The 57,671-nt window shown below is 37.4% G+C and carries 52 protein-coding genes and 1 riboswitch (1 of these 53 running past the window's edge); of the genes, 42 read left to right on the top strand and 10 right to left on the bottom strand.

Annotated elements, in window-relative coordinates:
• From ABH968_RS19070 to ABH968_RS18970, 22 genes are all read left to right on the top strand, one after another.
• Nucleotides 1–919, top strand: partial view of a DUF3048 domain-containing protein gene (locus tag ABH968_RS19070; RefSeq protein WP_370046486.1) — the 3' portion only. It extends 137 nt beyond the left edge of the window; the window shows 919 of its 1,056 coding nt (coding positions 138–1,056); its start codon lies off the left edge, out of view; it ends in the stop codon at nucleotides 917–919.
• Between the two features lie 15 nt (nucleotides 920–934).
• On the top strand, nucleotides 935–1,255 hold the full coding sequence (locus tag ABH968_RS19065; RefSeq protein WP_004225717.1) for a YerC/YecD family TrpR-related protein: 321 nt from the start codon (nucleotides 935–937) through the stop codon (nucleotides 1,253–1,255).
• Between the two features lie 110 nt (nucleotides 1,256–1,365).
• Complete coding sequence (pcrB, locus tag ABH968_RS19060) at nucleotides 1,366–2,055, top strand: heptaprenylglyceryl phosphate synthase (RefSeq protein ID WP_370046484.1); 690 nt, start codon at nucleotides 1,366–1,368, stop codon at nucleotides 2,053–2,055.
• 32 nt (nucleotides 2,056–2,087) lie between these two features.
• Complete coding sequence (pcrA, locus tag ABH968_RS19055) at nucleotides 2,088–4,340, top strand: DNA helicase PcrA (protein WP_370046483.1); 2,253 nt, start codon at nucleotides 2,088–2,090, stop codon at nucleotides 4,338–4,340.
• Nucleotides 4,341–4,354: 14 nt separating this feature from the next.
• A complete protein-coding gene (ligA, locus tag ABH968_RS19050) occupies nucleotides 4,355–6,361 on the top strand; it encodes an NAD-dependent DNA ligase LigA (protein WP_370046481.1) in 2,007 nt (668 codons plus the stop codon).
• A gap of 311 nt (nucleotides 6,362–6,672) precedes the next feature.
• Complete coding sequence (locus ABH968_RS19045) at nucleotides 6,673–7,806, top strand: CamS family sex pheromone protein (protein ID WP_370046479.1); 1,134 nt, start codon at nucleotides 6,673–6,675, stop codon at nucleotides 7,804–7,806.
• 515 nt (nucleotides 7,807–8,321) lie between these two features.
• Nucleotides 8,322–8,609, top strand: a complete 288-nt coding sequence (gene gatC, locus ABH968_RS19040; protein WP_010857153.1) for an Asp-tRNA(Asn)/Glu-tRNA(Gln) amidotransferase subunit GatC — start codon at nucleotides 8,322–8,324, stop codon at nucleotides 8,607–8,609.
• Between the two features lie 24 nt (nucleotides 8,610–8,633).
• Complete coding sequence (gene gatA / locus ABH968_RS19035; RefSeq protein ID WP_370046477.1) at nucleotides 8,634–10,097, top strand: Asp-tRNA(Asn)/Glu-tRNA(Gln) amidotransferase subunit GatA; 1,464 nt, start codon at nucleotides 8,634–8,636, stop codon at nucleotides 10,095–10,097.
• A 1-nt stretch (nucleotide 10,098) separates the two neighbouring features.
• The gene (gene gatB, locus ABH968_RS19030; RefSeq protein ID WP_370046476.1) at nucleotides 10,099–11,526 is read left to right on the top strand and encodes an Asp-tRNA(Asn)/Glu-tRNA(Gln) amidotransferase subunit GatB; all 1,428 of its coding nucleotides are present in this window, start codon (nucleotides 10,099–10,101) and stop codon (nucleotides 11,524–11,526) included.
• A 535-nt stretch (nucleotides 11,527–12,061) separates the two neighbouring features.
• Nucleotides 12,062–12,622 carry a thioredoxin family protein gene (locus ABH968_RS19025; protein ID WP_370046475.1) on the top strand — a complete coding sequence of 187 codons (561 nt, stop codon included), beginning with the start codon at nucleotides 12,062–12,064 and terminating at the stop codon, nucleotides 12,620–12,622.
• 133 nt (nucleotides 12,623–12,755) lie between these two features.
• A complete protein-coding gene (locus tag ABH968_RS19020; protein WP_370046473.1) occupies nucleotides 12,756–13,670 on the top strand; it encodes a diacylglycerol kinase in 915 nt (304 codons plus the stop codon).
• 377 nt (nucleotides 13,671–14,047) lie between these two features.
• Nucleotides 14,048–15,394, top strand: a complete 1,347-nt coding sequence (locus ABH968_RS19015) for a cytochrome ubiquinol oxidase subunit I (protein ID WP_370046471.1) — start codon at nucleotides 14,048–14,050, stop codon at nucleotides 15,392–15,394.
• The gene (locus tag ABH968_RS19010) at nucleotides 15,391–16,416 is read left to right on the top strand and encodes a cytochrome d ubiquinol oxidase subunit II (RefSeq protein WP_370046469.1); all 1,026 of its coding nucleotides are present in this window, start codon (nucleotides 15,391–15,393) and stop codon (nucleotides 16,414–16,416) included. Before ABH968_RS19015 ends, ABH968_RS19010 begins: the two co-directional genes overlap by 4 nt.
• Before the next feature lie 13 nt (nucleotides 16,417–16,429).
• The gene (gene cydS, locus ABH968_RS27865) at nucleotides 16,430–16,552 is read left to right on the top strand and encodes a cytochrome bd oxidase small subunit CydS family protein (protein WP_255350000.1); all 123 of its coding nucleotides are present in this window, start codon (nucleotides 16,430–16,432) and stop codon (nucleotides 16,550–16,552) included.
• A gap of 409 nt (nucleotides 16,553–16,961) precedes the next feature.
• On the top strand, nucleotides 16,962–18,335 hold the full coding sequence (gene rlmD, locus ABH968_RS19005) for a 23S rRNA (uracil(1939)-C(5))-methyltransferase RlmD (RefSeq protein WP_370046467.1): 1,374 nt from the start codon (nucleotides 16,962–16,964) through the stop codon (nucleotides 18,333–18,335).
• Entirely contained in the window at nucleotides 18,335–18,523 is a 189-nt protein-coding gene (locus ABH968_RS19000; RefSeq protein WP_370046465.1) for a hypothetical protein, read from the top strand. The genes rlmD and ABH968_RS19000 overlap by 1 nt, the downstream gene beginning before the upstream one ends.
• Nucleotides 18,524–19,027: 504 nt before the next feature.
• Entirely contained in the window at nucleotides 19,028–20,002 is a 975-nt protein-coding gene (locus ABH968_RS18995) for a tRNA dihydrouridine synthase (RefSeq protein ID WP_370046527.1), read from the top strand.
• Nucleotides 20,003–20,501: 499 nt separating this feature from the next.
• Nucleotides 20,502–21,209: a response regulator transcription factor gene (locus tag ABH968_RS18990; RefSeq protein ID WP_370046463.1), complete on the top strand. Its 708-nt coding sequence runs from the start codon at nucleotides 20,502–20,504 to the stop codon at nucleotides 21,207–21,209.
• Nucleotides 21,203–22,231 carry a sensor histidine kinase gene (locus ABH968_RS18985; RefSeq protein ID WP_370046461.1) on the top strand — a complete coding sequence of 343 codons (1,029 nt, stop codon included), beginning with the start codon at nucleotides 21,203–21,205 and terminating at the stop codon, nucleotides 22,229–22,231. Before ABH968_RS18990 ends, ABH968_RS18985 begins: the two co-directional genes overlap by 7 nt.
• Nucleotides 22,232–22,346: 115 nt before the next feature.
• Nucleotides 22,347–23,111 (top strand): ABC transporter ATP-binding protein, encoded by a 765-nt coding sequence (locus tag ABH968_RS18980; RefSeq protein WP_370046459.1) that lies wholly within the window; start codon nucleotides 22,347–22,349, stop codon nucleotides 23,109–23,111.
• Nucleotides 23,101–25,056, top strand: a complete 1,956-nt coding sequence (locus ABH968_RS18975; RefSeq protein WP_370046457.1) for an ABC transporter permease — start codon at nucleotides 23,101–23,103, stop codon at nucleotides 25,054–25,056. The genes ABH968_RS18980 and ABH968_RS18975 overlap by 11 nt, the downstream gene beginning before the upstream one ends.
• A gap of 364 nt (nucleotides 25,057–25,420) precedes the next feature.
• Nucleotides 25,421–26,635, top strand: coding sequence for an MFS transporter (locus ABH968_RS18970; RefSeq protein ID WP_370046455.1), 1,215 nt, complete (start codon nucleotides 25,421–25,423; stop codon nucleotides 26,633–26,635).
• Here ABH968_RS18970 and ABH968_RS18965 read toward each other — a convergent pair.
• Complete coding sequence (locus ABH968_RS18965; RefSeq protein ID WP_370046453.1) at nucleotides 26,612–26,872, bottom strand: hypothetical protein; 261 nt, start codon at nucleotides 26,870–26,872, stop codon at nucleotides 26,612–26,614. The two genes, ABH968_RS18970 and ABH968_RS18965, sit on opposite strands and share 24 nt — an antisense overlap.
• Before the next feature lie 331 nt (nucleotides 26,873–27,203).
• Entirely contained in the window at nucleotides 27,204–27,401 is a 198-nt protein-coding gene (locus tag ABH968_RS18960) for an alpha/beta-type small acid-soluble spore protein (protein ID WP_370046452.1), read from the bottom strand.
• Nucleotides 27,402–27,609: 208 nt separating this feature from the next.
• Here ABH968_RS18960 and ABH968_RS18955 point away from each other — a divergent pair, with 208 nt between their 5' ends.
• The 7 genes from ABH968_RS18955 to ABH968_RS18925 all read left to right on the top strand — a co-directional run bounded on the left by ABH968_RS18955 (nucleotide 27,610) and on the right by ABH968_RS18925 (nucleotide 35,915).
• A complete protein-coding gene (locus tag ABH968_RS18955; RefSeq protein ID WP_370046450.1) occupies nucleotides 27,610–28,104 on the top strand; it encodes a YehS family protein in 495 nt (164 codons plus the stop codon).
• 266 nt (nucleotides 28,105–28,370) lie between these two features.
• A complete protein-coding gene (locus ABH968_RS18950) occupies nucleotides 28,371–28,568 on the top strand; it encodes a hypothetical protein (RefSeq protein ID WP_370046449.1) in 198 nt (65 codons plus the stop codon).
• Between the two features lie 379 nt (nucleotides 28,569–28,947).
• Nucleotides 28,948–29,033: riboswitch (cyclic di-GMP riboswitch) on the top strand.
• A 108-nt stretch (nucleotides 29,034–29,141) separates the two neighbouring features.
• A complete protein-coding gene (locus ABH968_RS18945) occupies nucleotides 29,142–30,884 on the top strand; it encodes a methyl-accepting chemotaxis protein (RefSeq protein WP_370046447.1) in 1,743 nt (580 codons plus the stop codon).
• Nucleotides 30,881–31,636, top strand: coding sequence for an SDR family NAD(P)-dependent oxidoreductase (locus ABH968_RS18940; RefSeq protein WP_370046445.1), 756 nt, complete (start codon nucleotides 30,881–30,883; stop codon nucleotides 31,634–31,636). Before ABH968_RS18945 ends, ABH968_RS18940 begins: the two co-directional genes overlap by 4 nt.
• Nucleotides 31,637–31,660: 24 nt before the next feature.
• Complete coding sequence (locus ABH968_RS18935; RefSeq protein WP_370046444.1) at nucleotides 31,661–33,157, top strand: sodium:solute symporter family protein; 1,497 nt, start codon at nucleotides 31,661–31,663, stop codon at nucleotides 33,155–33,157.
• A gap of 239 nt (nucleotides 33,158–33,396) precedes the next feature.
• Entirely contained in the window at nucleotides 33,397–35,142 is a 1,746-nt protein-coding gene (locus ABH968_RS18930) for a methyl-accepting chemotaxis protein (protein WP_370046442.1), read from the top strand.
• An 86-nt stretch (nucleotides 35,143–35,228) separates the two neighbouring features.
• Complete coding sequence (locus ABH968_RS18925) at nucleotides 35,229–35,915, top strand: hypothetical protein (protein WP_370046440.1); 687 nt, start codon at nucleotides 35,229–35,231, stop codon at nucleotides 35,913–35,915.
• A 420-nt stretch (nucleotides 35,916–36,335) separates the two neighbouring features.
• Here the strand turns inward: ABH968_RS18925 and ABH968_RS18920 are convergent, their stop codons facing one another.
• Both ABH968_RS18920 and ABH968_RS18915 read right to left on the bottom strand, forming a co-directional pair.
• The gene (locus tag ABH968_RS18920; RefSeq protein ID WP_370046438.1) at nucleotides 36,336–38,030 is read right to left on the bottom strand and encodes a methyl-accepting chemotaxis protein; all 1,695 of its coding nucleotides are present in this window, start codon (nucleotides 38,028–38,030) and stop codon (nucleotides 36,336–36,338) included.
• A gap of 450 nt (nucleotides 38,031–38,480) precedes the next feature.
• On the bottom strand, nucleotides 38,481–39,476 hold the full coding sequence (locus ABH968_RS18915) for a M23 family metallopeptidase (RefSeq protein WP_370046436.1): 996 nt from the start codon (nucleotides 39,474–39,476) through the stop codon (nucleotides 38,481–38,483).
• 494 nt (nucleotides 39,477–39,970) lie between these two features.
• On the opposite strand from ABH968_RS18915, the gene ABH968_RS18910 reads away from it, so the two are divergent.
• From ABH968_RS18910 to ABH968_RS18900, 3 genes are all read left to right on the top strand, one after another.
• Nucleotides 39,971–41,866, top strand: coding sequence for a PrkA family serine protein kinase (locus ABH968_RS18910; RefSeq protein ID WP_370046525.1), 1,896 nt, complete (start codon nucleotides 39,971–39,973; stop codon nucleotides 41,864–41,866).
• Between the two features lie 213 nt (nucleotides 41,867–42,079).
• Nucleotides 42,080–43,237: a sporulation protein YhbH gene (yhbH, locus tag ABH968_RS18905; RefSeq protein WP_370046434.1), complete on the top strand. Its 1,158-nt coding sequence runs from the start codon at nucleotides 42,080–42,082 to the stop codon at nucleotides 43,235–43,237.
• A 27-nt stretch (nucleotides 43,238–43,264) separates the two neighbouring features.
• A complete protein-coding gene (locus ABH968_RS18900; protein ID WP_370046432.1) occupies nucleotides 43,265–44,668 on the top strand; it encodes a SpoVR family protein in 1,404 nt (467 codons plus the stop codon).
• Between the two features lie 383 nt (nucleotides 44,669–45,051).
• On the opposite strand, the gene ABH968_RS18895 is transcribed toward ABH968_RS18900, so the two are convergent.
• Nucleotides 45,052–45,327, bottom strand: coding sequence for a hypothetical protein (locus tag ABH968_RS18895; RefSeq protein ID WP_370046431.1), 276 nt, complete (start codon nucleotides 45,325–45,327; stop codon nucleotides 45,052–45,054).
• A 163-nt stretch (nucleotides 45,328–45,490) separates the two neighbouring features.
• Nucleotides 45,491–45,628 (bottom strand): hypothetical protein, encoded by a 138-nt coding sequence (locus ABH968_RS18890; RefSeq protein ID WP_370046430.1) that lies wholly within the window; start codon nucleotides 45,626–45,628, stop codon nucleotides 45,491–45,493.
• Nucleotides 45,629–45,815: 187 nt separating this feature from the next.
• Between ABH968_RS18890 and ABH968_RS18885 the strand changes: the two genes are divergently transcribed.
• Nucleotides 45,816–46,691 (top strand): radical SAM/SPASM domain-containing protein, encoded by an 876-nt coding sequence (locus ABH968_RS18885; protein WP_370046428.1) that lies wholly within the window; start codon nucleotides 45,816–45,818, stop codon nucleotides 46,689–46,691.
• Nucleotides 46,692–46,794: 103 nt separating this feature from the next.
• Entirely contained in the window at nucleotides 46,795–47,586 is a 792-nt protein-coding gene (locus ABH968_RS18880) for a DUF7225 domain-containing protein (RefSeq protein WP_370046524.1), read from the top strand.
• A 20-nt stretch (nucleotides 47,587–47,606) separates the two neighbouring features.
• On the opposite strand, the gene ABH968_RS18875 is transcribed toward ABH968_RS18880, so the two are convergent.
• Nucleotides 47,607–47,996, bottom strand: a complete 390-nt coding sequence (locus ABH968_RS18875) for a helix-turn-helix domain-containing protein (RefSeq protein WP_142510121.1) — start codon at nucleotides 47,994–47,996, stop codon at nucleotides 47,607–47,609.
• 211 nt (nucleotides 47,997–48,207) lie between these two features.
• On the opposite strand from ABH968_RS18875, the gene ABH968_RS18870 reads away from it, so the two are divergent.
• On the top strand, nucleotides 48,208–48,843 hold the full coding sequence (locus ABH968_RS18870; RefSeq protein WP_370046426.1) for a restriction endonuclease subunit S: 636 nt from the start codon (nucleotides 48,208–48,210) through the stop codon (nucleotides 48,841–48,843).
• A 94-nt stretch (nucleotides 48,844–48,937) separates the two neighbouring features.
• Here ABH968_RS18870 and ABH968_RS18865 read toward each other — a convergent pair whose 3' ends face one another.
• Nucleotides 48,938–50,611, bottom strand: coding sequence for a ribonuclease J (locus ABH968_RS18865; RefSeq protein WP_370046424.1), 1,674 nt, complete (start codon nucleotides 50,609–50,611; stop codon nucleotides 48,938–48,940).
• A gap of 195 nt (nucleotides 50,612–50,806) precedes the next feature.
• Between ABH968_RS18865 and ABH968_RS18860 the strand changes: the two genes are divergently transcribed.
• Nucleotides 50,807–51,571, top strand: a complete 765-nt coding sequence (locus ABH968_RS18860) for a DUF2935 domain-containing protein (RefSeq protein WP_370046423.1) — start codon at nucleotides 50,807–50,809, stop codon at nucleotides 51,569–51,571.
• A 527-nt stretch (nucleotides 51,572–52,098) separates the two neighbouring features.
• Here ABH968_RS18860 and ABH968_RS18855 read toward each other — a convergent pair.
• Nucleotides 52,099–52,593: a L,D-transpeptidase family protein gene (locus ABH968_RS18855; RefSeq protein WP_370046421.1), complete on the bottom strand. Its 495-nt coding sequence runs from the start codon at nucleotides 52,591–52,593 to the stop codon at nucleotides 52,099–52,101.
• A 276-nt stretch (nucleotides 52,594–52,869) separates the two neighbouring features.
• On the opposite strand from ABH968_RS18855, the gene ABH968_RS18850 reads away from it, so the two are divergent.
• The 5 genes from ABH968_RS18850 to ABH968_RS18830 all read left to right on the top strand — a co-directional run bounded on the left by ABH968_RS18850 (nucleotide 52,870) and on the right by ABH968_RS18830 (nucleotide 54,576).
• Entirely contained in the window at nucleotides 52,870–53,103 is a 234-nt protein-coding gene (locus ABH968_RS18850; RefSeq protein WP_370046419.1) for a hypothetical protein, read from the top strand.
• Nucleotides 53,104–53,144: 41 nt separating this feature from the next.
• Nucleotides 53,145–53,357, top strand: coding sequence for a hypothetical protein (locus tag ABH968_RS18845; protein WP_370046417.1), 213 nt, complete (start codon nucleotides 53,145–53,147; stop codon nucleotides 53,355–53,357).
• Nucleotides 53,358–53,372: 15 nt separating this feature from the next.
• A complete protein-coding gene (locus ABH968_RS18840; protein ID WP_370046415.1) occupies nucleotides 53,373–53,570 on the top strand; it encodes a gamma-type small acid-soluble spore protein in 198 nt (65 codons plus the stop codon).
• Nucleotides 53,571–53,699: 129 nt separating this feature from the next.
• On the top strand, nucleotides 53,700–53,876 hold the full coding sequence (locus ABH968_RS18835; protein ID WP_370046413.1) for a cysteine-rich CWC family protein: 177 nt from the start codon (nucleotides 53,700–53,702) through the stop codon (nucleotides 53,874–53,876).
• Between the two features lie 118 nt (nucleotides 53,877–53,994).
• Nucleotides 53,995–54,576, top strand: coding sequence for a DUF305 domain-containing protein (locus tag ABH968_RS18830; RefSeq protein ID WP_370046411.1), 582 nt, complete (start codon nucleotides 53,995–53,997; stop codon nucleotides 54,574–54,576).
• Between the two features lie 100 nt (nucleotides 54,577–54,676).
• Here ABH968_RS18830 and ABH968_RS18825 read toward each other — a convergent pair whose 3' ends face one another.
• Nucleotides 54,677–55,273 carry a metallophosphoesterase family protein gene (locus ABH968_RS18825; protein WP_370046522.1) on the bottom strand — a complete coding sequence of 199 codons (597 nt, stop codon included), beginning with the start codon at nucleotides 55,271–55,273 and terminating at the stop codon, nucleotides 54,677–54,679.
• 574 nt (nucleotides 55,274–55,847) lie between these two features.
• Between ABH968_RS18825 and ABH968_RS18820 the strand changes: the two genes are divergently transcribed.
• Entirely contained in the window at nucleotides 55,848–57,344 is a 1,497-nt protein-coding gene (locus tag ABH968_RS18820; RefSeq protein WP_370046409.1) for a class I adenylate-forming enzyme family protein, read from the top strand.
• Nucleotides 57,345–57,671 lie beyond the last annotated feature (327 nt).

Here is a 57,671-nt window from a genome sequence, read left to right as displayed (position 1 = left end):
TAAAGAAGGAGCGTTTGTTGCTCCGTTAACAGGTGAAGCTGTGAAGGAAGAAATTACGCAACGTCCAATTATTGTTACTGTTAATAATCACCCGAAAGCACGTCCACAATCAGGAATAGAAGCGGCAGATATCATTTATGAAATGCTGGCAGAAGGCAATGTTACGCGTTTATTAGCAGTTTATCAAAGTGAACTGCCAGAAAATGTAGGGCCTGTTCGTAGTGCTCGATCTTATTTTGTTGATCTTGCGAAAGGCTATGATGCATTTTACGTAGCACATGGCTATAGCCCAGAGGCAAAATCGATGCTTACTAATAATGTAGTCGACAATATAAATGGTATGGATTATGATGGCACACTTTTTAAACGTTCAAAAGACCGTGTTGCTCCACACAACTCGTATATTACGTCTGAAAATATATTAAATGGAGCGAAAAAAGTGGGCGCTTCAATGAGTTACCATGAAAAAGTACAAGAGGCTTTTTATGAACCCGACGAACGTGGTAAAATAGGCAATGAAACAAGTCGAGTGGACATTTACTACGGAAATAGTGAGTATTTCCATAATTCGTATTTGTATGATAAGCAAAGTAATCGTTATGGACGACAATCGGCTGGCGTTGACACAAAGGATATGTTAACAGGCGACACATTATCATTTTCAAATGTTCTATTTTTTGAAATGAATCATCGAACGATTGATAATGAGGGGCGCCAAGAAATTGATTTAACTTCTGGTGGAAAAGCGTATGTATGTCAAAATGGCTATATGAGAGAAGTCAAATGGGCTAATATTGATGGAATACCAATGGCTGTTGAAGAGTCTGGTGAGCTTGTAAAGCTAGTACCAGGGAAGTCTTGGGTAAATTTCGTACCAACTTCACCAGGGTTACAAGCAATGGTGAAAACACAGCCTTAAAGGGAGGAAGATTGCATGCAAATCGAAAAAATTCGAGGGCATCAAACAGATCAATTATTTAAAGCAGTGTTAGAGCTGAAAGACATCGAAGAATGTTATAAATTTTTTGATGATTTATGTACGATTAGTGAAATTCAATCGCTGGCACAACGCTTTGAGGTTGCGCATTTACTACGTTTAAAGAAAACCTACGAATCCATTAAAAAGGAAACAGGTGCAAGTACAGCAACTATTTCGCGTGTACGTCGTTGCTTTGATTATGGGAATGATACATATGATGAAATGTTAGGTCGTTTGTATCCAGATGAAAAGCCGTTTCAAGCACCAAAAGAATAGTAGGTAATGAGGCTGGGTAGAGTTTTTACCCAGTCTTTTTCATTTTTTTGTAGACAGTCATAAGCTATACTTGTAAACGAATAGATAGAAAATGATAGGTGGTAAAATAGATGGATTATTTAGAATGGAGACATGTGTTCAAGCTAGACCCAGCTAAAGATATTTCAGATGAGGCGTTAGAAAGAATTTGTGAATCAGGTACAGATGTTATTATAGTTGGCGGAACAGACGGTGTAACTTTAGATGGTGTATTAGATTTACTTGTTCGTGTAAGACGCTTTGAAGTACCAATAGCGCTTGAAATTTCTGCGATTGATTCAGTAACACCAGGTTATGACTATTATTTCATTCCAACCGTGTTGAATAGTGATGATCCAAAATGGATTAAAAATCTACACCATGAAGCAATTAAAGAATATGGAGATATTATGGTATGGGATGAATTAGTCGCTGAAGGTTATTGTATTTTAAACCCGAATTGTAAAGTAGCGGAAGTGACGAATGCGAAAACTGATTTATCCATTGATGATGTTGTTGCCTACGCCCGTATGGCTGAAAATTTCTTTAGTCTACCTGTATTTTATGTAGAGTATAGCGGTACTTATGGCGATATTGAGGTTGTAAGAGCTGTGAAAAATGAACTGAAAAATACGCGGCTGTTTTACGGTGGAGGCATTACATCTGCTAAGCAAGCAGCGGAAATGGCAAAATATGCAGATACAGTAGTAGTTGGTAATATTATTTATGAAGATTTAAAAGCCGCACTTGCGACTGTTAAGGCTGTAAAAAATAATATATAATCTAAGAACAAACGTTTGTAAGGCGGTGCGAAATGGAACAGTTAACGAAAAACTTATTAGCAGGTATGAACCCTGAGCAGGAAAATGCGGTCAAAACAACTGAAGGACCGCTTCTAATTATGGCGGGTGCTGGATCAGGGAAGACACGAGTATTAACACATCGTATTGCATACTTAGTAATTGAAAAAGAAGTATACCCATCAAAGATTTTAGCAATCACATTTACAAATAAAGCTGCACGTGAAATGCGAGAGCGTATAGATGGCATTCTCGGTAACGGAACTGGCGATAGTATGTGGGTATCGACATTCCACTCGATGTGTGTGCGTATTTTACGACGCAATATTGAGCAACTTGGGATATCACGTAACTTTTCAATTTTAGATTCTACTGATCAGCTATCAGTTATTAAAAATGTTATGAAGGATGAAAATATTGACACGAAGCGTTTTGAACCTCGTGCGATTTTAAATGCGATTAGTTCAGCAAAAAACGAATGTATAGCTGCGGACGATTATGCAGGTCAAATCAATGAAAATAATCCTTACGAAAAAACGATTGCCCGTGTTTATAAAGGTTATGAAAAAAGACTACGTCGCAATCAGTCACTCGATTTTGATGATTTAATTATGACAACTATTACATTATTTAAGCGTGTACCAGAAGTGCTTGAATACTACCAAAATAAATTCCAATATATTCATGTAGATGAGTATCAAGATACGAATAAATCTCAATATTTACTCGTTCAGCTGCTTGCTAAGAAATTCAAAAATATTTGTGTTGTAGGTGATTCAGACCAATCGATTTATCGTTGGCGTGGTGCGGACATTGGCAATATTCTTTCATTCGAAAAGGATTATCCAAATGCTAAGGCCATTATGCTTGAGCAAAATTATCGTTCAACAAGACGCATCCTACAAGCGGCAAATGACGTCATTCAAAATAATACAACACGTTATCCAAAAGAACTGCGTACAGAAAATGCAGAAGGTGAAAAAATCGTATTGTACAAAGCGTATAACGAGCAAGAGGAAGCGCAATTCGTTGTACAAACAATCCAACAGCTTATACAAAAAGAAAATCGTTCGTTTGATGACTTTGCGATACTATATCGTACAAATGCTCAGTCCCGTGTGATGGAGGAAGTGCTTGTTAAGTCCAATATGGCTTATCAAATAGTTGGTGGTACTAAGTTCTATGATCGTAAAGAGATTAAGGATTTACTCGCCTACTTGCGCCTTATTGCCAATAATGATGATGATTTATCACTCGCACGTATTATTAATGAGCCGAAGCGTAGTATAGGTGCAACTTCCTTTGAAAAAATGGCGCGCTATGCGATTGAACAAGAGCGCTCTATTTTTGATGCAATGAATGATCTTGTGTTCATGGGTCTTTCAGGGAAGGCTGCTAATTCAGCTGAGCAATTTTATGCAATGATTAAAGGCTTTACAGAGATGCAAGATTATTTATCGGTGACAGAAATTGTAGAGCAGGTCATTGACAAATCTGGTTATCGTGCAATGCTCCAAAACGAAAAGACGATTGAAGCGGAAAGCCGATTAGAAAATATCGAAGAGTTTTTATCAGTAACAAAGGCTTTTGAAGAGCGCAGTGATGATACGAGCTTAATTGCCTTTTTAACAGATTTAGCTCTAATTGCAGATATTGATGCACTTGATAAAGATGATACATCGAAGGGCAACATTATTTTAATGACGATGCATGCCGCAAAAGGCTTAGAATTTCCTGTCGTCTTTATCATTGGGATGGAGGAAAATATCTTCCCGCATTCTCGTTCACTTGATGATATGGATGAAATGGAAGAAGAAAGACGATTGATGTATGTCGGCGTGACGCGTGCAGAGGAACGTTTATATTTAACTAGTGCACAAAGTCGTACGATTTTTGGTCGTTTTAGTTATAACAATGTCTCACGTTTCTTAGGTGAAATTTCGGAGGATATTACAGAATCGATATCCAAAGGTGGTACGAAGCCTGAGGTTCCGTTTGCCTCTAATAATCTGTCAGCAGGCGGCTATCAAAAACGTACACTTGGCGCAACTCAGAAAACAAAGCCTGCAACAGCTCGTTTACAAACAACTGGTGGAGACCAATTTGGCTGGAAGGCTGGAGACAAAGCGATCCATAAAAAATGGGGAACAGGTATGGTTGTTAGTGTAAAAGGTGAGGGTGATAGTACAGAGCTAGATATTGCCTTTCCACAGCCTATAGGTATAAAGCGATTACTAGCACAATTTGCACCTATTGAAAAAGGGTAAGCGGGGGAACTTAAATGAACGAAATTGAACAGCGCATTGTGGAGTTAAATAAATTATTGCATGAATACGGTCATGCCTATTACGTGTTGGATAAACCTGTCGTAGCAGATAGTGTTTATGACCAATTATTACATGAACTTATCGCATTAGAGGAAGCGAATCCGTCACTCATTTACCCAGATTCACCGACACAGCGTGTTGGCGGAGCAGTGGTAGAAGGCTTTAAAAAGGTGACTCACGATTACCCGATGCTAAGTCTGTCAAACGCTTTTAATGAAGAAGACTTACGTGAATTTGACCGTAAAGTGCGCCAAGCAATCGGTGATAAGTTTTCCTATGTTTGTGAGTTGAAAATTGATGGTCTTGCCATTTCTTTAAAATACGAAAATGGCGTTTTTGTACAAGGTGCAACGCGAGGAGACGGTGTTGTAGGGGAAGATATTACAGCGAATTTAAAAACGATTCGAGCAATTCCTCTTCGATTGAAGGAACCACTTACAATTGAAGCACGTGGCGAGGCGTATATGCCTAAAAAATCATTTGAAAAATTAAATACTCTACGTGCTGAAAATGGAGAGGAATTATTCGCTAATCCACGAAATGCGGCTGCCGGCTCTTTACGCCAGTTAGATCCTAAAATAGCAGCGAGTCGTCAACTATCAACCTTTATTTATGCAATAGGGGGAGATGGTGAGGCATATGGTATTGACGGCCACGCAGAGATGCTCGATTATTTAGAAGGACTAGGCTTCCCATCAAATAAAGAGCGTCAACGCTGCTCAACGATTGAAGATGTACTAGCCTTTATCGAAAAATGGACTGAAAATCGTCCGAATTTAGCCTATGAAATTGATGGCATTGTTATTAAGGTGGATCGCTATGCACAGCAGGATGAACTTGGTTATACGGCAAAGAGTCCACGTTGGGCTATTGCTTATAAATTCCCTGCTGAGGAAGTAGTGACAACATTACTTGATATTGATTTAACGGTTGGGCGTACAGGTGTTGTTACACCAACTGCTATTTTATCGCCTGTTCAAGTGGCAGGTACGACAGTACAACGTGCATCATTACACAATGAGGATTTAATTCGAGATAAAGATATCCGACTAGGAGATACAGTCATTATCCGAAAAGCCGGAGACATTATTCCTCAAGTTGTAGGTGTAATACTGGAGCAGCGCCCTGAGGACTCAGTGCCATATGTAATGCCTGAAAATTGTCCTGTTTGTGATAGCGAACTTATTCGTATTGAAGGAGAAGTGGCATTACGTTGTGTAAATCCAGCATGCTTTGCACAAATTGCTGAGAGCATTAAATATTTCGTATCGCGTAATGCTATGAATATTGACGGTCTTGGTGATAAAGTCGTTGAGCAATTATTACGTGCAGATTTAATCCATGATATCTCTGATTTGTATCACTTAACTGTAGAACAGCTTGTCGAGCTTGAGCGTATGGGCGAAAAATCAGCGACAAATTTAGTCAATGCTATTCAGGCTTCCAAGGAAAATTCGATGGAGCGTCTACTAATTGGATTAGGTATACGACATGTTGGTGAAAAGGCAGCAAAAATCGTTTCAGAGGAGTTTGGAACGATAGAAGCGGTAATGGCAGCAACAGAGGAGCAACTAGTGGCGATTCATGAAATCGGCGATAAAATGGCTTCATCGCTTGTCGAGTATTTTTTAAATGAGGATGCACGTGCAGTCATTGGGCGCCTTGCTGAAGTAGGTGTCAATATGACGTATAAAGGTAAAAAAAATGAGGTAGCTGTTGGGGATAATCCTTTTGCAGGTAAAACAATCGTATTAACTGGTAAACTTGAGCAATTGACACGTAACGAAGCAAAGGCGAAAATAGAAGAGTTAGGTGGTATTGTTACAGGCAGTGTCAGCAAAAAAACTGACCTTGTCATTGCGGGAGCAGATGCTGGTTCTAAACTAACAAAAGCCGAGCAGTTAGGTATTGAAGTTTGGAATGAAGACGGCCTGATCGAACAACTTAATCTTGTGAAATAATGGAAAATATCAGGCTCGTCACCAAAAGTTGTAGATGACATTTGTTAAAATGCATACCTTATATAATTTGATTGGAGTGGAGGCTGGGCGACTCCTTGGGGATTAGCGTCACAGATGAGACCCTGCAGCGCAGCGAAGCAGCTCATCGGACGCCCCCAGGAAAGCGCCCAGCCGGAACGGAAATCAACCCCACGTTATGGTGATGATCTAAATATTATAGTAAAGTAAGATGAATTGTCCGTCCTTTCCACAGGCAGGTATGAACAATTCGTCGAGCAGAATTTGATTTTCAGTAAAGGAGTACAAAAATAATGAAGTCATTTCGACTCATTCCAGCAATTGTCGCTGCTGCAATGCTAGTCGGCTGTGTGCCTTCTGATAAGAAGGAAACAGAGCTTACACAGGATACGCAACAGGAAAAAGCGGAAACAACGATTATTCCAAGTATACAGATTGATGAATCATACTATAGAACGCTAACACCTTATAAACAAAGTGCCAGCAGAGGATTAGTAGTTTCAAATATCTTTACGAAATATGATATGAAGGAAGTAGAAACAGGTTTAATGCGTCTTTCTCAAAATGAGTTTGACACAGAAAACTACTTCTTCCAAGAGGGGCAATATTTAGCGGAAAGCACAGTGACAGATTGGCTTGCACGTAGTTCACAAACGAAGGAGGGTTTAAATCCTCCAACGACGGACTCAATGTCGGCAGAAGAACGTGCAACAAAGGCTCCAATCTATTTATCACATATTGTTGAGCAAAATTATTTAACAAAAACTAGTGATAACAAAGTAAAATTAGGTGGTATTTCGATAGGACTTTCCTTAAACTCTATTTATTACTATCAAAAAGAAAAGTATGGGGATTACTATGAGCAACCAATTCCGGAGGCAAAACTTGTTGAGCAAGGAAAGAAGATGGCCGCTGAAATTGTGTCTCGCCTAAGAACTCGTGATGAATTGAAAGATATACCGATTGTAGTAGGCTTATTTAAACAAAAAGCTCGCAATGACATTATTCCAGGAACGTATTTTAGCTATGGCGTAGCAAAAGCAGGACAAAACGACGTAGCTGATTGGAAAACTAATGATGAAGAATATGTACTGTTCCCAACGAGTGAAACACAGGATGTATACCGAGATGTTAGTAATAACTTTAAGAATTTTAAACAAGATGTAGATAAATACTTTTCTAACTATACTAGTGTAATAGGAACAGGCTTCTATCAAAATAAAAAAATTCAAAAGCTAACGATTGAAGTGCCAATCCAATTCTTCGGCAAGCTTGAAATTATAGGCTTTACTCAATATTTAACAGGTGTTCTTATCAATCAATTTGATAACATCAATGTTGAAGTAAATATTACCTCAATTAACGGTCCGGAGGCATTAATCGTAAAGAATGCCAACGAAAAAGAACCATACGTCCATATCTATTAATTTATAGTCAGCCTCGTGCTGACTATATTTTTTGTGGAAGAAAAATAGATTCAATAATAGGTGGATAGACTACTTGGAGTGACGGATAGACTACTTGGAGCGACGGAAAGAGTCCCCTGAGCGACGGAAAGAGCAATCGAAACGACGGATAGAAAAAAGAGCGACGGAAAGCCTCGGCGAAGTGACGGATAGAAGAGCCAAAGCGACGGAAAGATTCCCCAGAGCGACGGAAAGAGCGATCGAAACGACGGATAGAGCCAACGAAACACCGGATAAAAGAAAGCACAGCGACACAATCCACGCCCTACTCCCGAAAAGCGAAGTCTATAAGAAGGACTCCTAAGACAGTCCCTAAAGACGACACTTCGTTATAGTAGTGAAAGTTTCTTTATTTTTGGTGAAAGTTGTGATTTTTAATATGAAAAATGTTATGATTATTTGCATGGTTAACTTTATTCAACCCTATTGTTATCGACAAAAACAATGAATGGAATGAGTATTCGGAGGTGTGAAAAATGGCAAAATTAACAAAAGAAGAAGTTAAGCACGTTGCAAATTTAGCACGTCTTGCAATTACGGAAGAGGAAGCAGAGAAATTTGCTGAACAGCTTGGTAAAATTACGGACTTCGCAGAGCAATTAAACGAGTTAGATACAACGAATGTTGAACCAACAACTCATGTTTTACCACTAGTAAACGTAATGCGTGAAGATGTGGCAACAAAAGGCTTAGACCGTGAAGTAATGATGTTAAATGTAAAAGAACAAGAAGATGGTCAAGTAAAAGTACCAGCTATCATGTAATACTAAAACATAGGAGGATTCCTCATGACGTTATTTGAACGTTCAGCAAAGGAGCTACAAGCTGACATTAAAGCGGGTAACCTAACAATCGCTGATTTAACAAAAGAAGCATACGAACGTGTGGCGAAGCTTGACGGCGATGTACAAGCTTTCCTTGCTTCAAACGAAGAAAAAGCAACTGCACAAGCAGCAGAAATGGACAAAGTGCCATTTGAAGAGCGTGGACCACTTTTCGGTCTTCCTATCGGTGTTAAAGACAACATCGTTACAGAAGGTTTAGAAACAACTTGTGCTTCTAAAATTCTAGAAGGCTTTATGCCAATTTACGATGCAACAGTAGTTAAAAAGCTACGTGAAGCTGGTATGGTCACTATCGGAAAATTAAACATGGACGAGTTTGCAATGGGTTCTTCAAATGAAAACTCATACTATAAAACAACAAAAAATCCATGGAACTTAAACCACGTACCGGGTGGATCTTCAGGTGCGTCTGCAGCAGCTGTTGCAGCAGGTGAAGTTCCATTTTCACTTGGTTCTGATACAGGTGGTTCAATCCGTCAACCAGCTGCTTATTGCGGTGTTGTAGGAATGAAGCCTACATATGGTCGTGTATCTCGCTTTGGTCTAGTTGCTTTTGCATCTTCTTTAGATCAAATCGGGCCAATTACTCGTAATGTAGAAGACAACGCTCTTTTACTTGAAGCAATTGCAGGATTAGATTCAAACGATTCAACTTCTGCAGACGTAGAAGTACCAAACTACGCAGCAGCCCTTACAGGTGACGTAAAAGGCTTACGTATCGCTGTACCAAAAGAATTCCTTGGTGAAGGTGTTGGCGAAGCGGCACGTCAATCAGTGCTTGATGCATTAGAAGTATTAAAAGGCTTAGGTGCTACAGTAGAAGAAGTATCGCTTCCTCATTCGAAATATGCACTTGCAGCATACTATATTCTTTCTTCTTCAGAAGCGTCTTCTAACCTTTCTCGTTTTGACGGTATCCGTTATGGTTTCCGTGCAGAAAATGTTAATAATTTGATGGACCTTTATAAAGAAACACGTGCACAAGGCTTTGGTGATGAAGTAAAACGTCGTATCATGCTGGGTACTTATTCACTAAGTGCAGGTACGTATGATGCTTACTACAAAAAAGCTCAACAAGCACGTACACTTATCAAAGCAGACTACGACAAAGTATTTGAAGACTTTGACGTAATCATTGGACCAACTGCTCCAACACCAGCATTTAAAATTGGTGAAAACGTCGATGATCCAATGACGATGTATGCAAATGATATTTTAACGATTCCTATGAACTTAGCTGGTGTGCCAGCCATCTCAATCCCATGTGGTAATGAAAATGGTCTACCACTAGGCTTACAAATTATCGGTAAATACTTCGATGAAGCAACAATTTACCGTGTAGCTCATGCTTTCGAACAAGCAACGGAGTTCCATAAACAAGTTCCTCAAATTTGGGAGGGAAAATAACATGAACTTTGAAACAGTCATTGGTTTAGAAGTACACGTTGAGTTAAAAACAAACTCAAAAATCTTCTCACCAGCACCAGCTCACTTCGGTGCTGAACCAAATACAAATACTACAGTTATCGACCTAGGCTATCCTGGTGTCCTACCTGTACTTAATAAAAATGTTGTAGATTTCGCAATGCGTGCAGCACTTGCACTAAACATGGAAATCGAACAAGAAACAAAATTTGACCGTAAAAACTACTTCTATCCAGATAATCCGAAAGCATATCAAATTTCTCAATTTGATAAGCCGATCGGTAAAAACGGCTGGGTTGATATCGAAGTAGATGGTTACACAAAACGTATCGGTATTACACGTCTTCATATGGAAGAAGATGCTGGTAAACTGTCTCACAGTGGCGACCACTCTTTAGTTGACTTTAACCGTCAAGGTACACCACTTGTAGAAATCGTTTCTGAGCCGGATATTCGCACACCAAACGAAGCGTATGCGTATCTTGAAAAAGTAAAATCAATCATCCAATATGCAGATGTTTCAGACTGTAAAATGGAAGAGGGATCTTTACGTTGTGATGCCAACATCTCAATCCGCCCATACGGTCAAGAAGAATTCGGTACGAAAACAGAGCTTAAAAACCTGAACTCTTTCAACTATGTTCGCCGTGGTTTAGAGCACGAGGAATTACGCCAAGCTGATGTCCTTCTTTCAGGTGGGGTAATTGATCAAGAAACTCGTCGTTTCGATGAAAAAACAGGTAAAACAATTCTTATGCGTGTGAAAGAAGGAACAGATGATTATCGCTACTTCCCAGAGCCAGACTTAGTTCGTCTATCAATCGATGATGAATGGTTAGAGCGAGTAAAATCAGAAATTCCAGAGCTTCCAGATGCTCGTAAAAAACGCTATGTTGAGGAATTAGGCTTAACGCCATATGATGCAGGAGTTCTTGTTATTTCAAAAGAAATCTCAGACTTCTTCGAGGCTATGGTAGTTAAAGGTGCGGATGCAAAGCTTTCAGCAAACTGGCTTATGGGTGATGTTTCTGCATACCTTAATGCAGAACAAAAAGACCTTAAAGATACTGCATTAACGCCAGAAAACCTTGCAGAAATGGTGAAATTAATCACTGACGGTACAATTTCTTCTAAAATCGGTAAAAAAGTATTTGCTGAATTAGTAGAAAAAGGCGGTTCTGCAGCAGAAATCGTTAAAGCAAAAGGTTTAGTTCAAATTTCTGATGAAAGTGCATTACTTGCTATCGTTACAGAAGTTCTAGACAACAATGCACAATCAATCGAAGACTTCAAAAACGGTAAGGATCGCGCTATCGGCTTCTTAGTTGGCCAAATTATGAAAGCCACTAAAGGTCAAGCAAACCCACCAATGGTCAATAAATTATTACAACAAGAAATTGCAAAACGTTAATTGCAATTGCAATAGAAGGCCAAGAGAGCAAATTCGTTTTCTTGGCTTTTTATTTTAAAAATGAATACATACAAAAGACTCTTTGGGGTATCTATACAAGATAAAATGCCCCCATTACCATAAAGTATCAACAGGTAGTAGTTTAGAAAGGTTACATATTGACCTTTCCGAAGTGGAGTTATATTAAAAAACGGCTCATTGAACTTAATTTTATGGTTCATCACCAAAAGTTGTGGATGACTTTTGTTAAAACTTCTACTATGTAAATAAGTTGATTGGAGTGGAGGCTGGGCGACTCCTTGGGGATTAGCGTCACAGGTGAGACCCTGGAGCGAGCATAGCGAGTGAAGCGGCTCATCGGACGCCCCCAGGAAAGCGCCCAGCTGGAACGGAAATCAACCGCACGTTATGGTGATGATCTAATTTTATCGTAATATGACTAAAAAATACCAAATTAGAACTTAATAGTTGTCTTCAAAGAGTATTCATAGCAAAATATAGTATAGAACATGATATAACTTTAGGAGGTCAATCAATGAAAACTGAACAACAATATTTCGATGATGCGATTTCGATTCAACAATATATGGATAATATGACGACGTTAAAAGAGGAGAGCTTCCGTATTTATGATGGCTTCGAAGTGCCGCTAAACGATGGTTTTATCGAACTGCTGAAGGACAAGCATCTAAAAATTTTAACAATTACTGAGGACTGGTGCGGGGACGCAATGTTAAACAATCCAGTTATTCGCCGAGTTGCAGAGGCAGCAGGTATAGAAATGCGCGCAGTACTTCGTGATGCTGATACAGATTTAATTGATCGCTATTTAACAAATGGTGGCCGTGCAATTCCGGTTTATATTTTATTAGATGATGCTGGTCAGGTTGTTGGAAAATGGGGTCCACGTGCACCAGAATTACAGGAACTAGTAGTGAGTAAACGAGCTACTTTACCTGATAAAGAAGATCCTACATTTGAAGATGCACAAAAAGCGCTATATGCTGAAATTCGTGAAGAGAATATTACGAATAAATCATATTGGACATTTGTTTATGAGGATTTTAAAAAGCAAGTAACAGCTGCATTACAATAATTTAAAATTATAAGGCTGCATGTCAGAGAATGAGGACGAGCCTTTCTTTTGTTAATTATTGGAAGCTTGATGCAACATTTAAACGAATAATTCGTTGAAAGAAATAGAATCTTATGAAGCAGGAAGGTATGTTATGAAACGAGCAAGAATCATTTATAATCCTACATCTGGGCGTGAAGTGTTTAAAAAGCATCTACCAGAAGTACTGGCAAAATTAGAGGTAGCAGGCTATGAGACATCTTGTCACGCAACAACCTGTGAAGGCGATGCAACCATTGCAGCAAAGGATGCAGTAGAACGTGGCTTTGATATAATCATTGCAGTTGGTGGAGATGGCACATTAAATGAAGTTGTTTCAGGTGTTAGTCCATTTGAGAACCGCCCGAAAGTAGGGTTAATTCCGATGGGCACAACGAATGACTTTGCCCGTGCCGTGCATATTCCCCGAAATATTGAAGCTGCCGTTGATATCATTATTAAAGGTGAAACGTTGCCGGTAGATGTTGGTTTATTAAATGGGGAACGCTATTTCATCAATATTGCCGCTGGCGGACGTATTACAGAGTTAACTTATGAAGTGCCAAGTAAAATGAAAACAATGCTAGGACAGCTAGCTTATTACGTAAAAGCAGTCGAAATGATCCCATCGATCAAAGCTTCCCATATGCGTATCGAATATGATGGCGAAGTGTTTGATGGGGATGCCATGATGTTTTTATGTGGCTTAACAAATTCAGTAGGTGGTTTTGAAAAGCTTGCACCTGACGCAAGTATTAATGATGGCTACTTTACTTTATTAGTATTGAAAAAAGTAAGCCTGCCTGAATTTATTCAGCTTGCCGCAATGGCATTAAGAGGCGAGCATTTGAATGATGATCGTGTGATTTATAAAAAGGCAAGTGTCGTAAAAGTATCTACTGAAGATGAAATACATTTAAACTTAGATGGTGAGTATGGTGGAGATGCACCTGCTACATTTGAAAACTTAAAGCGCCATATTGAAATTTTTGTTCCACTAGCAGATATTCGTGAGGAAGACCGTATGTAATGAACATTAAAACAGGGCTCTACTCAATTTAGGAGGGAGCCCTGTTCATTAGTGGTTGAAATTGGCAAAAAAACCTATATATAGATATAAAAAATTCTAATAATTGGTATTGTGAATGAATTAAGAAAAATGTTTGGCAAATGTGCGTATATTACTTGAACAAAATTTGAAACCTTTATAATAGGCCGAAATTCCGGTCCATTATAAAGGTTTTTTTCGTTGCAATAGTGGAAAATGGGGGTAGAGATAAGGGAAAGGAAGTGTTGCCTTTGTATAAGTCACAGGAAAGAAAGCTCATTTGGCTAAGCTTTGGTGTTGGAATTATCATGCTACTTTCCATACTTGGAAGAATATTTGGAGGTTAGGGGGGCAATGAAATGGTGAATGAATCAGCAGTCTTTTGGAGTAGAGCATTAACGGAGCTAACCTTATCGTTCCATATTATTTATGCAACGATTGGTGTGGGTGTCCCATTAATGATTATGATTGCGCAATGGACTGGGTATAAAAAGAACGATGAGCACTATATTTTAATGGCAAGACGTTGGGCACGAGGTTTTGTCATTACAGTTGCAGTCGGAGTTGTAACAGGGACAGCAATTGGCTTACAGTTGTCTTTACTATGGCCGAATTTTATGCAGCTTGCCGGCCAAACAATTGCATTACCACTTTTTATGGAAACGTTTGCATTTTTCTTTGAAGCCATCTTCCTAGGCATCTACTTATATACTTGGGATCGCTTCGATAGTCAGAAAAAGCATATGCTACTATTAATTCCGGTTGCTGTCGGTGCATCGATGTCAGCTGTGTTTATAACAATTGTCAATGCGTTTATGAATGCGCCACAAGGATTTGACATTGTGGACGGCCAGCTTGTGAATATTCAACCTTTTTTAGCCATGTTTAATCCAGCGATGCCGACAAAGGTAGCGCATGTTCTCGTTACAGCCTACATGACGTCCGCATTTGTGTTAGCATCTATTGCAGGATACCGTCTACTTAGAGGTTCTAAGCATGTATACCATAAAAAATCCTTATACCTACTTATGAAGATTGGTCTGATTTTCTCCATTGCATCAGCGATTATTGGAGACTTTTCAGGTAAATATTTAGCAGAATATCAGCCAGAAAAACTAGCTGCAGCTGAGTGGCATTTTGAAACGGGGGATAAAGCTTCCCTTATACTATTCGGTGTATTAAATGGTGAAGAAGTAAAATATGCTATTAAAGTACCTTATGCTTTGAGCGTTTTAGCACATAATAATCCAAATGCAGAGGTAATTGGCTTAGATCAATTTGCTAAAGAAGATCGACCACCGCTGTATATTCATTACCTCTTTGATCTCATGGTGATGATTGGCATGTTCATGGCATTCGTTTCACTGCTTTACGTAACCGGGAAAGCACGTGATTGGCAGTTTATTCATAGACGTTGGTTTAGATGGATTGTTGTTGCAGGTGGACCACTTTCCATTATTGCAATTGAAGCAGGATGGTGGCTAGCTGAAGTTGGACGACAGCCTTGGATCTTATATGGATTAATGCGAACACCAGAAGGGGCCACAACGAGTGACCATGTGGATTTAATGATGCTATTGTTTACCGGCGTATATGCCGTATTAGCAGTAGGCAGTATGGTGGTTTTAATTCGTATGTTCAAAAAGAATCCAATTGAGCGAGAAATAGAAGATCGCCATGCTGAAAAAGGCGGTGACATCTTATGACATTAGAGATTTTAGGTATTTCAGTTTTATGGATTTTCCTATTTGGCTATGTCATAGTAGCTTCAATCGATTTTGGTGCAGGCTTTTTTAATGCCTACAGCCTGCTTATCGGAAAAAATCATATTTTAACGAATATTATTAAGCGTTATTTATCACCTGTTTGGGAAGTAACCAATGTCTTTTTAGTATTCTTCTTTGTTGGGATTGTTGGATTTTTCCCACAAACAGCGTTCTATTATGGAACGATTTTACTTGTTCCAGTTAGTATTTCGCTAGTGCTCCTAGCAATACGAGGCTCTTACTATGCGTTTGAATCCTATGGCGCACGTGGACATATCGGTTACACGCTGACGTATGGTGTAGCAGGCTTACTCATTCCAGCCTCACTCTCTGTTGTATTCGCGATTGCTGCTGGTGGCTATGTGGATATTGTTGACGGGCAACCTGTCCTAAACTATTGGACATTGTATACGAGCCCATTTGCTTGGAGTATTGTCGTGTTGAGCATTGCAGCTGTACTTTATATTTCAGCCGTGTTTTTAACTTGGTATGCTCATAAAGCAAAGGATAGAGAAGCCACAAATTTAATGAGAAGATACGCACTTGCTTGGGCGATACCATTAATGGTGAGTGCGCTCGGCATTATGTACGAAATGAAATTTATCAACCCTGAAAGTTACAATCATATGATTAATTTATGGTGGATGTTTGCCATTTCAGCCGTATTATTTATTATTACTGTAGTGTTAATATGGATGCGAAAAAATTACGGTCTTGCGGTAGGATTATTGATTGCCCAATTTGCAGTGGCATTCTTCGCATATGGGATCGCACAATATCCATATTTACTATATCCGTATTTAACAATTTACGATAGCTTTACAAGTACACAGATGGCGATTGCACTCGTCATTGCGTTTATTTTAGGACTGTGTCTACTGATTCCATCACTGTTCTTGTTGTTGAAATTATTCCTCTTCAACAAAAAATATGTGACAGGAAAAGAAGACAATCACGCATAGGAGGGATACAACTATGGCAAGTTTTTTGATTTTTTATGCACCCTTTATAGTCGTCATCCTAGGTGTAGTTGCTGCTTTCTGGTGGGCACCTAGAGATTACCACACAGTGAGGAAAGAGGGAAAGAGTCGCGAATAGCGGCTCTTTTTTCTACTCGTGGGGATGTATTTGTTCGGGTGCTCAGGTAGGCAGGGCAGATCACTTTTTTTGTTTACCTGAGCAGTGTGAGAGCGGATCATATTCTTGGGATACCCAAGCAGTTTGGAGTGAGAGCGGATCACATTCTTGTCTTACCCGAGCAGTTTGAGAGGAGAGCGGATCACATTCTTGTCTTACCCGAGCAGTTTGGGGAGAGAGCGGATCACATTGTCAGCATACCCGAGCAGTTTGGGGAGAGAGCGGATTACATTATCGGCATACCCAATCAGTTGGTGGCCAGAGCTGATCTCACTTTCTCAATACATCCGAGCCGTTAATATGAAGCCTTGTTCTTTTTTCATCCGCCACAACATGCTACAATAAAGAGATTGAAATGGAGGATGTACGAATGTCAGCACCCGTGAAAAAAAATGACCGACTACCAGTTTATATAGAAGATTTAACACATGATGGCAATGGCGTCGCAAAGGTCGATGGCTATCCATTATTTATCCAAGGTGCACTTCCTAATGAAACGGCGGAAGTACATGTTTTAAAAACGTTAAAAAATTACGGCTTTGCGAAGGTTGCAGAAATTCTCAAGCCATCACCAGATCGTGTAGATGCGCCTTGTGAATATTTCAAGCAATGTGGCGGCTGCCAATTACAGCACCTATCTTATGAAGGTCAGTTAAAATGGAAAGAAAACATGGTGCGTAATGTCATGCAGCGCATTGGTAAAATTGATGCGCCTGTCCTACCTGTGAAAGGCATGAAAGAGCCTTGGCATTACCGTAATAAAGCACAAATTCCTTTCTCCTCAAATGAAGCAGGACAAGCAATTGCTGGCTTCTACAAAACGAAGTCTCATAGCATTGTGGATATGGAGCGTTGCTTAATTCAGACAGGAGAAGCGGATGCTATTCTTGCAGGCTTGAAAAAGGAATTAGCGGCAATCGGTATTCGACCATATAACGAGCAAACACATGAGGGAATGCTGCGCCACGTAGTTATTCGTAAAGCACGAGCAACTGGTGAAGTTATGGTTGTTGTCGTAACTAAAAAGAAAAAATTCCCGCAAAAAGAAGCGGCTGTTGCGACAATCCAGAAGCTTGTCCCGAATGTAACATCAATTATGCAAAATGTTAACAGCGACAAAACGAACGTTATTTTCGGTGATGAAACCGTAAACCTATGGGGCAAGGACGTTATTATTGATACAATTGGCGATGTTCGCTTTGAAATTTCAGCCCGTTCATTTTATCAAGTAAACCCTGAGCAAACGGAAGTTCTATACAAGCAAGCATTAGACTACGCTGACCTGCAGGGTGATGAACGAGTAATTGATGCTTACTGTGGTATAGGCACCATTTCATTATTCCTTGCACAAAAAGCAAAGGCTGTTATGGGTGTTGAAATTGTCCCGCAAGCGATTGAAGATGCAAAACGCAATGCAGAATTAAATGGTTTAACGAATACGTATTTTGAGGCAGGGCCAGCAGAGGAAGTTATTCCACGTTGGTATAAGGAAGGCAACGAAGCGGATGTTTTAGTAGTCGACCCACCACGCAAAGGCTGCGATGAGGCGCTTCTAAAGACGATTTTAGAGCAACGTCCAAAGCGTGTTGTTTATGTGTCTTGTAATCCAGCTACACTAGCACGTGACCTTCGAATTTTGGAGGATGGGGGCTATCAAACACAGGAGATTCAACCTGTGGATATGTTCCCTCATTCGACGCATGTGGAGGTTGTTACGGAACTAACTCTAAAGGAGCGATCATAATGGACGCAGCAAAAAAATGGCTCTCTATCCCGAAAGATATCAGAGAAATGCTCGTGAAAAACGTATTTTGTGGCAATTGTGGTGTAACAGAAATTGTGAAGTACACGATACAAGAGGGAGAATATGCCCCTGTATTGAAGGGGAAATGCAAGACTTGTGGTAGGGATGTTGCTCGGGTGATTGATTAGTAAATGATAGAACTCTGAAAGGATGGAGTGAATATTCCATCCTTTTTGTGTAAGCATGGAAGGGTTTTGGTTGAATCTTATGCTTGAATAGAAGAGGTTACTTTTGATATATGTGACGAAAATTATACACCTCATAATTGGTATCAGAACATTATAATAGGCAGTTCAAGAACGTGGGTTTGATATCAAAGGGTTTATAATTCGATTGCTTTATGATAAATTAGCCGTTATCTTGAATTGCTTTTTTATGTTTTTGGAATAAAGTGTCCACTATTCGGGGTTCAGTTCAAAAATCTATGCCATCTGCTTTTTGTTTATAAACATACCATTCAGGACCGATTTTCGTTAAAATAAACATTGCTGATTTTTACAGATTATAAATGTCAAATTTATTTGTGTTTTATTAAGCATGATATAAGTGTAAAAGAAGTGGAACATTCGACGTTATATTGTTTGACCGAGAGTTTGAAGTTGTATCCATATTGAGAGGAATTGAGTTTGAAAATGATAGATAATTTTTGGCGTGATTTACCACGACCATTTTTTGTACTTGCACCAATGGAAGATGTGACGGATGTTGTTTTTCGTCACGTAGTAAGTGAAGCCGGTCGACCGGACGTATTTTTCACAGAGTTTACAAACTCGGATAGCTATTGTCATCCAGAGGGCATGAAAAGTGTGCGTGGCCGTTTGATTTTTACAGAAGATGAACAGCCGATGGTGGCACATATTTGGGGGGATAATCCCGAATATTTTCGTCAAATGAGTATTGGTATGGCGGAGCTAGGTTTTAAAGGCATCGATATTAATATGGGTTGTCCTGTACCGAATGTGGCATCGAGAGGGAAAGGTAGTGGCCTTATTCTGCGTCCAGACGTTGCAGCAGAGCTTATTCAAGCCGCAAAAGCGGGCGGACTGCCTGTCAGCGTGAAAACACGACTTGGCTTTAAAGAGGTAAATGAGTGGGAGGATTGGCTAACGCATATTTTAAAACAGGATATTGCGAACCTTTCTATTCATTTACGTACAAGAAAGGAAATGAGCCAAGTAGATGCGCATTGGGAGCTAATTCCGGAAATCAAAAAATTACGTGACCGTATCGCACCAAATACGCTAATAACGATTAATGGAGACATTCCTGACCGTCAAACGGGGCTGCAGCTTGCTGAGCAATATGGTATTGATGGCGTTATGATCGGGCGAGGTATTTTTAAAAATCCTTTTGCTTTTGAAAAAGAGCCAAAAGAGCATAGCAGTAAAGAGTACCTTGATCTTTTAAGATTGCAGCTTGATCTTCAAGATCAATATGCGGAAGCACTACCACGTTCAATCACAGGGCTTCATCGCTTTTTCAAAATTTATGTCAAAGGCTTCCGTGGAGCTGGTGAATTAAGAAATCAATTGATGAACACGAAATCAACAGATGAAGTGCGTGCATTACTTGATTACTTTGGAAAAGAATGGGACGGGGACAATTAGATCAGAATGTATTGGCGGAAATAGCAAAGAGGGGCAAAGAACCCCTCTTTTTTGTTGCCTAATTCAGTTGTGTATAGTATCTTATCTCTTCTTTATCCGTATAAAAGCCAACAGATTCGTATAGAGATAAGGCTGATTTATTTGTAGTAAAGGCCAGCTATGCGAGTTCCCCTTAATAAATTTGCCTTTTGATTTCATGTGTTAATTCGTAAAAAAAAACTGTGCACGTTATCCATATTATTGTGGACCACCCAATTGCAATATTTTTTTCCTCTAAACCAGCTTCAGAAAGTGATTTACTACTGTAGCTTTCTCCAATTACATAATGATCACTATTTTTATCTATTTCTCAATCGCCTTCTTTATTGATACTATTAATACATTAAATATTATAAAATGGTATTATATGTAACACATTGTTTATTGTTCCTAAGTATGATTCTTTAAAAAACTCTTACTCAAGATAGCTGTTATCTATTGCCTAAAAGGAGAGTCAACTATGTACAAACTTATGCTTATTGAAGACGATACTGAATTAAGTGCGCTTATTCAAGAGAACTTGGAGCGCTATAGGTATACTGTTGTACAGCCTGAAGACTTTTTGAATATAGAGGATGAGTTTACAAGAATTAAACCTGATTTAGTTTTATTGGATATTAATTTACCTTATTATGATGGCTATTATTTATGTAGGGCTTTTCGTAAGCAGTCGAATGTGCCAATTTTAATTATTTCTGCTCGTAATCAAGAGCTAGATCAGATTATGGCAATTGAACTTGGGGCTGATGACTATATTACGAAACCATTTACGTTTGACATGCTGCAATCGAAGGTGAAAGCGACGATTAGAAGAGTTTATGGAGAATATGCAGCAAATGGACAAAATCTTACGTGTGCTGGTCAGCTATGTATTGATGCCGATACACTTGTTTTAACTTTCCATGAGAAAAAGATTAACCTTAGCAAAAATGAATTTAAATTAATGAAAAAATTAATAGATAATAAAAATTCATTTGTTTCGAGAGAAGAGCTAATCGAGGAAGTGTGGGACTCGATTACATTCGTAGAGGATAATACATTAACGGTTAATATAACGAGAATAAAGCATATACTATCTGAATTAGGATTTGATGATGTGATTAAGAGCAAAAGAGGAGTAGGGTATATGTTTTACTATTCTAATTCTACGAGGGGTTCGCAATGTTAAAGCATATTTTAATAAAATTCTTAAAAGATAGGTTCCTACTAATCATGTTTTATTTAATAAATATGATTGGCGTTATGACCTTTTTTCATCTAAATGAACCGGCAAATGATGAAATTTTTTATCCATTATCGATAGGATTATTTTTATTGTCTGTGTATTTAGTAATTGATTGGCTTAACTACTATCAAACGAATAAAGCAATTGAGCTTATGTTAAGAGGGCAATTTGTCGAAATACAACCACATACAGAGGAACAAAAGGCTTTTTATCAATTGCTACAGAAAAATATAAGTGAACACACTCGAAAATACAATACAATGAAGGATCAGAAAAATGAAAGTCTATATTTTTTATCCCATTGGATGCACTTTTTAAAAACGCCTGTTTCTGTAATAGAACTGATCATTAGTAAAGAAAAAACAGAGGATGCTACTGTCCTTTTTGAAAAAATTCAGCGAGAAAACAAACGAATACATACTTCAATAGAGCAAGCGTTAACGATGGTGAGAATGGAAAGCTTTGAAACTGATTTGGACATAAATGCCGTTGATTTACTTACTACATTGAGAAAAGTCATTAATGAGCGAAAAAGGGAATGTATTTACCATTCTATATTTCCGGTCATTGAATTTGATGATGAAGAAGCCTGTGTAGTTACTGATGTAAAATGGAACGAAATTTTATTGGACCAGATTGTTTCCAATGCTATTAAATATTCTAGCTTAAAAAGCGGGAAGAAACAGCTTATTTTCAAAATTGAAAGTCTCGGGGAATACATCACATTATCTATTATTGATGAAGGGATAGGTATGCCTTCTTATGATGTCGATAGAGTATTTCAACCATTTTTTACAGGAGAAAACGGAAGAAAAATGCCCAATTCCACAGGTATCGGACTTTATATTAGTAAGAAAATAGCTGACAAGCTTGGGCAAACGATTACTATCCAATCTGAAATGTCGAGAGGTACAACTGTAACGATTCGATGGCAAGCGGCAGAAAATCATTTGTCTCAAGTATAGAGCGTAGAACCGAACCTTACAGAGTTGTAAGGTTTTTTTAGTGAATCAAATTTTTGTATATCCACTTGTGATTTAGAATGATATTTAATACCGATTTCCGTGGGAGGGAAGAACAATGGTTATTTTAGATGCGAGAAATATAGTTAAAATATACGGAGAATCACTAGAAGAAGGTTCCACTACAGCACTGGGAGGAATAAGCTTATCAATGAAGAAAGGTGAGTTTGTTGCCATTATGGGACCTTCCGGAAGTGGAAAAACAACATTACTTAACATATTAAGTGGGATTGATAAGCCAACCTCTGGTGAAGTTACAATCGAAGGCAAAGCTATAAGTGAAATGAGCGCTGATGAATTAGCTTTATTTCGCCGACAACAATTAGGATTCATCTTCCAAGAGTTTAACCTTTTAGATAGCTTAACGGTAAAAGAAAACATTATGTTGCCAATGATTCTGGAAAAGAAAGGCGCAGCTGAAATGGAGGAGAAGGTACAAAGCCTATCTAAGCTTTTTGGTATTGAGACGATCTTGAATAAATATCCCTATAACGTATCGGGTGGACAGGGGCAGCGTACGGCTGTTAGTAGAGCACTAGTTAACGAGCCTAGTATTATATTTGCCGATGAGCCAACAGGAAATTTGGATTCGAAAACATCAGAAGTAATTATGGAATGCTTTGAAAAGATCGTTCAAGAGCTTGAGGCAACCATTCTTCTTGTGACCCATGATGTCTTTGCAGCTAGCTATTGTCAAAAAGTAGTCTTTATAAAAGATGGTGTTATTCATTCTTACATTGTGAAAAAGGGCAATAAGAAAGAATTTCTCAATCAAATCATTGATAATCTAGCTGTCTTAGGGGGAAGAGCCCATGACATTTAAGCAAGTTGTATGGAAAATGGCAAAGGTGCATTATAAAAAATATCTTTTATACTTGGTCTGTAATAGTTTTGTCGTTATGTTTTTCTTTATGTTTTCTACCCTCTATTTCAATGAGCAAATCGAACAATTTAAAAAGTTGGAATCTCTGGATTATATGTTGAATGTACCAGGAATTGCCCTGATTGTCTTTACGATATTTTTCATTACATATGCACATGGTACTTTTATCAAAAGAAGAAAAAGCGAGTTTGGGCTATTCATAACGTTAGGGATGACCAATCGCGATATTAGCAAACTATTACTGTTAGAGAATGCCATTATTGCTTTACTTTCTATAGTTATCGGGCTTCTGTCAGGGGGCGTATTTTCGCGACTATTCTTTTTACTTCTCATGAATAGTGTAGGCTTAGAGGAAATTTCTTTTCAGTTAAATAGCAAGATGTTTTACTTTCCCATTATCACTTTCATCATCATCTACTTTTTTGCTATTGGTAAATCACTTTATCTTATTTTAAATCGAAATCTTATACAAAGCTTAAAAAGCAATAAGGTTACAGAATCAATTAAATTAAAAAGCCCTAAGTTTGGAGTGTTTGGACTTGTATTGATTATTGGATCAGTTCTGGGGCTTTTTATTACGTATGTTAGTCCACATGCGGGTGAATTTCTATATATTTGGTTTACCATAACGACTGTAGGATTATATCTTTGTCTTTCTCAGTTCATGAGTTTTTTTATAGAGCTAGCGAAACAAAATAATAAATTTTATTATCAACGATTATTGTTATTGACGAGTATAGACTATAAATTTAAGCAGCTTACCTCTATATTAATGCTGGTGACAATGATGATTATGATAACCATTTTGTACAGTACTATCATATTATCCACCTATATGTTAAATGAAAAGGAAGTGTTGAATCAAAATCCTTTTGATATAGCGTTTATCCAACCAGAAATGAAAGATAATTTGTCTATGAAAGAACTAGATTCAATCCTAGATGATAAAGATAATCCGGTTCAACAGCATATAGTGATTCCATTATATTCTTACTATGAGAAAACGTACGATGGTTGGTATAACCTTTATAACATAATGACAGTGGATCATTTTAATGCTTTAACTTCAAGAGAGGTAAAATTACAAGGGCGAGAATATCTTCACTATTTGAATGTAGAACCAGAGTATGCAGGGGATGAGAAGGAAGACATCAAAGAGTGGACAATCCCAAGTAGAGAAGGCAATATCACTTATTCACTAAAAAAATCTATTATTGAAAGTAATATTAATTCTTTTTTAGGTGTTTCCGATTTTATCATTGTCAGTAATTCCGAATTCGAGTTTCTTAAAGCGCATGTAAATGGTTTTGCAACGAATCTCCATTTAATTAATGTTGTCAACTGGAAAGAGACAACAAATGCTGTTAAGAGCTTAGAGGAAAGATATAATAATGAAAAGATCTCACCAATTGTAGATGTTAGAGGAGAAAATGTATCACAAGAGAACTCATTCAAAATTGTCTCTAAAATAGGGGGCCATTATCGTAATATCCATTCTAATGGTATGTTATTCTTTGTCATGACTTTTTTGAGTATTATCTTCTTTTTTGGTTCCTTTATTTTATTATATTTAAATCTTTTTTCAGAGATCGATAAAGAACAAGCGAAGTATCAAAAACTTTATAGTATAGGGATTACTGCGACAGAAGTAAAGCGAATGATATCAAGGGAGATAACAATCATATTCTTTATCCCAACACTAGCAGGCATGGGCTTAGCCTTTCTATATGTTATTGCTATGGCAAATGATGTTGGCGGTGTCATAAGGAATCCAGAAATACTATGGCAGTTCTTTGGCGTTTCAGGAATTTATCTTATCATTCAAATAGGATTTTATCTATATGCAAGGAGGAAGATGTTTTCCCATTTAACACAGGGAAAATGAAGTATAAATCATTTTATCGCTACTTTCTAAGTGCTAAGGTAATTTTTTCTACTATAAAACATTGCTTTTTCAATCATAATCTTATAGAATGTAGAACGATATAAATGAACGAAATAAATTTCCTTTAATACGGTCCAGAGAGGCTGAAAAGGGCTACGTGATATTTTTTAAGCTAACAATATCTTTGTTTTCTCATGCCCTTTTTGTCCCCTGTGACAGAAGGGCTTTTTATTTTGCGAATTAATACCCTCTTTTAAAGGGAGTCCCGTGAGGCTTCAAAAGAGAATGGAAAAGAATTGTGTAATCCATTCCCTCAAATAGGCTAAAAGAGATTTTTAACAATGAAAACTGGAGGAACGTAAGAATGGATTATCGTAAGAAAACAGTGGTAGCGTCAGTAGCTGGTTTAACATTGGAAGGAATGGACATTATGTTTATTTCCTTTGCGATGACAATGATTATTTCGGAATTTAACATTGATTTTGCAACGGGTGGACTGATTTCTTCCGTAACGAATATTGGTATGCTGTTGGGCGGCATAATTTTCGGGGTTTTAGCTGATAAGTATGGGCGGGTAAAAGTATTTACTTACACCATCTTGTTGTTTGCGCTTGGTACAGCTTTAACTGGATTAGCAACAAATATTGAACAAATTTATATTTATAGATTTATTGCAGGTCTTGGTGCAGGGGGCGAATACGGCATTGGTATGGCTCTTGTTGCTGAGGCTTGGCCGAAGAATAAGCAAGGAAGAGCCTCTTCATATGTTAGTGTAGGTGCTCAATACGGAGTTATTTTAGCAGCGTTACTAAGTGCCGTTATGCTTCCGACTTTAGGATGGAGGGCTTTATTCTTTGTTGGTGTGTTACCTGTCATTTTCGCATTTATTGTGCGAAAAAATCTTGAGGAATCACCTGAGTGGCTGGCTGCTCAGAAAAATAAAAGAATCGATAAGCAGCATGAAAAAGGTAAGCTGGCACAACTATTTGAAACGCCTCGAACATCAATGACGACAATATCACTAATCGTTATGGCAACTGTTCAAATTGCTGGTTACAATGGCTTAATGATTTGGTTGCCATCTATGCTGCAGCAATCTCAAGGTCTATCCGTTTCAAGCTCGGCACTTTGGACAATTAGTACAGCAGTTGGCATGATTATTGGGATGCTAACGTTTGGACGATTTATGGATCGATATGGCGCAAAGCGTGCATTCGGAATCTTTTTACTAGCCTCTGCATGTGCAGTGTTTCTATACTCCTATGCCACAGGAAGTGTTGCAATTTTATTAGGTGGTGCGATTGTCGGCTTCTTCTCAAACGGCATGTTCGCAGGGTATGGAGCTTTAATTAGTAGCTTCTATCCGGTGCAAATTCGAAGTACAGCTACAAATACGATTTTTAACTTCGGTAGAGCAATTGGAGGATTTTCACCGATCTTTGTCGGTTATATTCTTCAAAGTTATGATATGACAGTAGTTATGATCTACTTAGCTGCCTTATATTGCATTTCCTTTATCGTGATGCTAACTCTTAAAAAAGGGACCAGCGAGGCTTTACAACCGGTTGAAATTAAATAAATCAATTATGCCTCGGCATAATTGTAGCTGTCGCTTTGCTTTCGCTACAGAAAACATTTGTAGCTGTCGCTTTGCTTTCGCTACAGAAAACATTTGTAGCTGTCGCTTTGCTTTCGCTACAGAAAACATTTGTTGCTGTTTCTTTGCTTTCGCTACAGAAAACATTTGTAGCTGTCGCTTTGCTTTCGCTACAGAAAACATTTGTAGCTGTCGCTTTGCTTTTGCTACAGAAAACATTTGTAGCTGTCGCTTCGCTTTCGCACAGATAACAATGTGTTCGGAATCGATTTTGTGCTTAGGCCTGCATGACGCAGGTCAGTTAGCCGTTATCGCATGGATGCGATGATTTTAGGCTAACATCCTATGTGAACTCCTTTCCGATTCCGTGACATCCGCCGGAGGCTTTAGGCCAACATGATGTTGGTCACTCAGTCGTTGCCACAGAACGTGGCGTTCTTAGACTGAGTTCCTCTATTTCAGCGGATGTTTGGACACCCGCTGAAAGAAGTTAAAACATGAAAGAACGAATTCCAATTAAAAAAGGGATTCGTTCTTTTTAAATTTATTATTATAATAAACCTTTTGAACGTTTTTCAGCCATTTCTACGAGGCGTTTTGTTATTTCTCCTCCGACTGAACCGTTTGCACGAGAAGAGGCTTCTGGCCCTAATTGTACATTAAATTCTTGTGCGATTTCATATTTCAATTGATTAACAGCTTCATTTACACCAGGAACTAGAAGCTTATTTGAACTACGATTAGCCATTTATCTCACCTCCTTGTGATTAGAATGGTCGAGAGTTAGCTAATCATACATGTTAAAAAATAAAATGCACATTCTAAATACTATAGTAAAGTAACTTTTGGAAAGCTAACTAAAATTGTGAATGTCTCTGCTATAATAGAGTAATGCTTCAATTTCGAGGATATGATTGTTAGAAGCGCTTTTACAGTTAAAATGGAGGTTTTTTAAAATGACGAACAATGATATTTTAATTCGTTTAAGATATGCATTAGATATCAAAAATACAGATATGGTTAAAATATTTCAGCTAGGAGGCATGGATTTTACGAAGGAAGAAGTATTGAACATGCTTATAAAAGTTTATGATGAGGAAGAAGCACCAGAAGAATACATCAAATGTAATAATAAAATGGTAGAGGCATTTTTAAATGGATTTATTACATTTAAACGAGGTCCTCAAAAGCCTAAGCCTGGTGAGCCGGAAGGACCACTACCTGTTTCAGGAAAAGAGAGTCCTAATAATATGCTATTAAAGAAAGTGAAGATAGCGTTAGCCTTAACGAGTGACGAGATGCTCGATATTTTATATGATGGAGGCGTTAGCGTTTCGAAAGGCGAATTAGGTGCCATTTTAAGAAATCCAAGTCATCGTAACTATAAAGAATGTGGCGATCGCTTTGTGAGAAATTTTTTAAGAGGGCTGACAGATAAATATAGAGATTAAAAAACGTTCTCTCTAAATTGTCAAGAGTAAATCTTGATGAAGAGCTAATGGATTAATGATTAAAAAAGCACCTACAATTTTGTAGGTGCTTTTTTGATGAAGGGATTTGCACAAAAATCTATGTTTAGATAAAAATATTCTACAAAAAGCACTTTTTTCTTAGTTGAATGTTGTTGACAATTTGTGACCAAAATGTGTACAATGAAATTGACATAAAGTTGTCACAAAGAGGATAAATAAATGTTCACGAACAGAGGGGTGCTTTTATGTTTAGTTTAAACATTTTATTAGTTGCTATCGCATGTGTTACGATCCCACTTGTTGTTGCTTCAGTGATGTTAGATATTTTTTATGCAGAAAAGAAACAAGTTCGTTTTTCATTACGCCGTACATCTATGTGGTATTCCTGTATGTTTGCTTTATCATTCATACCGTCAGTCTTATTCATGACACTAACTAAATAACTATCTTTAATATGAATAATCATTTAGGGGTAATTGATTATTTAAAATTATAGTAACAGCTACAATATTGCGTTGTAGCTGTTTTTAAATTATTTCAGCGGGTGTCCAAACACCCGCTGGAATAGAGGAACTCAGTCTAAGAACGCCACGTCCTGTGGCAATTTATCTGTGCGAAAGCAACAAATGTTTTCTGTAGCGAAAGCAAAGCGACAGCTACAATTATGCCGAGGCATAATTGATATGCTTTGAAGAGAATTGTGGATAGGCCGAGAAAATTACGTAATAGTCTTCATTTCATACTAATAGTAAATAGTAAAAATTATGTGTATTTTAATCTGGTAACATTGACTACTTTTACCCAGTGTGTTAATTTGAGGAGGAAAAAGATGGGCAAATCTACTGAAAGGTAGAGACGCAAAGCTACAGGTCTAAGGTAATAAAAACTATGATGGCTGAGCTGCAAAGGAGTACTAGTTAAGTACATATATTGCTAGTTATATTCTTTGATGCCTATTTCTTTTGAAATAGGTTATTTTTTTTGCCAAAAATACGATAAAGGAGGAAGTAATAATCATGAAGTTGTTGAAAAATGTTTCATTAAAAAACAAACTTTTACTAACGGTTTCTATTATTGTTTTACTTCTAATTGCTATTATTACTACGCAAAGTATTAGAGAATTAAACAATCGAATGTCTGTTGATTTAGAGCAAGAGTTGAAAAGTGTTGGTGTATTGACAGCTATGAATCTTGATAGTGAGGTCATTAAAGATTTATTGACTGAAAAGGGAGAAACTAATGCTGAATTTAAGAACATTCAAAAGCAACTCGATAAGATTCAAGAAGAACAAGGAATTATGAGTTGGAGCTATATTTGGGATGTGAAGGATGCAGGTGGCGTTAACCCTATAGGCTATACTTCTAATTTGAACGACGTATATGAAGCGGGTGAAATCTTTACTGATTTAGCAGATGAACATGTAAAAACAGCTAAATTGGCAATTAAAAATAATAGCACTGAGGTAACTGATATTTTCGAAGATCCTTATGGTTCATGGCGAACTGTATTTAGCCCTATTAAAGATGACAATGGCAAGCTCATTGCGTTATTAGGTATTGATTATTCTGCGGACTACATAAATACCATCATTAAAACAAGTGTCGTAAAACAAATTGTTATAGCTGTTATTGGAATTTTAATTTTATTAGTTTTACTTTACATAATTATTGATCGTCTATTAAAACCACTTAAGAAAGTAGTAAATGCTGCAAATCAAGTAGCAAATGGGGAATTAATAAATGTAGATTTAGAAATAACGAAGGACGAAATCGGAAATTTATCTGAATCTATTAATACGATGGTTTCAAATTTACAACATATCATTTTAAATATTAGAAATACATCTGATAACGTTTCTTCTGCTGCTAATCAGCTAACTGTTAATGCAACAGAGACATATAACAGCGCAACAAATATTGCTCAAGACATGGGGGAAATCACGCAAAACGCTGAGGCTTCAATGGTTATGACTGAGGAAACAGCCGCTGCTATGGAGGAAACAGCAACAGGCATTCAGCAAATTGCTGACTCTGCTAATACAGCTGCTGAATCATCTATCTCTTCTTCTCAAGCTTCAGAACGTGGAAATCATGTTGTTCAGCAAGTCATTGCACAAATGGAGTTGATTAATGATTCTGTTGAACAAATAGGGACAACAATAAACGGATTACATATCAATACGAAAAAAATTAGCGATATCGTAAGCCTTATTACAGCAATAGCAGATCAAACAAACCTACTAGCTTTGAATGCGGCAATCGAAGCTGCTAGAGCAGGAGAGCATGGAAAAGGCTTCGCGGTTGTTGCTGACGAGGTTAGACGATTAGCGGAGCAATCATCACAATCTGCAACGGAAATATACAATTTAATTAGTACAATTCAAGCTGATTCAAACGCTTCTATTACTGTTATGGAAAAAGGAAAAGAAGATGTAAAGGCTGGTATGGTGTTTACAAATGAAGTAGGGGAAATCTTTAAAGAAATTCTCACGTCATCAGAAGAAGTTGCAAGTCAGATTCGCGAAATTTCGGCTGCGTCTCAACAAATTTCTGCTTCATCGGAGGAAGTAGCGGCATCTGTCAATAATATTAAACAATCTGCGGAACAGTCATCTGAATTCTCATCGAATGTGTCAAACGCAACGCAAGAGCAATTGACGACCATGCAAGAGGTGAAAGAGGCATCTTCTTCATTAGGAAAAACAGCAGAAGAATTGCAGGTACTTGTAACAAAATTCAAATTGGAGAATGATCAATGATGGAAATTAATTTTAAAGGAAAAAATGTACTAATTACAGGTTCAAGTAAAGGAATCGGCAAAGCCATTGCTTTAGGTTTTGCCGAGCAAGGAGCCAATGTATGCATCAATTATATTGGTGATGACAACGAGGCAGAAGAGGTTCGTGCACAAGCAGAAAAGTTTGGTGTACAGGCTATGAAATTTAATGCAGATGTATCGGATTCTCAGCAAGTTCAAGCTATGTATCAATCTATGGACAAACAGTTAGGCGCTATTGATATTCTTGTCAATAACGCTGGATTTGCACAGGCTTCAAGCATTACGGATTTAACAGATGAGCAGTGGGATAAAATGATTAAAGTTCATTTATACGGTTGCTTCTACAATTGCCGAGAAGCAGCAAAAAGAATGAAAGAACGAAACAAAGGAAAAATTATTAATATTTCTTCTGATATTGGTAGTTTAGGTTGTGAAGAATTTACGCATTATTCTGCTGCAAAGGGTGGCATTAATGCATTTACGAAGGCTTTGGCACGTGAGTTAGCGCCTTCGATATTAGTCAACGCAGTAGCTCCTAGTGGAACATTTACAGACATCCTAAAGGAATTTGGTGAAAATTATGTAGAGGAAGAGTCTGCTAAATATCCGTTAAAACGATTAGCTCAACCAGAAGAAATCGCAAAGAGTGTATTATTTTTAGCTTCAGAAAATGCGGATTTCTATACGGGTCAAATATTAACGCCTAATGGCGGAGTCGTTATGAACGGATAATGTGGAAAACTAAGGAGCAATACTATGTTAAATATAATCATCTTTAGCTTATACTTAATTTTTATTTATTACATTGGATATAAAGGATACAAACGAGTTAATACTGCGGAGGATTTAATTGTTGCAGGTTGGAGTATGCCTTTATCTGTTGTCACAGGAAGTCTAGTGGCGGCCTTATTAGCTGCCCCATTCTTTTTTGCGGCAGTAGGCTCAGGTTACACAAGTGGTGGCTTTGAAGGCTCAGCGACAATGGGCGGTTTAGGGACTTGTATGATTCTTGGAGCACTTATTTGGACGAAGCCATTACGTAGATTAAAAGGCTGGACATTAGCAGACTACTATGGATTACGATATGGCAGTAAAAAGCTAGGTGCATATACAGGCATCGTAATGGCGATTGCCTTCGGTGTCTTTAATGCAGCTGCGTTAACAGTTGGTGGCACGTATATTATTCAGCAGCTGTTGCAAATTGATTTCGTTCCGGCAGCAATACTTTTTGTATCATTAACTGCCCTATATTCTGTAATTGGTGGTTTATGGGCTGTAGCCTATACGGAAATTGTTCAGGGGGCACTGGCAGTAGCGGGTATAGTAGGGATTACAATTTTTATCTTATTCTATTATCCTGATGTAACATTTAACCCAGAGTGGTGGAATATTAGTGAACTCTTCAATAAGGCTGGAGCAGAGTTTTGGACACTATATCTTGTGTTAGCACTTGGTGATATTCCAGCAGTGGACTTAGGACAAAGGGTAGCCGCAGCGAAAAGTCCAAAAGTAGCACAGCGCAGTATGATTATAGCTGGGACAATTATTATTGCGATTAGCTGGATTCCGGGTATGTTAGGAGAAGCGTTTAAAACGATTTATCCTAATAGTACAAACCCAGAGACGTTAATGCTTGCCTTTGCTCAAGGATATTTCCCACCGTTATTAGCAGCCATCTTTTTAACAGCAATGGCAGCGATGGGAATGTCTACTGTAGCCGCGTGTTATGTTGCGACTTCGGGAATTATCACAAAAAACATTTATTTAGACTTTATTAATCGAAACCCAGATCCAAAAAAATTATTAAGATTTTCAAGACTTATTATTATTTTAAGCGCTTTGCTAGGCTTAGTTTTAGCGGTCAGCTTCCAGAAAGTAATTGATTTAGCATATTTGGCATGGGATATTGTCTTCGTGACGATTTTCTGGCCAATCGTTTTAGGACCGTTTTGGAAGCGAGTAAGTACACCTGCCGTGTGGACAAGTATATCTGTCGGGCTAGTCTATTACATTATTACATCTTTAACCTATGTACCAAGTCTTCATATCCAATCAGAAGGATTTTTAGGTTTGTTAAATGAGCTGTGGCAGGCACCTGTCTTCTCAGGCGTTGTGATCACAGGTATTACAATTGTTATCGTTAGTTTGCTTATTCCACCTTCACAACATGTTCTTGAGATGCATAAAATTGAAAAAGATAAGACTTTAGACAATGTTGGTAGTAAAGAGGAATTAATGGAACAATCAAATTGATAATTATTTATAAATAAAAATTTGGGAACATGAGAGCGTTGATTTTTAACGCCCTCGTGTTTTTTTATGCAGAAAACAGCACTCAAAAATGGCATTTTTAGCTTGTTTTAGCAAAAAAAATAAAGTACTTTTGTAATAGAGACATTTTACCAGGAGAATATTGTAAAATTTATTGTTACTAAAATTTTAAATTTTACAGTAAGTATTCACATAGGAAATAAAAAATAAGGAGTTCAACGATGAGAAGTAGCTTAAAAATTAAAATGTTAATGGTATTTTCAATTTTACTTGTTATTTCGTGTTTATTGATTAGCTTTTTTATTTATCGTTCGTCATTGGAACTAGTAAAAGAAACAGTTGGTCAGCAAAACGTAAATATGATTGATCAGGCAATCTCAAAGATAGATGTTAAAGGCTATCAAAGTATAGAGATTGGTGCAAAAAAAGATGACTATTATTATACGTTACAAAAAGAATTAAGCTCTGTTAAAGAGCTTCATAAAGTATCTAGTTTATATTCGATGACTCGGATAAAAAATGGTGAAGGATATGACTACTATTATATGGTGGATAGTGTTCCGAATGAGAATTCAACGATTGGCGATAAAGAGGAATCACCAGAATCGTATCCTAAAATGAAGCAAGTATTTGAAACAGGGCAAACACAATTTCAGCTATCAAATGATTCACAATACGGAGCGGTGCTTGCCATCTACGCGCCAATAAAAAATGAGGCAGGCGAAGTTGTAGGGTTAATAGGGGCAGATTTAGATGCCACAGAAGTTTATGCGGACATGAACGCTAATCAAATGAAAATTATATTGATTACGTTAATTATATTAATAGTAGGAATCTGCATTGTTTATTTCTTTACAGATTATTTAACGAAGCCGATAAGAAAATTAACATCACAAGTAAAACAAGTTGGCAATGGTGATTTAACTGTAAAAATAGAAACAGATCGAAAAGATGAAATTGGAGTTTTAACAAATGCATTCCAACAAATGGTGCTAGATTTACAAAATATTATCATTGGAATCAATTCTGGCTCTAAGCAGTTAATCGATACGACTAACGGAGTGGCAAAAAGTAGTGAAAAGGCAAATGAAGCGATTAGTCATATTTCAGCCTCCATCCAGGAAGTGTCAGCTGGGGCACATGCACAGTATAAAAGCTCAGAGGAAAGCTCAGCTACATTAGAGCAAATGTCAGAGGGCATTCAACAAATTGCCGAGGCTTCTTCAAAAGTATCCCAATTATCATCTCTTAGCTTACAAAACGTAGAGCTTGGAAATGGAAACATTGAAAAAGTGATTCATCAAATGAATATTATTAATGATTCCGTTCAATTATCCGCAAATGCAATTAAAAAACTAGAGAGTCAATCAAATGAAGTATCGCTTATTATCAATATGATTCGTGATATCGCTTCACAAACTAATCTACTTGCATTAAATGCTGCAATTGAAGCGGCTAGAGCTGGCGAATCTGGAAAAGGCTTTGCCGTAGTAGCTGAAGAAGTAAGAAAGCTTGCGGAGCAATCAGAAAAATCGGCGAATAGCATATCAAATTTGATTTCTAAAATAAGTGAGGATACGAGCTTAACGGTTCAAACGATGAATGTTGTAACAGAAAATGTAGAAGACGGTTTACAAGCTGTTGAAGAAGCTGGAAAATCATTTGAAAGTATTCTTCAATCTATTCAGGGCGTAGTATTTCATACAAAACAAGTTTCTGTAACCTCAGAAGAAATGTCCGCATTTTCTCAGGAGATTACAGCAGGAGTTATGGAAACAACGATGCTTGCTAATAAGGCTGCAAAGGCAACAGAAAGTGTTGTAGGGCGTACGATGGAACAAGAAAGCTACAATCAAGATATCCTCCATTCTATTTTAAAACTAAATAAAATGGCAGAAGAACTTGAAAAATCCGTTTCAAAGTTTGATGTAGATGTTAGAAACGCAGATAATTCCCATAGAAATTAAGAATGAAAAGATAATCGTTAGAATAAAATTTCTATTAGCATGGATGAAATAATCCTATCGATTATCTTTTTGAGGGTGGGATATAGATGAAAACCTTTTTTCTTATATTTCTAGGGATGATCTATTTATTACTAGCGAATTCAGTCGAAACGGCTATATTTAGTAAGGTCTATTTTTTAATTGGTTTAGGATTAGTAATAGTAGGAATTATTCGTTATATTAAAGAACGATATATCTATATCAATACATTAAATGAAATGAAAGAGGCAAGTGAGGAGGAGCTTATGGCTATCCCTCATACACATTGCATCATCTCACATGATTGTTTAAGTGCTTTATTATTAAATGAACCTACAAATACACTTTTCCTCGTAAGTAGAGAAGATTTAGAAGAAGATTTGATAAAAAAAGAAATTCCATTTAATAAAATATATGAAGTTGCTATAGTAGAGGACGAAATGTATATTGCAAGGACTAGCAATAACTTCATAAGTGGTTCATTATTGAGTGAAGAACTGGATATAGAAGAAGAGGAATTAGATGAAGAAGACCCTGAGTATAACACTGTATCTCAATTGACGTTGAAAATTGTAGCTGATTACTTATCTGACCCTATTCTAGAATATGCTTTTATGGATAACGGTGAGCCTATATCAAGAGAAGAGGATGAGTATCAAGAAGCGCTTGAGTTATGTGAGGAATGGTTTCAGAAGATCAGTGTTATTATCAAACGTTATGAGCTTGAAAGGGTACCAATTAGACATTGGCAATAAAATTGTAGAAAAAAGCTATCTCGAACGTAAAGTGTACCCTTTGTAAAGGACATTTTAAACGTAATGTCGAGATAGCTTTTTTTAACTTCTAGGAAAATCTAGAGTGATGATCAGGTATCGTCTCAAAGTGCTCGGGTGAGCCAGAAAAGTGATCAGGTATCGTCTCAAAGTGCTCGGGTGAACCAGAAAAGTGATCAGGTAACGTCTTAAAGTGATCGGGTAAGTCAGAGAAGTGATCAGGTATCGTCTCGAACTGCTCGGGTAAGTCAGAGAAGTGATCAGGTATCGTCTCGAACTGCTCGGGAAAGCCAGAGAAGTGATCCGTTATCGCCCCAAAGTGCTCGGGGTGCCAAAGAAATCTCTTTTACAGACCTTAAACGTTCACGTTCTCTAAATTAAAGTGTATTATGAATCCGAACCTTAAATTTTAAATTGCTGTAATTGGATATTTAGCTCTTCAGCCATACCAGCGAGTTGATTTGCACTCCTTGAAATTTCCTCCATAGTAGCGGCAGTTTCCTCTACAGTTGCTGTTGTTTGTTCTACGCCAGCCGCAGACTCTTGAGAAATAGAAGCCATTTCATCAACGGAGACATTGATAGACTCGGAATTTTGAGCAACTGTATTTAGATTGCTTGAAATGGTATTTATGTTAAGAATCATGTCCTCAACTGCTTCCGAAATTTGTTCAAATGTTTCATTTGTTTGATTAAGTTGTGTTGTTCCTCTTTTTACTTCCTCATAGCCGGATTGTAGGGCAGTTGTTACATTGCTAGTTTCACCTTGAATACGGTTGACGATTGTTGAAATATCAGTGACAGAGAATTGCACTTGTTCTGCAAGCTTCCGAACTTCATCGGCTACAACTGCAAAACCTTTACCGTGTTCTCCTGCACGAGCTGCTTCGATGGCAGCGTTTAAGGCAAGTAAATTTGTTTGATTTGAAATATCATCAATTACAGAAACAAGCTTGGAAATTTCAGCAGACTGCACATTTAAGCCTTCAACTTTTTTCACTGAATCTAAAACAATCTCATTAATAGCTGCCATTTGTTGTGTTGATTGCATCATTAAGCCTTTACCTGTAGTTGTTAGTTCTTGTACATGACTTGAATTCTCTTTTAATTCAATGCCTTCCTGTGTTGTTTCATGAATACTACGCTGGAAAGAAGCCATAGTTTCGGCTAAATCTCCTGCTGTAGATGCTTGCGTTTCTGTGCCAGAGGCTAGCTCCTGCATAGTCACGGTAATTTGTTCTGTACCTGATTGTACTTCATTAGAAGATTGGGCCAGCTCTTCGCTACTAGCTGCTACTGTTTCAGAAACAGCATGGATTGATCTTATCGTTTGCTTTAATTTTTCATTCAGATCATTTGCAGAAAGCATTAATTGACCAATCTCATCACGATGAGTTATTGGAAGTAGTTCATGTTGCAGATTACCATCCGCTAACTTGCTCATGCGCTTTGAGACAATCGTAATAGGCTTAGAAATATTGCCAGCAGTGACAATGGCGATTAGGATACCTGCGATTGCCAATACAATGCTAACAATCAGTCCAACTGTTTTATTGCTTAAACTTGTTGATACTACGTCATCTCCTATTTTAGTAATGGCATCTGAGCGTGTATTGGCTAATTCTTCATAACCAAAACGAACTTCAGTTACAAGATTATTGATAGCTGTTAAATTTTTTAATGCTAAATCTTTATCACCTTTTTTATAAACATCGAATACTTCGGTATTTACGCGATTGCTCCATGTACGTGCCATTTCTACTAGCGCCTCACGCTCAGGCGTATTTACGTATTTCTCCACAATACTATTGCTTTCCTCAGCAATTTGACGATATTCATTAAAAGTTTCTATGTATTTTTCATCACCAGATACAACATAACTTAAAGCTGCAGAGAGACGAACACTCATAGACATTGCTAAATTTTTACTTGCAGTTAAGACGATTAAATCTTCTTTCACTAAACCTTCTGCTTGTTTTTCCATCTTATTATTAGAAACGTAAGTATAGGTTGTAAAACAAACAACTAATACTAACAAAAGAAGAAATGCACTTAATATTCGAGCTTTAAGTGTTTTAAACTGAAAAATACCTTTCATCTTTCCCCACCCTTTGCTAATTTTCAATGGTATAAATTGTTATAGTACAAATATTATTTTATAACTAAATCGTTATATAAATAAGCCCTTTTAATGGAAAAGTGAAAAATAGTTTTTTAGTACAATAACATTTTGGTGTTAATGAAGTAGCTAGTTAAAAATATATGTCTTTAGTGCAATTATGGAGTTTTTTTATTAGCTTTATGTATTTTTTCCTACTTAATGAAAAAAGCACTTGCTGCAAAAGTGCACCAAGCGCTCTGAAATGTATCTTCATTCAGCACCTCTCACCTTGGAAGGTAGCGAGATGGAGGTAAGATTTCTTTTCAGTGGATGTCCAAACACCAACTGAATGAAGATAGCCTCCGGCGGATGTCACGGATTTTAAAAGGGATGAATTGTGTGAGCACAATTTAAAATCCGGACACAATTTCGCCAAGGCGTAATTGATTATTGTTTCGCTTTTTTAGCAATTCGTTCCCATTGTAGTAATGATGGATATGGATCAAATGCCCATTCTGTACGTCCATTGAACTTATATATACCGTAGTGAAGATGAGGAGGGAATTTTCCGGACGTCCCTTCTTTACCGTAGCCAGAGCTACCAACATAACCGAGAACAGTTCCAGGTTCGACAAGGTCTCCTACTTTAATCTTTTTATTATAACTACCAAGATGGGCATAATAATGATATGAATTATGATTATCTCGAATTCCTATGCGCCAACCACCAAATTGGTTCCAGCCCTTTATTTCCACTACTCCATAAGAGGTAGAAACCACTGGAGTACTATAGCTAGCGAAAATATCTGTTCCTTCATGAATACGGCGTCCACCCCAGCCCCTATTAGCACCCCATGTACTCCGATAGCTGTAATCGTAATTGGTAGGAATTGGGAATGTGTGGGCATCGAGTTCAGTTGTTTTGAAATGACTATACATTTTGGAAATGGTGGAGATTTGATTTACGGCCTGTTCACTTCCGTAATATTCCCATAAAGCTAATTTAAAGTCCTCATCAGTTGTTCCAAATTTACTTAAAAAAGTAGCCATGGAGAATATGATATCGACATCATCCTTAGGACTAGCAACTCCATCACCATTGCCATCTAGCCCCATTCCGCCAAAGTAACTAATTGTATCTGGGCGAGTATCATCTCTTACAGGATTTAAAGCACCTGACCAATATTCATCAGAAAATTGAATGGCAATGATACCATCGCGTTTCGGAATATCTTTACGAACTGATTGCAAATTGCGTTCATATTGGTCAATGGCCGCTAAGAAATGCCACGGAATGAATAATTCGTCAAATTGTACGTAATAAGCCATACGTTTCTGAACAATTTCTTCTTGGGTGGGTTCTTCTTTTGCAAAAGCAACAGCGGGGAGAGTAAAGCTCCATAAAAACATCCATGATAAAAGGAATATAAAATGGCGATTCAATAATGGACCTCCTTTCTAACGTTAGAATAACCGAATTTTTTATCTTCATTCAGCACAAAACGAAGCGGTAGAAATGAGCAATTTTTTGTGATGAAAACGGGCTCATAGGTAGGGTTGATTTCCGTTCCGACTGGGCGCTTTGTTGCTGCCACTTCGCTTTCGCACAGAGCAAAGCTTCCTGGGGGCGTCGGGGCAACAAATGTTTTCTGTGACGCTAATCCCCAAGGAGTCGCCCAGTCTCCACTTCAATCAACTTATTCTCAAGGAGTATCTTTTAACAAATGTCATCCTAACTTTGGTGATGAAACAATAAAACGTCAGGTGAAACAAGTAAGTTTAAAACATTCTTTTTGTTTGACTTTGAATTCCTTTATTCTGTAGGAAGAAAATTATTGTCAATAAGAAGAAACTTCGACAAAGAAAAAGTATTGGGTATCATAATGTCATTTCCTTCATACTATGTTATAAATCAAGCCCTGAATGGAGGGAAGGCTATCAACATTTTAGATAAAGTGAAAAGCTATCGCGAAGAAGAAAATCAACTGAAGTGGGAAGGTACATTTGCAGATTACTTAAACATCATCAAGGAAAGACCTGAAGTTGCTCAAACAGCCCATTCACGCGTCTACAATATGATCAAAAATAGTGGTGTAGAGGAACGCGATGGGCAAAAAATGTATGAATTTTTTGGGCAAGAAATTTTTGGGCTTGAAACAGCAATTGAAAGACTGGTGGAGGAATATTTCCATCCAGCAGCACGAAGATTGGATGTTAGGAAACGTATTTTGTTATTAATGGGACCAGTAAGTGGTGGTAAATCAACAATAGTGACCTTGTTGAAACGCGGACTTGAGCAATTTTCGCGAACAGATGAAGGCGCAGTTTTCGCAATTAAGGGATGTCCAATGCATGAGGATCCTCTACATTTAATTCCACATCATTTGCGTAATGATTTTTATGAGGAGTATGGTATACGAATTGAAGGAAGTTTATCGCCTTTAAATACGATGCGTCTTGAAAAGGAGTATGATGGACGTATTGAAAATGTGATGATTGAACGTATTACTTTTTCTGAAGACAAACGCGTGGGCATAGGAACATTTACGCCATCAGATCCAAAATCACAGGATATTGCTGATTTAACAGGTAGTATTGATTTCTCCACAATCGGAGAATTTGGTTCAGAATCTGACCCTCGTGCATATCGTTTTGACGGTGAGCTAAATAAGGCAAACAGGGGTATGATGGAATTCCAAGAAATGTTAAAGCTTGATGAAAAATTCTTATGGAATCTTTTGTCGTTAACGCAGGAAGGTAATTTTAAGGCAGGTCGATTTGCATTAATTAGTGCAGATGAGTTAATTGTTGCGCATACGAACGAAACGGAGTATCGTTCATTTATTTCAAATAAAAAGAATGAGGCGTTACATTCGCGTATTATTGTCATGCCGATTCCGTATAACTTAAAAGTTAGTCAGGAAGAATTGATTTACGAAAAAATGATTAAAGAAAGCGATATGGCACATGTTCATATTGCGCCACATGCATTGAAGGCCGCAGCAATCTTTTCGGTTCTAACAAGATTGGAAGTACCGAAAAAACAAGGTGTGGATCTTATAAAAAAAATGCGACTGTACGACGGAGAAAATGTGGAGGGATTTAATTCCGTTGACTTAGAGGAGCTGAAAAAAGAGTTTCCGAATGAAGGCATGAACGGTATTGATCCACGGTATATTATTAATCGTATTTCTTCTGCTATTATTCGAAAAGAGGTACCATCTATTAATGCGTTAGATGTTCTGCGTTCACTAAAGGATGGACTTGACCAACATGCTTCAATTTCTCAGGAAGATCGAGAAAAATATATAAACTATATTGCAGTTGCTCGAAGAGAATATGATGATATTGCCAAGAATGAAGTGCAAAAAGCTTTCGTTTATTCGTATGAAGAGTCTGCAAAAACATTAATGAATAATTATCTTGATAATGTAGAAGCGTTTTGTAATAAAAATAAAATTTTCGATCCATTGACTGGTGAAGAAATGAATCCAGATGAAAAATTAATGCGCTCTATTGAGGAGCAAATTGGCATTTCGGAAAATGCGAAAAAAGCATTCCGTGAGGAGATATTAATTCGTATTTCTGCTTATGCTCGAAAAGGTAAGCGTTTTGACTATAATTCTCATGAAAGATTACGAGAAGCCATACAGAAGAAACTATTTGCGGATCTTAAGGATGTCGTAAAAATTACAACATCCTCAAAAATGCCGGATGAATCACAGCTGAAGAAGATTAATGAGGTTGTAGCAAGACTTGTCGATGAACATGGCTATAATACAACATCTGCTAATGAATTATTGCAGTATGTAGGTAGTCTGTTAAATCGTTAGTGACTTTGACCTATTCAGTGGAAACTATAAGACTATTGATAGGAGTGAATAGGAGTGTCCCATTTTAGGGCACTCCTTTTATCTTCATTCACTTATTTTTTACCGTAAGTGAAGTAACCACGAAGTGTAATTGATTTCTCTAAAAAAGTTCAAGAAAACGAATCACTAGCATAGTATAGAAAAAGCGAATTTGATAGATGGGTGAGGATAAAAATGACTGAAAACGAAAATAAACGCTTTGCCATTTCTCAGGAAAATTGGTCCCTCCATCGTAAAGGGCACCAGGACCAGCAACGGCATATGGAAAAAGTAAAAGATGCTATTAAGAATAATTTACCCGATTTAGTTAGTGAAGAAAGCATTGTTATGTCCAATGGTCGTGAGGTTATTAAAATTCCTATACGTTCACTTGATGAATATAAAATTCGATATAACTATGATAACTCCAAGCATGTTGGGCAAGGGCAAGGGGACAGTAATGTAGGTGATGTGGTTGCGCGTGATGCCAGCAAAGGCAATCAGGCCAATGGTAAAGGAAAAGAAGCTGGTGACAAGCCAGGCCAGGATTATTATGAAGCTGAAGTAAGCATTGAAGAGATTCAAAATGTGTTATTTCACGAGCTTGAGCTACCAAACCTACAGCAGAAAGAAAAAGCGGATATTAAAACGGAAAAAATTGAGTTTAACGATATTCGGAAAAAAGGTTTAATGGGAAATGTCGATAAAAAGCGCACAATCCTCAATGCGATAAAGCGTAATGCGATGAAAGGAAAACCAGAAATTACGCCGATTCATAATGATGATCTGCGATTTAAAACGTGGGATGAAGTGGATAAACCTGAATCGAAGGCAGTGGTCCTTGCCATGATGGATACAAGTGGCTCGATGGGCTCTTTCGAAAAATATTGCGCTAGGAGTTTCTTCTTTTGGATGACAAAATTTTTGCGCTCCAAGTATGAAACCGTGGAAATTGAGTTTATTGCTCATCATACAGAGGCAAAAGTAGTGACAGAAGAAGAATTTTTCACGAAGGGAGAAAGTGGAGGAACGATTTGTTCATCTGCCTATATAAAGGCATTGGAACTAATTCGGGAAAAGTATAGTCCTTCTCGCTACAATATTTATCCAGTACATTTTTCAGATGGTGAAAATATATCAATGGATAATGAAAAGTGCTTGAAGCTAGTGGGAGAGTTAATGGATGTATCGAGCATGTTTGGATATGGTGAAGTCAATCAGCATAACCGCTTTTCTACACTTATGTACACATACAAAAAAGTAGATGACCCTAAGTTTAGATATCATATTTTGAGAAAAAAAGGCGATGTCTACGATGCCTTAAAGAGCTTTTTCAAAAAAAGTGAATCTTAAATCATGTTCAAAGGAGGGGACGAAAAAGTGGAGAAGAAAGAGCTTGAACGAGCGATTGATGAAATTACAGAAATTGCCTCAAGCTTTGGCTTAGATTTCTTTCCAATGCGCTATGAAATTTGTCCGGCAGATATTATTTATACATTTGGCGCATATGGTATGCCTACTCGATTTTCGCATTGGAGCTTCGGTAAACAGTTCCATAAAATGAAGCTTCAATATGATTTAGGGCTAAGTCAAATCTATGAGCTAGTGATTAACTCAAACCCATGCTATGCATTTTTACTTGATACAAATACGTTAACACAAAATAAATTAATTATTGCGCATGTATTGGCGCACTGCGATTTCTTTAAAAATAATGCACGATTCTCCAATACTAGAAGAGATATGGTGGAGAGTATGACTGCAACAGCTGAACGAATAGCTGGCTATGAAAGAGAATATGGAAAGGATGAGGTCGAACAGTTTTTAGATGCGGTTTTAGCGATTCAGGAGCATATCGATCCATCCCTTTTACGACCAAAATTGCCTTGGAATACAGAAGATGAACTTGAAGAGGAAATTACTCAAGTAAAATCACCATATGATGATCTATGGCGTTTAGATGATAAGGAAAAAGAGTATAAATCGGTAAGGCGAAAAATAAAGCACTTCCCACCAAAGCCAGAAAAAGATATATTGCTATTTTTAGAGGAACATAGTCGAGAGCTTGAGGACTGGCAGCGAGATATATTAACAATGATGCGTGAGGAAATGCTTTATTTTTGGCCACAATTAGAGACAAAAATTATGAATGAGGGCTGGGCTTCCTATTGGCATCAACGTATAATGCGGGAGCTTAAGCTAACATCAGCGGAAACGATTGAATTTGCGAAGTTAAATGCAGGTGTTGTGCAGCCTTCAAAGACATCCATTAATCCTTATTACCTTGGTGTGAAAATATTTGAGGACATTGAAGAGCGCTATAATCAGCCAACGGAAGAGATGAGGAAGCTAGGTGTACAACCGAATTCTGGGCGGGAGAAAATGTTTGAGGTTAGAGAGATAGAGTCAGATATATCCTTTATCCGCAATTATTTAACGAAGGATTTAGCAAAGCGAGAGGATCTTTATTTGTTCCAGAAAAAGGGCAATGAATACCGTATTACAGATAAGGATTATGAAATGGTACGAGATCAGCTCGTATCGATGCGTGTAAACGGTGGATTCCCATATATCGTTGTTAAAAATGGGGATTACCTTCGCAACGGAGAGCTCTATTTAGTGCATGGCTATGAGGGAATGGAGCTCGATCCACGCTATTTAGAAAACGTTTTGCCATATATTTATCAGCTATGGGGTCGTCCAGTTCATGTAGAAACATATGTGGATGGAAAGCCAATGCTGTATTCATATGATGGTACAAAAAATTATAAACGCAATGTGTGAGGCGTGATTCCTTGGTGGATAACAAAACAAAAAACTTCTATCTGATGGTATGGAATATTTTTGCAGATAGAAGTTTTTTTGAGTATCAACTAAATCAGGCGTATTGATTAGGAAAATATAGGTTTATTATTGGCTGATAAAAGGATTTTATTGATATTTTGCTAATGTACGTCCATTTTTACTGATTGTAGCGTAGGGCTACTCGACGCTCGCCCGCAGGAAGCCTTGCTCTGCGCGAAAGCGAAGCGTCAGCGACAAATGTTTTCTGTAGCGAAAGCAAAGCGTCAGCGACAAAGCGAGTAGCCCGTAGCGGAAATCAGAGCCTTCTAATTAATTAGAATGGATAAAAATGGTTAATAAACACACTTGCAACTAAAATTTTATTATTCGTTTTTATCTTCATCTAACAATGGAGAGGACTCATTTTCATCTTCACTACTTTCACTATGATTCGAAGATGAATGGATATCGCTGTCGATTACTCTGCTGTCTCTTACTTTTATTCCTTGTTGTCCGCCAGCCTCATCATTATCGTCACCAGCAATACCGCTTCTGCCGTTTCCATCGGCGAATTGGGAGTTTACATTTCTAGTACTGCCGTTTATGGCATTTTGACCGCCTTGGTTGGCATTAGTACCTACATCTTTATTTATCTTCATTCAGGAGAAAATTCCCACCTATGAAGATGGTGAGATGAATGCGGATGTGATTCCTTTTCAATGGATGTTCAAACACCTACTGAATGAAGATAAAGCCTCCGGCGGATGTCACGGATTTTCAAAGGAATGAATTGTGCGGGCACAATTCAAAATCCGGACGCAATTACGCCAAGGCGGAATTGATTGGTCCCCCACCTTCAGTCCTTTGTTCAAAATGGATTTCTTTATTGCCAATATTAATAGTAAGATTGATGGTAATATGATTTTTAGATGGATCCTTTGAATGTTCATTATCAGGCATAATTTTCACCTCCTTCATTTTAGCATTACTATTAAGTTATTAATCTTTCTCAAGCTTACTTGTTCATGTAGCCCTAAGATGTATAAATAATACGAGGGGAAGGAGACTGAAAAACTGTTCCTTATCGTAAAATTTGTTAAAATGAATAGGATTTGAATATAAGAAGAACTGGAACGGTGAATCAACGTTGAGAACATTTAAAAAGGTTTATATAGAAATAACGAGTGTCTGTAATTTAGCTTGTAGCTTTTGTCCTCCAACTGCTCGTACAAAGGGACTTATTAAAGTGGAACAATTTAATAAAATATTGGATGAAATACGTCCTCATACGAAATATATTTATTTGCATGTAAAAGGGGAGCCGCTATTACACCCACGTATTGATCAGCTGCTTGACGCAGCGCATGAGAAAGGTTTTAAAGTTAATATTACAACGAACGGTACACTGATTAAAAAGAATCATGAAAAGATACTAGGGAAACCAGCTTTACGCCAAATCAATTTTTCTTTGCATAGTTTCGACGGTCATGAGGGATCGGAAAATCGTGAGAAATATTTAGGAGATATTTTGGATTTTGTGCGTGCTTCGAAAGAGTATAATACAATTATTTCATATCGTTTATGGAATTTACAAAGGGATCATGTAACGGATATTGCGGCACGAAGAAATCGTGAAACGCTCGAAATTCTAGAAAATGAATATAATCTTGATTATCGCATCGAAGAAAAAGTGCAACCTGGTAAAGGTGTAAAAATCGCTAATAATATTTATTTAAATCAAGATCATGAATTTAAGTGGCCAAGCTTACTGGAGCCTGAGGATGAAGGAAAAGGCTTTTGCCATGCCCTCCGAGGCCAAGCTGCTATTTTAGTAGATGGTACAGTAGTGCCGTGCTGTCTAGATGGTGAGGGCGTTATTAATTTGGGGAATGTGAACGAGAAATCCTTCACAGACATTGTTCAAGGTGAACGTGCAAATAATATTGTCGACGGATTTTCACGTAGAGAAGCAGTCGAAGAGCTATGTAGAAAATGTGGCTATCGTCAAAAGTTTGGAATGTAAAAGACAAATCCATTTGGTTTTAGACTAAATGGATTTTTTATATGGATAAAATATGGGATACCCGCATGGTAAAGCAAAAAGGGAGGTATAAGTAATTATGATTATGACTATCTATGAGCAAATTAAAGAAGTACTGGCGGATAAACAGAATCAAATGGTGACACCTGCAGAAGTGAAAGAAGAGCTACAAAGGAAATTTAATACCAATCCAGGAAGTGTCATTTTATCGGACTATTGTTACAATCGCTATAACAAAGGGATTCTTTTCCAAAAACATTTATTTCAATACATTACAAAAAGCACTTACAAATACATAGGGGAAAATTTCGCATATACGGGTCTTATATTTCACAAGCCACAAAAACAGAGTGGTGAGCAAATCGTAGGAGAATGGCGAAACGGTGTAAAAGTACTTTATGACGAACCTATAAATACAACGGAGTCATTAAATATTGTTAGTACTAATCAAATCGTTAAATTATACGAGGATTATAATGAGATATTAAAGTATGAAATGAGCCTACTTGGCTGCAAACCTACAGAATTACGTCATTTAATTGGCCGAATTGGAGAGTTTTTATGTGCAATCATTACAAAAGGAAGTCTTTCTAGACAGACGAATCAGCATGGATTTGATGTCATCAGTAACGGGAAAAGAATAAGTGTGAAAACGACAGCACAAAGTACAGGTTTTATTACGTTAAATCAAAATACATTTAACGAATTTGATGAAGTCTTCGTTGTACAATATAGTAATGATGATTTTAATATTATTTACTTCGGGCCAAAGGAGCCAATACAAAATATTGCTAGAAAATATGAAAATAAATACGAGGTGGATATTAGTCGCATTAAAGCAGTGTATCAAGAGTTTTCAAAAAATAATTGTAGCTAGCCGTCAAAACAGCTCCAACGTCATTGACTATTGGAGCTGTTTTTCTTTGATTGTGAATCAATAGTATCTAAAAAATCCTTCGTAATGCGTACTACGTATTTTACCTCGTCTAAATTGCGCTCCCTTAATACTGATCGATGTATGTCAAGCACAAGGTTCTTTTCTTCAATATCAGTAACACCAGATAATTTTTGAAAATTAAAAAGCTCCTCAGGGGCAATATCTAATGCTTTCATCAGCGTTTCTAAAGTGCTTAAAGTGATATTAGATTGCCCGTGTTCAATGTTTGAGATTCGTCCTTTACTAAAACCTAGTTTCCCCGTTTTTTCTGCTACTTCTTCCTGACTAAGCCCCTTGGAAACCCTAATAATACGGAGTTGTTCGCCTACTAGCTTTAAAAAGTCTGACATATGATTCACCTCTATGTAAAAAGCTAGTGAAAAACATTGAAAATGCCTATACCATTATAGTGGTATAATAGATATAATGTTACATTAAAATGGTACAATGATTGGTAGTAAGTATTTATTGAGAAAAAAGACTTATGCAAAATAGTGTTGATGATTCCAGTAGCTTGTTTTAGGGTATAGCTAATTAAGTTAAGGATTGGAGGATTCAGGCATGGTAAAACGTTATCGATTAGATGAGGTTGCTATAATAAAAGAGGGGAAAATAGTACCGAGGAAAAAGTATTTTACGAACGTCGGAGTACCCCTAATTACAGCAGAAGATTTAAAAAAGTTAATGCTAAATGGTGATATTGAACAATTACCAAAAGTTAATATTACATTTAAAAAACATTTTGAGTGTGCACCAGTACCAGCTAAAACCATCATTCTTACTAAAGCTAACTTGAAGGACAAAAATAAATATATTTATCAAAGTGAAACTGAAATATGTATTGCAAATGATATCGTCGCTATTATTCCAAATGAAACAATTATTTTAAGTGATTATTTATTACACTTTCTCAAATGGTATCAAATTAATAAAGAATGGCATCATTTGTACCATATACCCATTGATATTCCGATGATAGATATCCAACACAGAAAGGTACAAATTTTAAATAAGATTCAGCTTTTATTAAAAAATAAAGAGTCTTTGATGACAGCAGTAGAGGGGTTACCACAGCATTTTGACAATTTTTCAATGCAAATAGAAAATCACTCCAATAGTTTACATCATGGATTTAATCAGGCTCAGCATATTTACAATATTATGCTACACAAAATTTTCAAAGGTGGGCTTAAATAAAATTGCATAATCCATAAACAGTTCTTCATCCTCACTGGAATCGGATAATATAAATTTAGTCGGTGTAAAGGAAAAAAACCTCACACCGACTTTTTTAAATTTCGATAATTATAGGTAAAATCATTGGTTTTCTTTTTGTTTGTGAAAATAGATATTGACCGACAGCTCTTTTGATTTCTCTTCTTAAGACATGTATTTGCTGCTTACTTTCTTCCTGAAGCTCATTTACCGTTTCTTTGACGAGACTATTTACTTTAGTTAAAAGCTCCTCAAAGTTTTTGGCATAAACATAGCCTCGCGAAATTGTATCTGGTTCTGAAATAAAGGTACCATCTACCTTATTAAGCGTTATAACGATAACAAGCATACCGTCTTCTGAAAGCTGTTTGTGATCTCGTAAGACAACTCCTTCGACTTCACCGATACCAATACCATCGACATACGTATCACCTGAAGGGATTTTACGTGTTTGCCTAGCCATTGAATTTTCAATATCAACAACATCTCCATTTTTCATAATAAACGTATGCCCTCTTTTGACACCAACGGACTCAGCTAGCAAACGATGCTGATGTAACATACGGAATTCACCATGAATCGGAATGAAAAACTTAGGCTTCATTAGTGTAAGCATTAGTTTTAAATCTTCCTGATAGCCATGACCTGAAACGTGCATACCTGTATGACTAGCGGAACCATAGATAACATTTGCACCTAACTGGAACAAATTATCAACGATCCGTGAAACACCCTTCTCATTCCCTGGAATAGGGGATGAAGCTAAAATAACTGTGTCATCAGGTAAAATTTTTACTTCGCGATGATTTCCACTTGCTAAGCGAGAGAGTGCAGCTAATGGCTCACCCTGACTACCCGTACATAGAACAACAACTTCTTCAGGTGGAAAATATTTCACCTCACGTGCATCAATTAACAGATCCTCTGGAACGTTTAAATAGCCTCGCTCAAGTGCAACATCTACAACATTCACCATACTACGGCCAAGTAATGCAAGCTTTCTATTTACAGTAATCGCTGCATTTACAATTTGCTGTATGCGATTAACATTAGAAGCGAAAGTAGAGATAACGATTTTACGCTCGGCATGTAAAAATGCATCTTCGATATGATTACCGACAAGCTTCTCTGAAGGAGTTAACCCAGGTCGTTCGGCATTCGTACTTTCAGAAATCAGTACTAGTACGCCTTCTGAACCTATCTCAGACATCTTATGAATATCTGCAAACTGATTATTGACAGGCGTTAAATCAAATTTAAAATCGCCAGTGTGTACTACATTTCCTTCAGGTGTATTAATAACGATTCCTAAGCAATCAGGTATACTATGGTTTGTTCTAAAGAAACTAACATCAACTTGTCCGAAATTTAATGATGAATCGGAATGAATTTCTATTAATTTTGTCTCTCTTAAAAGCTTATGCTCTTTTAGCTTTAGCTCGATTAACCCAAGAGTAAAACGTGTCGCATAAATAGGGACATTTATTTTTTTTAGCAGATAAGGAATACCACCGATATGATCCTCATGTCCATGTGTCACAATTAATCCTTTGATTTTACCTTTATTTTCTAGCAGGTACGTAATATCAGGAATTATTAAATCGATACCAAGTAAGCTTTCGTCAGGAAACTTAGCACCACAGTCGATAATTAAAATATCATTCCCATACTGTACTACATACATATTTTTGCCAATCTCATTAATGCCACCTAAGGCGAAAATCGATAATGTATTGTCTTTTGTGGACAAGCATATTCCCTCCTAATTTTTCAGTTAATTTGCATGTGCCTTTAATGAAATTTTGTTTCGTTGCTTCAGCATTATGTAGTATAGCTTTAAGCGTTTCATCCTATACGAAAAGACAATTTGAGGTTAAGCATTAATATTAGATTTTCAAGAAGAATAGAATAGAGGAACGTATAGAAATAAAGGGGATGTGACTGGTTGTCTAATTACTTACAGCATGCGATGTTTGAACATAAGTTTTGGCTAAGGATACTAAAAGATCATTCTCAATTTATTCATGATTCATTGTATCCATCGGAAACAGAGGATATTAAAAGAGCGAGTTCATTTATTCATCAATTTTCTCAACTTCTTGCCTATGTTAATTCGATAGATGCCAATAATGCGGTTTCCTTCTCACTTACAGTCGATGAAGCTGTAGAACAACTAAAGCAATTTAAATTTTATTTGCTTAGAAAGCAATTAACGGGAAATGTTAATATTCATCTACCACCTACCTTTATTAATCATATGGTGAATGAACTAGAGGAGTATCAAAATGTACTTAGCTATTTGAAGAAGGGGGAAGTCCCACCAATCTTTCATGAGCTGCATCATCACTTACTCTGGCTATTAGATGCATCAGGACATGCAGGTATCATTCATGACGATCTGGATGGTGTAGAAAGAAGGTTGAGGCAAAAAAGTACTATCTTTGCCCAACATTTTGAAGAATTTTATTTAAAAGCAGTGGAGCTTACAGGATATTTGCGTTCAAATATAGACTCATTCCCCGCATTAACTCGCTTTAATCATGATGTGGATATAGAAATGGGATTATTCAAAACTTTTTTACGGGAGTTAGAGGAGATGGAGTTAAGTGCAGAAGTATTAGGAACATTTACAGCTCTGATGGCGGATCATATGCTAAGAGAGGAGCAATACTATTTATCGAAGCTTGCACAATCTAGAGGTGAAGGTTAGTTACACTAAAGTGGTCTCTTCAGCAAAGCGAGAGGTTGATTTCCGTTCCTACTGAGCGCTTTGCCGCTGACGCTTCGCTTTCGCGCAGAGCAGAGCTTCCTGGGGGTGTCAGATGAGCCGCTTCGCTTCGCTGCAGGGTCTCGGGCCAACACGATGTTGGTCACGAAGGCGTTATCACAGGACGTGATGGTTTTAGCCTTCGTTCCTCTATCGCTAATCCCCAAGGAGTCGCCCAGCCTCCACTCCAATCAACCACTTCATATAGCATGTTCTGGTATGTGGCCATAGCGTTCACTTTTGAAATGTAGGTATAAATAGTGATGGCAATCTGAGGTTTTCAGGTTGCCTTTTTTATTCCGATAAATCAGCATAATGTATCGATAAAATTGGAAAGCATTCCGATAAAATCTTAGGAATGTTTTTAGTCTGAATTTTAATGATTGTAAGCGCCTAACTTAAATGAGTAGAGGTATAAAACGAAAGTTCAAGAGTGGGAGGCTACTCGACTTCACTCACGTTGTTGATTTTTAAGGATAAATAAAAACGCCGGTACCGATTGGCACAATGCTTGCAAGCTCTTCGACATCCTTATTATGCATACGAATACAGCCACGTGAAACTGCATGACCGATAGAGCTAGGATTATTAGTCCCATGAATTCCATAATGCTCTTTAGATAAACTCATCCACATTGTCCCAAACGGACCACCGGGATTTGGATCCTTATTAATGATTATAAAATTGCCAGTAGGTGTACCATGTAGCATTCTACCAACTGCAATGGGGTATTGCTTTTGAAGAATATTATCCTTATATAAACGTAGCCATCGATTTTCAGTAGAAATATCTATTCTATAAGGGATAGTATTTGGATTAGGAAATCCAGGTATAACAATTTGTAGTCCTATATAAAGTACATTCGGATCTAACCCTGGATTAGCAGCCATTATGGACGACAACGGTGTACGATAATTTCTAGCTATTTGGGCCAAGGTTTCGCCTGCTTTAACTGTATGGATCAAATTTATCACCTCCAATACAATAAGGATCATCACCAAAAATTAGGTATGCCATGTATATATGTTGATTGGAATGAAGACTGGACGCCCCTAGGAAAGCGCCCAGCCGGAACGGAAATCAACCCTAACATTATGGTGATGTGCATATAAAAATTACTTTAATACAGGGTATGCTGCAGCTATAAAAAAAACCTTTAATATTTTCATAAGGATAGCTACTGCAGATAGTTGGATATGATAAGCAGTAACAAGCCATATCCAGTATTCGAGGAGTTATTTATGAAAGAATTTAAAATTACTTATTTTTTTGATGAAATGCATTATGTAAGGAGATTTATCCATATTGAATCACAGGAAAAAGCAGAGGCATTAGTTCGAAGCGAACGAGATCAATATATATTTTTTACTGATAGTAGAGGGATTTATCACGAGTTGCATACAAGACATGTTCGGGTCATTCAAATATCTGAATATCATCGTATCGATAAAAGTGCGAAAACGAAGGGCACATGATTTGTCCAACATTGCACATAGTATAGGTAAAGGAGTGAGCAATGATGGACATAGAAAACATACCACATGAGAAAAAAATATTTATGAACTTAGCAAGCAAGAACAAACCAGACATGGTTGAATCAGATACTATAAGTCTTTTCGACTTACACGAAGATATGCAAACGGTTGATGCTATACCGATTAAGGAGCTCAATAAAAAAGTAGAACGAGAAGGCGATGAATTGATCGAATTACAGCCTGATGAATTATAGAAGGTAGGGATTTGTATGACTGACCATAATGAAGCTCAGTTAACTTCTGCTGGAACAAATATTAATGAAGTAAAAAGAAAAAATGCAGAAGGTGGTTTATCTTACAATGAAGTGAAAAAGCTGCTAGCCCAAAGAGGTGGGGTTGGTACGGAAATATATAGTGATACAAATGTCGAAGAAGTAAAGCAAGAGATTCATGGGAAAAAGCAATAAGCTATTTGGAGAGGAGTATGAAATTTAGTACTCCTCTTTTTTTGTTTTGTAAAAGTGCGATTGGGAAAAATCACTGAATAAAACTTCACTTTATTTTACAATGTAAAGTATGTGTAAGGAGGTGTACAAATGGAGGGGAAAAGAAAACGTTGTCCGTTATGTGGGCAAGAAAATCATTGTGGGGTAGTAAATGGGCAAAAGGATTGCTGGTGTATGACAGAAAGTTTTCCTAAAGAAATTTTTGAATCAGTACCTCAAGAGCAATGTATTTGTCAAAAGTGCGTCGATACATATAAAAAAGATTAATCGTTTAGTCTTTGAAAATACTTCCATTGCTGTTACGAAACAATAGAAATCAGTTGGTACAATTGTCTACAGCACAACAACCTATCGGGCATATATTACTCTGAAAGGAGTGTGTCTAATGACTAAACCAGTTGTACTCAGTAATGTAACTAAGGCTTATTTAGAGGAAAACCAAAGGATCCTCGATAAAATGATGCAGGGCATGACCTATGTGACCATTACATGTAGTATTTCAGAAAATTTTATTAAGCAAATATTACCGCATCAAGTAGCTGCTATTAAAATGTCGGAAAATGTTTTGCGATATACCACGAATATACTTGTACAAAATCTCGCATTAGAAATAATAACAACAAGTACGGAGACTGTTGAATGCCTCGAAGCGATACAAAATAGATGCTGTATCGTACAAAATTCGGAATGTGAATTGTACGAATATATGTGTGCGTATAAAGAAATTACCGGGGCTATGTTCCAAGCAATGAGTTTACCGCCTGTTTCCAATAATATTAATATAAACTTTCTTCGAGCAATGATTGTTCATCATCAGGCAGGCGTTCGACTAGCGCAAAACGTTTTAAGGTTCTGTATTTGCCAAGAATTAATACCAATCCTTCGAAATATGATTCAAACTATGTGCGATCGTATTTGTGAAATGGAAAAATTACTAGATGCTTTAAAGGATTGCGAAAATTGCTAGTTTAAAAAACGCTAGAGTCGAAGTCGACTTTAGCGTTTTTTTTGACTAAGATGTATATCAGCGAAATTCCATAGTGAGGTTTGCCCTTAATGAAAAATAATCAAACATTCTCAACAGAAGGAGCGCACATAAATGTTACTGTTCGTTTATTACTATCGTAAAGACACCACTCACGGTGATCAACAACTGATCCAACATTGATGCCGTACTGCTTTTCTTGTAATGCGATTGGTTGGCCAAAGCGAATACGAATAGGTAACTTTTTATTGCGATGATAAAGACCTGATTCATGACTATGTCCGAAGAAAAGAAGTGATTTTTTGAATGGCGGAAATGTAGGTTGCCACGTCACACTCCATTGAAATTGATGTCCATGTATAAGTGTTGCACCATCAATCTCCATTGTTTCAGATAGTTCTGTAAAACGTTCGATGCCAGTAACACGTGTAATACGCTCTTCCTGATTGCCGCGAATTGAGGGGAAGGTTAGTAAATTTTCAAAATTTTTTTCTACTATCGCAGCTTTTTGTAGCGGTAAACCCGACATTGTTTGAGCCTTTTTCTTACTTACAGTACATTCATATAAATCACCTAGTCCCAATACCTTTGCATCTTTCGCAGATTGCTGAATATGGGCTAGAACTGCCTTAGTATCTTCTATACTAGAATGTAAATCTCCTAAAAGTGCGTACAACATTTTAATCAGGCCTTTCATCAATTATGCCTCGGCATAATGGCGTCCGGAATCGGCATTTCGTGACATCCGCCGGAGGCTTTAACTTCATTCAGCGGGTGTTTGTACACCAGCTGAAAAGTGACTTAAAACCGCATTCATCTCACCACCTGTAGAGGTGGGAAACTTCTGTACCTGTCGCTTCGCTTTCGGTACAAAAGACATTTGTAACTGCCGTTGCACTTACGTTACATAAAACATCTGTAGCTGACGCTTTGCTTTCGCTACAGAAAATAATTGCTGAAAGAAGTTAAAAATCATTATATAAATATCATACACCTAACAGAAATTGATAGAAAAGTAAAATGTATCAGTATATCTAGTTGGTCATATTTTGGTTCATCACCATAACGTGGATCTGATTTCCGTTCCGTTGGGCGCTTTACTAGCTTGTACTCAGGGTCACATACTTTTTGTGTGTTGAAAAATTGCTAACTTTTTCATAGATTGATAAAATATAATTGTAATTTTCTGAATTTTCTTATTGTAATTTTGCGTGGTATGAGGGAAATGAATTTAAAAATTTGGGGGGCTAATGATGACGATGTTAATGACAGACGTTCTACAAAACTATGCTATGCAGCAACCAAAAGGGATTGCAACGGTATACGATGGGACAAAGCTAACCTATAGTGAATTTTATAAAAGTGCAGAAAAACTCGCAGCGTACTTACAAGAGCAAGGCTTTGAAAAAGATGATGTAATTGCGTTATATACGCTCAATTCAGATTTATTTTTAATTGCTTATATCGGTGTACAGTTAGCGGGCTATGTTGTCATGCCCATTAATACAAAACTAGCAGCTCCAGAGGTCGAATTTATTTTTAATCATTCAGAAGCTAAAGGACTTATTTATGATGAAAGGTTAGAGGATGTACTCGCAACTATTAAGTATCCATTTCAACATATTATAGGGCTCAAAGAAATGAAAGAAGTGATTAAAAACTATCCAGGTCAAAGAAAAGCTGTCAAATTGGAACCTCATGATACGGCTGTTGTTATGTATACTTCTGGTACGACGGGAAAACCAAAAGGAGTAATGTTGACTCATCAAAATGTTGTATCAACTGCAGATATATGGTCGTCATCAATGGATATGACCAATGAGGATAGAATGTTTGTTTGTACGCCTTTATTTCATTGTGCAGGTCTTCATGTTTTTGCGATGCCGATGTTTTATAAAGGCGGTACGATGGTTATAGAAGAGGCTTTTTCATCGACAAACACATTAGAACAGCTTGCCGCTACAGCTGCGACAATTTTCTTTGGAGTTCCGTCAATGTATACAATTATTTTAAACACACCTAACTTTAAGGAACATACATTTAAAAATTTACGTTTATTATGTTACGGAGCGGCACCGATGCCTTATGAGCTTGTTAAGCAAGTGAAGGAGGCATTCCCTAATGTGAAAGTACAAAACCTGTATGGACAAACTGAAAATTCCCCTGCGGCCACTTCCCTTTTAGATGCCGATGCATTGACAAAGATTGGATCAGTAGGAAAAACATTAGCACAAACAGAAGTCCGTGTTGTTGATAGCTTTGGTGAAACTGTGCCAGCAGGTGAGGTAGGAGAAATTTGTGTCAAAGGACCACAGGTTATGAAAGGTTATTTACGTAATCTTGAAGAAACAGCTAGAGCAATTAAAGATGGCTGGCTCTATTCAGGAGATTTAGGGCGTTTTGACGAGGAAGGCTATCTCTATATTGTAGATCGTAAAAAGGATATGATTATTCGAGGTGGCGAAAATATTTATCCTATCGAGATCGAAGAGGTTTTATATCAGTTGCCAGAAATTTTAGAGGCAGCCGTTGTAGGTTTACCACATGAAGTATATGGCGAAGTCCCGAAAGCATTTGTCGTATTGAAGGAAAGCAATTCTTCCGATGAAGAGGCGATTTTGGCTTATTGTCGGACTCAGCTTGCAAAGTATAAAGTGCCACATGAAATTGAATTTTTAACTGAATTGCCACGTAATGCCTCGGGTAAAGTTTTGAAGCATACATTACGTCCAAGAGTAAGCACACCGTAAATTAAGTGTGTAAAAGTGAAACTCGAAAGTAGCAAATCTAGTAAACCCCTAAATCGGATGCGCACCGAATGAGAGTTAATGTGTCACAGGTAGAGGGTATATGAAGATCAATTAGGCCTCTGCATAATTGCGTTCAGAGGCTTTAGGCCAACATATGTTTATTGCGCGAAAGCGAAGCGTCAGCGGCAGATGTTTTTTGTGCGAAAGCGTAGTGCTAACGTAGCGACAGCAACAGATGTTTTTTGTGCGAAAGCGTAGTGCTAACGTAGCGACAGCAACAGATGTTTTTTGTGCGAAAGCGTAGTGCTAACGTAGCGACAGCAACAG

The sequence above is a fragment of the Lysinibacillus sp. RC79 genome (assembly GCF_041262405.1).
Classification (GTDB): Bacteria; Bacillota; Bacilli; order Bacillales_A; family Planococcaceae; genus Lysinibacillus.
The sequence above is the reverse complement of the archived record's forward strand: the minus strand, read 5'-3'. Positions and strand labels throughout refer to the sequence as shown.

Coding starts and splice junctions, on each gene's coding strand:
- ABH968_RS19065 (WP_004225717.1), top strand. CDS start 935: ATGCAAATCGAAAAAATTCGAGGGCATCAAACAGATCAATTATTTAAA.
- pcrB (WP_370046484.1), top strand. CDS start 1,366: ATGGATTATTTAGAATGGAGACATGTGTTCAAGCTAGACCCAGCTAAA.
- pcrA (WP_370046483.1), top strand. CDS start 2,088: ATGGAACAGTTAACGAAAAACTTATTAGCAGGTATGAACCCTGAGCAG.
- ligA (WP_370046481.1), top strand. CDS start 4,355: ATGAACGAAATTGAACAGCGCATTGTGGAGTTAAATAAATTATTGCAT.
- ABH968_RS19045 (WP_370046479.1), top strand. CDS start 6,673: ATGAAGTCATTTCGACTCATTCCAGCAATTGTCGCTGCTGCAATGCTA.
- gatC (WP_010857153.1), top strand. CDS start 8,322: ATGGCAAAATTAACAAAAGAAGAAGTTAAGCACGTTGCAAATTTAGCA.
- gatA (WP_370046477.1), top strand. CDS start 8,634: ATGACGTTATTTGAACGTTCAGCAAAGGAGCTACAAGCTGACATTAAA.
- gatB (WP_370046476.1), top strand. CDS start 10,099: ATGAACTTTGAAACAGTCATTGGTTTAGAAGTACACGTTGAGTTAAAA.
- ABH968_RS19025 (WP_370046475.1), top strand. CDS start 12,062: ATGAAAACTGAACAACAATATTTCGATGATGCGATTTCGATTCAACAA.
- ABH968_RS19020 (WP_370046473.1), top strand. CDS start 12,756: ATGAAACGAGCAAGAATCATTTATAATCCTACATCTGGGCGTGAAGTG.
- ABH968_RS19015 (WP_370046471.1), top strand. CDS start 14,048: ATGGTGAATGAATCAGCAGTCTTTTGGAGTAGAGCATTAACGGAGCTA.
- ABH968_RS19010 (WP_370046469.1), top strand. CDS start 15,391: ATGACATTAGAGATTTTAGGTATTTCAGTTTTATGGATTTTCCTATTT.
- cydS (WP_255350000.1), top strand. CDS start 16,430: ATGGCAAGTTTTTTGATTTTTTATGCACCCTTTATAGTCGTCATCCTA.
- rlmD (WP_370046467.1), top strand. CDS start 16,962: ATGTCAGCACCCGTGAAAAAAAATGACCGACTACCAGTTTATATAGAA.
- ABH968_RS19000 (WP_370046465.1), top strand. CDS start 18,335: ATGGACGCAGCAAAAAAATGGCTCTCTATCCCGAAAGATATCAGAGAA.
- ABH968_RS18995 (WP_370046527.1), top strand. CDS start 19,028: ATGATAGATAATTTTTGGCGTGATTTACCACGACCATTTTTTGTACTT.
- ABH968_RS18990 (WP_370046463.1), top strand. CDS start 20,502: ATGTACAAACTTATGCTTATTGAAGACGATACTGAATTAAGTGCGCTT.
- ABH968_RS18985 (WP_370046461.1), top strand. CDS start 21,203: ATGTTAAAGCATATTTTAATAAAATTCTTAAAAGATAGGTTCCTACTA.
- ABH968_RS18980 (WP_370046459.1), top strand. CDS start 22,347: ATGGTTATTTTAGATGCGAGAAATATAGTTAAAATATACGGAGAATCA.
- ABH968_RS18975 (WP_370046457.1), top strand. CDS start 23,101: ATGACATTTAAGCAAGTTGTATGGAAAATGGCAAAGGTGCATTATAAA.
- ABH968_RS18970 (WP_370046455.1), top strand. CDS start 25,421: ATGGATTATCGTAAGAAAACAGTGGTAGCGTCAGTAGCTGGTTTAACA.
- ABH968_RS18965 (WP_370046453.1), bottom strand. CDS start 26,872: ATGTTTTCTGTAGCAAAAGCAAAGCGACAGCTACAAATGTTTTCTGTA.
- ABH968_RS18960 (WP_370046452.1), bottom strand. CDS start 27,401: ATGGCTAATCGTAGTTCAAATAAGCTTCTAGTTCCTGGTGTAAATGAA.
- ABH968_RS18955 (WP_370046450.1), top strand. CDS start 27,610: ATGACGAACAATGATATTTTAATTCGTTTAAGATATGCATTAGATATC.
- ABH968_RS18950 (WP_370046449.1), top strand. CDS start 28,371: ATGTTTAGTTTAAACATTTTATTAGTTGCTATCGCATGTGTTACGATC.
- ABH968_RS18945 (WP_370046447.1), top strand. CDS start 29,142: ATGAAGTTGTTGAAAAATGTTTCATTAAAAAACAAACTTTTACTAACG.
- ABH968_RS18940 (WP_370046445.1), top strand. CDS start 30,881: ATGATGGAAATTAATTTTAAAGGAAAAAATGTACTAATTACAGGTTCA.
- ABH968_RS18935 (WP_370046444.1), top strand. CDS start 31,661: ATGTTAAATATAATCATCTTTAGCTTATACTTAATTTTTATTTATTAC.
- ABH968_RS18930 (WP_370046442.1), top strand. CDS start 33,397: ATGAGAAGTAGCTTAAAAATTAAAATGTTAATGGTATTTTCAATTTTA.
- ABH968_RS18925 (WP_370046440.1), top strand. CDS start 35,229: ATGAAAACCTTTTTTCTTATATTTCTAGGGATGATCTATTTATTACTA.
- ABH968_RS18920 (WP_370046438.1), bottom strand. CDS start 38,030: ATGAAAGGTATTTTTCAGTTTAAAACACTTAAAGCTCGAATATTAAGT.
- yhbH (WP_370046434.1), top strand. CDS start 42,080: ATGACTGAAAACGAAAATAAACGCTTTGCCATTTCTCAGGAAAATTGG.
- ABH968_RS18895 (WP_370046431.1), bottom strand. CDS start 45,327: ATGAAGATAAATAAAGATGTAGGTACTAATGCCAACCAAGGCGGTCAA.
- ABH968_RS18890 (WP_370046430.1), bottom strand. CDS start 45,628: ATGCCTGATAATGAACATTCAAAGGATCCATCTAAAAATCATATTACC.
- ABH968_RS18880 (WP_370046524.1), top strand. CDS start 46,795: ATGACTATCTATGAGCAAATTAAAGAAGTACTGGCGGATAAACAGAAT.
- ABH968_RS18875 (WP_142510121.1), bottom strand. CDS start 47,996: ATGTCAGACTTTTTAAAGCTAGTAGGCGAACAACTCCGTATTATTAGG.
- ABH968_RS18870 (WP_370046426.1), top strand. CDS start 48,208: ATGGTAAAACGTTATCGATTAGATGAGGTTGCTATAATAAAAGAGGGG.
- ABH968_RS18850 (WP_370046419.1), top strand. CDS start 52,870: ATGAAAGAATTTAAAATTACTTATTTTTTTGATGAAATGCATTATGTA.
- ABH968_RS18845 (WP_370046417.1), top strand. CDS start 53,145: ATGATGGACATAGAAAACATACCACATGAGAAAAAAATATTTATGAAC.
- ABH968_RS18840 (WP_370046415.1), top strand. CDS start 53,373: ATGACTGACCATAATGAAGCTCAGTTAACTTCTGCTGGAACAAATATT.
- ABH968_RS18835 (WP_370046413.1), top strand. CDS start 53,700: ATGGAGGGGAAAAGAAAACGTTGTCCGTTATGTGGGCAAGAAAATCAT.
- ABH968_RS18830 (WP_370046411.1), top strand. CDS start 53,995: ATGACTAAACCAGTTGTACTCAGTAATGTAACTAAGGCTTATTTAGAG.
- ABH968_RS18825 (WP_370046522.1), bottom strand. CDS start 55,273: ATGTTGTACGCACTTTTAGGAGATTTACATTCTAGTATAGAAGATACT.
- ABH968_RS18820 (WP_370046409.1), top strand. CDS start 55,848: ATGACGATGTTAATGACAGACGTTCTACAAAACTATGCTATGCAGCAA.